At 61.3% G+C, this 54,714-nt stretch carries 59 protein-coding genes and 1 tRNA gene (2 of these 60 running past the window's edge); 26 read left to right on the forward strand and 34 right to left on the reverse strand.

All coding sequences use genetic code 11. The annotated features are described in order from the left end of the window. The 7 genes from ABD819_RS05840 to ABD819_RS05870 all read right to left on the reverse strand — a co-directional run. Nucleotides 1–223, reverse strand: the beginning of a protein-coding gene (locus ABD819_RS05840; protein ID WP_345121992.1) for a hypothetical protein. 584 nt of this gene lie to the left of the window's left edge; 223 of the gene's 807 nt are visible here — the first part of the coding sequence; its start codon is at nucleotides 221–223; its stop codon lies beyond the left edge, outside the window. A 95-nt stretch (nucleotides 224–318) separates the two neighbouring features. Further along, on the reverse strand, nucleotides 319–1,218 hold the full coding sequence (locus ABD819_RS05845; protein WP_345121994.1) for a hypothetical protein: 900 nt from the start codon (nucleotides 1,216–1,218) through the stop codon (nucleotides 319–321). Then, entirely contained in the window at nucleotides 1,215–1,889 is a 675-nt protein-coding gene (locus ABD819_RS05850) for a DUF2306 domain-containing protein (protein WP_345121996.1), read from the reverse strand. Before ABD819_RS05850 ends, ABD819_RS05845 begins: the two co-directional genes overlap by 4 nt. 20 nt (nucleotides 1,890–1,909) lie before the next feature. After that, entirely contained in the window at nucleotides 1,910–2,257 is a 348-nt protein-coding gene (locus ABD819_RS05855) for a DUF5615 family PIN-like protein (RefSeq protein ID WP_345121998.1), read from the reverse strand. After that, the gene (locus ABD819_RS05860; RefSeq protein WP_345122000.1) at nucleotides 2,254–2,487 is read right to left on the reverse strand and encodes a DUF433 domain-containing protein; all 234 of its coding nucleotides are present in this window, start codon (nucleotides 2,485–2,487) and stop codon (nucleotides 2,254–2,256) included. Before ABD819_RS05860 ends, ABD819_RS05855 begins: the two co-directional genes overlap by 4 nt. Nucleotides 2,488–2,513: 26 nt before the next feature. Further along, nucleotides 2,514–5,246 (reverse strand): DNA helicase RecQ, encoded by a 2,733-nt coding sequence (gene recQ, locus ABD819_RS05865; RefSeq protein ID WP_345122002.1) that lies wholly within the window; start codon nucleotides 5,244–5,246, stop codon nucleotides 2,514–2,516. A gap of 106 nt (nucleotides 5,247–5,352) precedes the next feature. Beyond that, complete coding sequence (locus ABD819_RS05870; RefSeq protein ID WP_345122005.1) at nucleotides 5,353–6,573, reverse strand: THUMP domain-containing class I SAM-dependent RNA methyltransferase; 1,221 nt, start codon at nucleotides 6,571–6,573, stop codon at nucleotides 5,353–5,355. A gap of 117 nt (nucleotides 6,574–6,690) precedes the next feature. On the opposite strand from ABD819_RS05870, the gene ABD819_RS05875 reads away from it, so the two are divergent. The 5 genes from ABD819_RS05875 (at nucleotide 6,691) to ABD819_RS05895 (ending at nucleotide 13,423) form a co-directional block, all read left to right on the forward strand. Further along, on the forward strand, nucleotides 6,691–8,088 hold the full coding sequence (locus ABD819_RS05875) for a sugar MFS transporter (protein ID WP_345122007.1): 1,398 nt from the start codon (nucleotides 6,691–6,693) through the stop codon (nucleotides 8,086–8,088). A gap of 98 nt (nucleotides 8,089–8,186) precedes the next feature. After that, nucleotides 8,187–8,714, forward strand: coding sequence for a hypothetical protein (locus ABD819_RS05880; RefSeq protein ID WP_345122009.1), 528 nt, complete (start codon nucleotides 8,187–8,189; stop codon nucleotides 8,712–8,714). Between the two features lie 62 nt (nucleotides 8,715–8,776). Further along, nucleotides 8,777–9,814 (forward strand): UDP-N-acetylmuramate dehydrogenase, encoded by a 1,038-nt coding sequence (gene murB, locus ABD819_RS05885; RefSeq protein WP_345122011.1) that lies wholly within the window; start codon nucleotides 8,777–8,779, stop codon nucleotides 9,812–9,814. Nucleotides 9,815–9,936: 122 nt separating this feature from the next. After that, entirely contained in the window at nucleotides 9,937–10,947 is a 1,011-nt protein-coding gene (locus ABD819_RS05890) for a hypothetical protein (RefSeq protein WP_345122014.1), read from the forward strand. A 121-nt stretch (nucleotides 10,948–11,068) separates the two neighbouring features. Further along, nucleotides 11,069–13,423: a phospholipase D-like domain-containing protein gene (locus tag ABD819_RS05895; RefSeq protein ID WP_345122016.1), complete on the forward strand. Its 2,355-nt coding sequence runs from the start codon at nucleotides 11,069–11,071 to the stop codon at nucleotides 13,421–13,423. A gap of 76 nt (nucleotides 13,424–13,499) precedes the next feature. Here ABD819_RS05895 and ABD819_RS05900 read toward each other — a convergent pair whose 3' ends face one another. From ABD819_RS05900 to ABD819_RS05910, 3 genes are read right to left on the reverse strand one after another with little or no spacing between them, the layout of a single operon-like run. After that, nucleotides 13,500–13,895, reverse strand: coding sequence for a type II toxin-antitoxin system PemK/MazF family toxin (locus tag ABD819_RS05900; protein ID WP_345122018.1), 396 nt, complete (start codon nucleotides 13,893–13,895; stop codon nucleotides 13,500–13,502). Beyond that, nucleotides 13,828–14,037 carry a hypothetical protein gene (locus ABD819_RS05905; protein ID WP_345122020.1) on the reverse strand — a complete coding sequence of 70 codons (210 nt, stop codon included), beginning with the start codon at nucleotides 14,035–14,037 and terminating at the stop codon, nucleotides 13,828–13,830. The genes ABD819_RS05900 and ABD819_RS05905 overlap by 68 nt, the downstream gene beginning before the upstream one ends. Before the next feature lie 31 nt (nucleotides 14,038–14,068). Further along, entirely contained in the window at nucleotides 14,069–16,516 is a 2,448-nt protein-coding gene (locus ABD819_RS05910; RefSeq protein ID WP_345122022.1) for an endonuclease MutS2, read from the reverse strand. 209 nt (nucleotides 16,517–16,725) lie between these two features. Here ABD819_RS05910 and ABD819_RS05915 point away from each other — a divergent pair, with 209 nt between their 5' ends. Next, nucleotides 16,726–18,342: a hypothetical protein gene (locus ABD819_RS05915; protein ID WP_345122024.1), complete on the forward strand. Its 1,617-nt coding sequence runs from the start codon at nucleotides 16,726–16,728 to the stop codon at nucleotides 18,340–18,342. Between the two features lie 133 nt (nucleotides 18,343–18,475). Here the strand turns inward: ABD819_RS05915 and ABD819_RS05920 are convergent, their stop codons facing one another. From ABD819_RS05920 to ABD819_RS05930, 3 genes are all read right to left on the reverse strand, one after another. Beyond that, nucleotides 18,476–19,159, reverse strand: a complete 684-nt coding sequence (locus ABD819_RS05920) for a hypothetical protein (RefSeq protein ID WP_345122026.1) — start codon at nucleotides 19,157–19,159, stop codon at nucleotides 18,476–18,478. A gap of 181 nt (nucleotides 19,160–19,340) precedes the next feature. Next, nucleotides 19,341–20,093, reverse strand: a complete 753-nt coding sequence (locus tag ABD819_RS05925; protein ID WP_345122028.1) for a TIGR02757 family protein — start codon at nucleotides 20,091–20,093, stop codon at nucleotides 19,341–19,343. 179 nt (nucleotides 20,094–20,272) lie between these two features. Then, nucleotides 20,273–21,232: a DPBB and LysM peptidoglycan-binding domain-containing protein gene (locus tag ABD819_RS05930; protein ID WP_345122030.1), complete on the reverse strand. Its 960-nt coding sequence runs from the start codon at nucleotides 21,230–21,232 to the stop codon at nucleotides 20,273–20,275. A gap of 277 nt (nucleotides 21,233–21,509) precedes the next feature. Here ABD819_RS05930 and kdsB point away from each other — a divergent pair, with 277 nt between their 5' ends. Then, nucleotides 21,510–22,265 (forward strand): 3-deoxy-manno-octulosonate cytidylyltransferase, encoded by a 756-nt coding sequence (kdsB, locus tag ABD819_RS05935; protein WP_345122032.1) that lies wholly within the window; start codon nucleotides 21,510–21,512, stop codon nucleotides 22,263–22,265. Here the strand turns inward: kdsB and ABD819_RS05940 are convergent. From ABD819_RS05940 to gap, 4 genes are all read right to left on the reverse strand, one after another. Then, complete coding sequence (locus ABD819_RS05940; RefSeq protein WP_345122034.1) at nucleotides 22,262–22,723, reverse strand: DUF1622 domain-containing protein; 462 nt, start codon at nucleotides 22,721–22,723, stop codon at nucleotides 22,262–22,264. The genes kdsB and ABD819_RS05940 overlap by 4 nt on opposite strands. A 33-nt stretch (nucleotides 22,724–22,756) precedes the next feature. Further along, nucleotides 22,757–23,092, reverse strand: coding sequence for a translation initiation factor (locus tag ABD819_RS05945; RefSeq protein WP_345122036.1), 336 nt, complete (start codon nucleotides 23,090–23,092; stop codon nucleotides 22,757–22,759). A gap of 124 nt (nucleotides 23,093–23,216) precedes the next feature. Beyond that, nucleotides 23,217–24,086, reverse strand: a complete 870-nt coding sequence (locus ABD819_RS05950) for a diacylglycerol/lipid kinase family protein (RefSeq protein WP_345122038.1) — start codon at nucleotides 24,084–24,086, stop codon at nucleotides 23,217–23,219. A 205-nt stretch (nucleotides 24,087–24,291) separates the two neighbouring features. Then, on the reverse strand, nucleotides 24,292–25,299 hold the full coding sequence (gene gap / locus ABD819_RS05955) for a type I glyceraldehyde-3-phosphate dehydrogenase (RefSeq protein ID WP_345122040.1): 1,008 nt from the start codon (nucleotides 25,297–25,299) through the stop codon (nucleotides 24,292–24,294). A gap of 316 nt (nucleotides 25,300–25,615) precedes the next feature. Here gap and ABD819_RS05960 point away from each other — a divergent pair. From ABD819_RS05960 to ABD819_RS05975, 4 genes are all read left to right on the forward strand, one after another. Next, nucleotides 25,616–25,687, forward strand: a tRNA-Glu gene (locus ABD819_RS05960). 150 nt (nucleotides 25,688–25,837) lie between these two features. Then, nucleotides 25,838–27,151 carry a tyrosine-type recombinase/integrase gene (locus tag ABD819_RS05965; protein WP_345122043.1) on the forward strand — a complete coding sequence of 438 codons (1,314 nt, stop codon included), beginning with the start codon at nucleotides 25,838–25,840 and terminating at the stop codon, nucleotides 27,149–27,151. A 29-nt stretch (nucleotides 27,152–27,180) separates the two neighbouring features. Beyond that, the gene (locus ABD819_RS05970) at nucleotides 27,181–27,807 is read left to right on the forward strand and encodes a hypothetical protein (protein WP_345122045.1); all 627 of its coding nucleotides are present in this window, start codon (nucleotides 27,181–27,183) and stop codon (nucleotides 27,805–27,807) included. Nucleotides 27,808–27,906: 99 nt separating this feature from the next. After that, nucleotides 27,907–28,173, forward strand: a complete 267-nt coding sequence (locus ABD819_RS05975; RefSeq protein ID WP_345122047.1) for a hypothetical protein — start codon at nucleotides 27,907–27,909, stop codon at nucleotides 28,171–28,173. Nucleotides 28,174–28,191: 18 nt separating this feature from the next. Here ABD819_RS05975 and ABD819_RS05980 read toward each other — a convergent pair whose 3' ends face one another. Next, nucleotides 28,192–28,407 carry a hypothetical protein gene (locus ABD819_RS05980; protein WP_345122049.1) on the reverse strand — a complete coding sequence of 72 codons (216 nt, stop codon included), beginning with the start codon at nucleotides 28,405–28,407 and terminating at the stop codon, nucleotides 28,192–28,194. 106 nt (nucleotides 28,408–28,513) lie between these two features. On the opposite strand from ABD819_RS05980, the gene ABD819_RS05985 reads away from it, so the two are divergent. From ABD819_RS05985 to ABD819_RS05995, 3 genes are all read left to right on the forward strand, one after another. Beyond that, entirely contained in the window at nucleotides 28,514–29,083 is a 570-nt protein-coding gene (locus tag ABD819_RS05985; RefSeq protein WP_345122051.1) for a thermonuclease family protein, read from the forward strand. 60 nt (nucleotides 29,084–29,143) lie between these two features. Next, nucleotides 29,144–29,890 carry a hypothetical protein gene (locus tag ABD819_RS05990; protein ID WP_345122053.1) on the forward strand — a complete coding sequence of 249 codons (747 nt, stop codon included), beginning with the start codon at nucleotides 29,144–29,146 and terminating at the stop codon, nucleotides 29,888–29,890. A gap of 83 nt (nucleotides 29,891–29,973) precedes the next feature. Beyond that, nucleotides 29,974–30,375: a hypothetical protein gene (locus ABD819_RS05995; protein ID WP_345122056.1), complete on the forward strand. Its 402-nt coding sequence runs from the start codon at nucleotides 29,974–29,976 to the stop codon at nucleotides 30,373–30,375. 75 nt (nucleotides 30,376–30,450) lie between these two features. Here ABD819_RS05995 and ABD819_RS06000 read toward each other — a convergent pair whose 3' ends face one another. Genes ABD819_RS06000 through ABD819_RS06010 form a run of 3 tightly spaced genes read right to left on the reverse strand, consistent with a single transcriptional unit; the run spans nucleotide 30,451 to nucleotide 31,672 of the window. Beyond that, nucleotides 30,451–30,681 (reverse strand): GDCCVxC domain-containing (seleno)protein, encoded by a 231-nt coding sequence (locus tag ABD819_RS06000; RefSeq protein ID WP_345122058.1) that lies wholly within the window; start codon nucleotides 30,679–30,681, stop codon nucleotides 30,451–30,453. Nucleotides 30,682–30,692: 11 nt separating this feature from the next. Continuing rightward, nucleotides 30,693–31,310, reverse strand: a complete 618-nt coding sequence (gene merTP / locus ABD819_RS06005) for a mercuric transport protein MerTP (protein ID WP_345122060.1) — start codon at nucleotides 31,308–31,310, stop codon at nucleotides 30,693–30,695. Then, a complete protein-coding gene (locus ABD819_RS06010; protein ID WP_345122062.1) occupies nucleotides 31,310–31,672 on the reverse strand; it encodes an ArsR/SmtB family transcription factor in 363 nt (120 codons plus the stop codon). The genes merTP and ABD819_RS06010 overlap by 1 nt, the downstream gene beginning before the upstream one ends. Before the next feature lie 382 nt (nucleotides 31,673–32,054). Here ABD819_RS06010 and ABD819_RS06015 point away from each other — a divergent pair, with 382 nt between their 5' ends. The 7 genes from ABD819_RS06015 to ABD819_RS06045 all read left to right on the forward strand — a co-directional run bounded on the left by ABD819_RS06015 (nucleotide 32,055) and on the right by ABD819_RS06045 (nucleotide 41,542). After that, a complete protein-coding gene (locus tag ABD819_RS06015; protein ID WP_345122064.1) occupies nucleotides 32,055–32,522 on the forward strand; it encodes a LexA family protein in 468 nt (155 codons plus the stop codon). Nucleotides 32,523–32,524: 2 nt separating this feature from the next. After that, nucleotides 32,525–33,868: a Y-family DNA polymerase gene (locus ABD819_RS06020; RefSeq protein ID WP_345122067.1), complete on the forward strand. Its 1,344-nt coding sequence runs from the start codon at nucleotides 32,525–32,527 to the stop codon at nucleotides 33,866–33,868. A gap of 27 nt (nucleotides 33,869–33,895) precedes the next feature. Then, nucleotides 33,896–34,234, forward strand: coding sequence for a hypothetical protein (locus ABD819_RS06025; RefSeq protein ID WP_345122070.1), 339 nt, complete (start codon nucleotides 33,896–33,898; stop codon nucleotides 34,232–34,234). A 118-nt stretch (nucleotides 34,235–34,352) separates the two neighbouring features. Beyond that, complete coding sequence (locus ABD819_RS06030; protein WP_345122072.1) at nucleotides 34,353–34,616, forward strand: hypothetical protein; 264 nt, start codon at nucleotides 34,353–34,355, stop codon at nucleotides 34,614–34,616. Between the two features lie 439 nt (nucleotides 34,617–35,055). Further along, on the forward strand, nucleotides 35,056–35,703 hold the full coding sequence (locus tag ABD819_RS06035; protein WP_345122075.1) for a phage tail protein: 648 nt from the start codon (nucleotides 35,056–35,058) through the stop codon (nucleotides 35,701–35,703). Between the two features lie 49 nt (nucleotides 35,704–35,752). Then, entirely contained in the window at nucleotides 35,753–41,269 is a 5,517-nt protein-coding gene (locus ABD819_RS06040) for an Ig-like domain-containing protein (RefSeq protein WP_345122077.1), read from the forward strand. A gap of 81 nt (nucleotides 41,270–41,350) precedes the next feature. Next, nucleotides 41,351–41,542 (forward strand): PID-CTERM protein-sorting domain-containing protein, encoded by a 192-nt coding sequence (locus tag ABD819_RS06045; RefSeq protein ID WP_345122079.1) that lies wholly within the window; start codon nucleotides 41,351–41,353, stop codon nucleotides 41,540–41,542. Between the two features lie 167 nt (nucleotides 41,543–41,709). Here the strand turns inward: ABD819_RS06045 and ABD819_RS06050 are convergent, their stop codons facing one another. From ABD819_RS06050 to ABD819_RS06080, 7 genes are all read right to left on the reverse strand, one after another. Continuing rightward, nucleotides 41,710–42,426, reverse strand: coding sequence for a PD-(D/E)XK nuclease-like domain-containing protein (locus ABD819_RS06050; RefSeq protein ID WP_345122082.1), 717 nt, complete (start codon nucleotides 42,424–42,426; stop codon nucleotides 41,710–41,712). 4 nt (nucleotides 42,427–42,430) lie between these two features. Beyond that, nucleotides 42,431–42,604, reverse strand: a complete 174-nt coding sequence (locus ABD819_RS06055; RefSeq protein ID WP_345122084.1) for a hypothetical protein — start codon at nucleotides 42,602–42,604, stop codon at nucleotides 42,431–42,433. Nucleotides 42,605–42,689: 85 nt separating this feature from the next. Next, nucleotides 42,690–43,379 (reverse strand): hypothetical protein, encoded by a 690-nt coding sequence (locus ABD819_RS06060; protein WP_345122086.1) that lies wholly within the window; start codon nucleotides 43,377–43,379, stop codon nucleotides 42,690–42,692. Between the two features lie 66 nt (nucleotides 43,380–43,445). Beyond that, nucleotides 43,446–43,760 carry a DUF3846 domain-containing protein gene (locus ABD819_RS06065; RefSeq protein ID WP_345122087.1) on the reverse strand — a complete coding sequence of 105 codons (315 nt, stop codon included), beginning with the start codon at nucleotides 43,758–43,760 and terminating at the stop codon, nucleotides 43,446–43,448. A 31-nt stretch (nucleotides 43,761–43,791) separates the two neighbouring features. Continuing rightward, complete coding sequence (locus tag ABD819_RS06070; protein ID WP_345122089.1) at nucleotides 43,792–44,049, reverse strand: hypothetical protein; 258 nt, start codon at nucleotides 44,047–44,049, stop codon at nucleotides 43,792–43,794. A gap of 45 nt (nucleotides 44,050–44,094) precedes the next feature. Continuing rightward, the gene (locus tag ABD819_RS06075; RefSeq protein WP_345122091.1) at nucleotides 44,095–44,415 is read right to left on the reverse strand and encodes a hypothetical protein; all 321 of its coding nucleotides are present in this window, start codon (nucleotides 44,413–44,415) and stop codon (nucleotides 44,095–44,097) included. Further along, nucleotides 44,405–44,854 carry a hypothetical protein gene (locus ABD819_RS06080; RefSeq protein WP_345122093.1) on the reverse strand — a complete coding sequence of 150 codons (450 nt, stop codon included), beginning with the start codon at nucleotides 44,852–44,854 and terminating at the stop codon, nucleotides 44,405–44,407. The genes ABD819_RS06075 and ABD819_RS06080 overlap by 11 nt, the downstream gene beginning before the upstream one ends. Before the next feature lie 191 nt (nucleotides 44,855–45,045). Here ABD819_RS06080 and ABD819_RS06085 point away from each other — a divergent pair, with 191 nt between their 5' ends. The 3 genes from ABD819_RS06085 to ABD819_RS06095 all read left to right on the forward strand — a co-directional run bounded on the left by ABD819_RS06085 (nucleotide 45,046) and on the right by ABD819_RS06095 (nucleotide 47,539). Continuing rightward, nucleotides 45,046–45,453: an SLOG family protein gene (locus ABD819_RS06085; protein WP_345122095.1), complete on the forward strand. Its 408-nt coding sequence runs from the start codon at nucleotides 45,046–45,048 to the stop codon at nucleotides 45,451–45,453. A gap of 1,317 nt (nucleotides 45,454–46,770) precedes the next feature. Next, the gene (locus ABD819_RS06090; protein WP_345122097.1) at nucleotides 46,771–47,073 is read left to right on the forward strand and encodes a hypothetical protein; all 303 of its coding nucleotides are present in this window, start codon (nucleotides 46,771–46,773) and stop codon (nucleotides 47,071–47,073) included. A 94-nt stretch (nucleotides 47,074–47,167) separates the two neighbouring features. After that, nucleotides 47,168–47,539, forward strand: a complete 372-nt coding sequence (locus ABD819_RS06095) for a M15 family metallopeptidase (RefSeq protein WP_345122099.1) — start codon at nucleotides 47,168–47,170, stop codon at nucleotides 47,537–47,539. Between the two features lie 215 nt (nucleotides 47,540–47,754). On the opposite strand, the gene ABD819_RS06100 is transcribed toward ABD819_RS06095, so the two are convergent. The 3 genes from ABD819_RS06100 to ABD819_RS06110 are packed head-to-tail and all read right to left on the reverse strand — an operon-like array spanning nucleotide 47,755 to nucleotide 51,414. Next, entirely contained in the window at nucleotides 47,755–49,032 is a 1,278-nt protein-coding gene (locus tag ABD819_RS06100; RefSeq protein WP_345122101.1) for a DNA cytosine methyltransferase, read from the reverse strand. A gap of 4 nt (nucleotides 49,033–49,036) precedes the next feature. Beyond that, a complete protein-coding gene (locus ABD819_RS06105; protein ID WP_345122103.1) occupies nucleotides 49,037–50,062 on the reverse strand; it encodes an O-methyltransferase in 1,026 nt (341 codons plus the stop codon). A gap of 5 nt (nucleotides 50,063–50,067) precedes the next feature. Then, entirely contained in the window at nucleotides 50,068–51,414 is a 1,347-nt protein-coding gene (locus ABD819_RS06110; protein ID WP_345122105.1) for an ATP-binding protein, read from the reverse strand. Between the two features lie 164 nt (nucleotides 51,415–51,578). Between ABD819_RS06110 and ABD819_RS21480 the strand changes: the two genes are divergently transcribed. Both ABD819_RS21480 and ABD819_RS06115 read left to right on the forward strand, forming a co-directional pair. After that, on the forward strand, nucleotides 51,579–52,052 hold the full coding sequence (locus tag ABD819_RS21480) for a very short patch repair endonuclease (RefSeq protein WP_425553933.1): 474 nt from the start codon (nucleotides 51,579–51,581) through the stop codon (nucleotides 52,050–52,052). 489 nt (nucleotides 52,053–52,541) lie between these two features. Next, nucleotides 52,542–52,850, forward strand: a complete 309-nt coding sequence (locus ABD819_RS06115) for a hypothetical protein (RefSeq protein WP_345122107.1) — start codon at nucleotides 52,542–52,544, stop codon at nucleotides 52,848–52,850. A 17-nt stretch (nucleotides 52,851–52,867) separates the two neighbouring features. Here ABD819_RS06115 and ABD819_RS06120 read toward each other — a convergent pair whose 3' ends face one another. The 3 genes in view from ABD819_RS06120 to ABD819_RS06130 are tightly spaced (each overlapping or abutting the next) and all read right to left on the reverse strand, a layout consistent with a single transcriptional unit that may run on beyond the window. After that, nucleotides 52,868–53,260: a VRR-NUC domain-containing protein gene (locus tag ABD819_RS06120; RefSeq protein WP_345122109.1), complete on the reverse strand. Its 393-nt coding sequence runs from the start codon at nucleotides 53,258–53,260 to the stop codon at nucleotides 52,868–52,870. Next, complete coding sequence (locus ABD819_RS06125) at nucleotides 53,257–53,988, reverse strand: hypothetical protein (protein WP_345122111.1); 732 nt, start codon at nucleotides 53,986–53,988, stop codon at nucleotides 53,257–53,259. Before ABD819_RS06125 ends, ABD819_RS06120 begins: the two co-directional genes overlap by 4 nt. Further along, nucleotides 53,981–54,714, reverse strand: the 3' portion of a protein-coding gene (locus ABD819_RS06130; protein ID WP_345122113.1) for a hypothetical protein. It continues 277 nt past the right edge of the window; the window shows 734 of its 1,011 coding nt (coding positions 278–1,011); its start codon lies beyond the right edge, outside the window; it ends in the stop codon at nucleotides 53,981–53,983. The genes ABD819_RS06125 and ABD819_RS06130 overlap by 8 nt, the downstream gene beginning before the upstream one ends.

A 54,714-nucleotide genomic window follows, 5' to 3' on the forward strand; every position in this document is an offset into this window, starting at 1 on the left:
CGTTGAGCACGGCTTCGGGGCCGGCCTGGGGCTGGTGCTGCCACAAGCGGCCCAGGTTGGTGCGGGCCAGCAGGACCTGGCGGGCGGCGTTGGTGAGCACCGCGCCGGGGGCGGCCAGCGGGACAACCTGGCCAGTGGCTGGGGTGAGAATCGCTGACGGAGACTGAGGTTGTGGCACGCTCAGTAACAGCACGGGGGCCGTGAGAAGCAGGAAATTCCGCATTTGCCGATGTTGATACGTTTTGTAGGCTGGCTATATTTATAGATGGCGCTTACAAATGCTTAACGGCAGCAGCAGCAGCTTTAGTGTGGCTGAGATTACAGGTTGAGTGAGGGCTTGGGCGAGTCGGCCCACCATTCGTCGTTGTTCCAAAACTCGCTCCAGCCCAGCTTGGCATATTTAGGATTAATCTGGCCCATGCGCTCGTCAAGCATGAAATCCTTGAATACATCGGGGGCCACGGCCGATACCCACGGCGCAACGGTGAAAGATTTCACCTGGCCAGTCGAGCTATTAAGGCGGTTGCCGCGCAGCAGCAGGCCGCAGCCCCGGGTTGGCAGTCGTTCTTCGATGCCTTCGTGGTCGAATACGGTGACGTAGCCGGGCCTTCTGGCCGGAACCACGAAAAAGTCGAGCAGCAGCTCGCCCTCAAAAATACCGCTATTCTCTTTGGGTTCCTCCTGAAGCTGCAATTCTGCATGAGCCGTGTACGTTCGGCCGCTGAGCGAATCGGCCGCCCTGGCCTCATTGGCAGCCATGGCCTGCAGAAAGCCGGGATACGCCAAATCCACCAGCTTGCGCACCGTGAGCGTGCCGCTGAATGGGCGAATATTTTTGCGGTAGCGGCTTTTGCCCAGCACGTGGTAGACTGCCGGGTTTGCCGGGTCACGTTTCACCTGCGTGAACGCCATGGCGAAATGGTAGTGGTCGGGCCCAAAAAAGCCTTCGTAAACCGGCGTTCCTCGGTTGCTGCTGTCGGCATTTTGCCACAGCGGCGCAAGGTCGTGCGCCTGCAGCAGCGCCCGCATGGGTTCTGTGAGGGTATCGGCAGCGGCAAACAGCACTGGCAAGGGCTGTTTGATAAGCGAGACCTGTTGTTGGGTAGTACCTGCCGCTGACACTCGGCTAGTGGCCGCGGCGATGGTTTTAGGCGTGCTCTGTTGGCAAGCGGTGCTGGCTACCGCCAGCGCAAACAAAGCCCCGGTCAACTTTTTCATGCCACCAATTTACCGCGCAAATCCGGCATGAACTCCCGCAGGAAATACCGCCCCAACCCGGCTTCCAGCAGGATTTCAACCAGCACCAGATTGCCCACCCACGAGAGCCAAGTCACCGTCAGGTACGTCTCAATCGGCTTGGTTTCGAACACGTAGTACAGCACGTAGCTTTCGCCGCGCAGGGCCAGCGCGGCCAGCGTCACGGCGTAGGAGCGCAGCATCCAGTCGACGTGCAGGCTCCACTGGCGCTGGCGGGCGGCCTGGTAGGCGCGCCAGGTGCACAGCCACCACACCACGCATTGCAGCGAAAAGCCGACCTGCGCGGCCAGCCCGCCATTGGCAAAGCGCGCCAGAATGAGCCCCGAAGGGGCCGCCAGCGCCAATATGCCGATGATATAAAACTTGCCCAACTGCCGGTGCAGCCCCGGCCCGCGCTGCGCCAGCAGCGGCAGAAACTGGAACAGCCCGGCCACCAGCACCAGCAGACTGGTGGTGATGTGAACGTAAAAACCCAACCGAAATATGGGGTTTTCGTTGGTTTCGTCGCTCTTGGTGGTGAGGAAGTGGATGCCCTTTTCGAAGGTGTAGTAGGGCAGCGTTTTGGTGAGCATCAGGCCCGCGAAGGCGGCGATGACGAGGGCCGCGAGGGAGAGAAGTAAGCGGCGCGGCATGGTTGAATAAAAACAGTGGCTCAGAGTGGACGAATTCGAATTTTATACACTCCAACGGTCGTAAAAGCTCCTGTCAAATCGGGCAAACGGGTGCGTAACAATTCCAGCAACGTAGTCAGGAGCGCTGCAGTATCCCGAAAATGATAACGCAAGAAAACCACACTGATATCGCGGATGCCGTGCGCAAAAACCCATTCACCGAAGTCCTTGTCTTCAGTTAGAATAATTCGGGGCGGATTACGGGAAAGCTGAATAATCGCCTCATCCGACATGCTACGGTATGATTCATATACCGATGCGACCGAATAGCCCGCTGCCCGTAAGGCCGCAATAATGCTGTGGTCAATGTTTTCGTCGGCCAGAATCACGCCGCCAGCCCAATAATTTCTTCCCGGGCCAATACCGCTGTAGCATAGGCTAAAGCGGCTTGAATATCCGCCGCTTCGAGTTCTGGGTACATGCGTAGCAAGTCATTGGGCGTTGCCCCTTCCGATAGTTTGCGCAGCAATAGCTCAACGGTCAACCGTGTGCCCCGCACAACGGGCTTGCCCAACATCACCTCGTGGCTGGCAGTAATACGCGTTATGGAATCAGACATTAGATTGAGAAAATAGGGCACAAAAATTATTGACCGCGCAACCGCTTGTGGTACAGCGCGGCCATGCGCAGCTGAAAGTAATCGTACTTCTCGCGCAGGTGGTCGAACAGGTCGCGCAGCGTGGGTTCGCCGCCGAGCTGGGCGCGGGCGGTGAAGATTTCGGCCAGCTCCGCATCGGAAGCGAAGTCGTGAATGCGCAGCTCGCGGCCCTTGGCGTAGGCGTTGTAGAGGTGGGTTTTCACGGTGCTCAGGGCCAGGCCGCGGCGTTCGGAGATGTCCTCGGGGGTGAGGCCCATCTGGTGGAACTGGATGGTGGCGTCTTCGGAGTCGCTCACGGGCTTTTCGGCGGTAGCTACGGCGGCAGCAGCGGTGCGGGGGCGCGGCTCGTTGAACATGCTATCCGAGTCGGAAGGCACGTACTGCCCGCCGCCGCCGTGCTCCAGAATGAGGCGAATGAAGGCCTCGCCGTAGGTCTCGAACTTCTTCATGCCCACGCCCGAAATACCCAGCATGCCCACGCGGCTCACGGGCCGCTCGGCGGCCATTTCCTGCAGCGTGGCGTCGGAGAATACCACGTAGGGCGGCACGCCCTGCTCGTCGGCAATCTGCTTGCGGAGCTTGCGCAGCTTATCGAACAGCTGCGCTTCGGGGGTGCCGACGATGGCGGTAGCAGCCGCGTTGGCGGCTTTTTTGCCGGCGCGGGTGGGGCGTTCGGCTTTCTCAGCCACCTGAAATTTCTTGAGCGGCAGGTTGAGCTGGCCTTTCAACACCTGGTGGCCGCGCTCGGTGATTTTCAGGGCGTAGCCTTCCTCGTAGGCGATGTAGAATAGGCCGTCGTTCAGCATCTGGTGGATGTAGCTGTACCAGTCGAGGTAGGGCAGGTCGGAGCCCGCGCCGTAGGTCTTTATCTGGTCGTAGCCGCCCTGCAGCACGGCCTGGTTGCGCATACCCCGTAGGATATCAATCAGCAGGGTGATGGCCACCCGCTCGCGGCTGCGGAACACGGCCGAAAGGGCTTTTTGGGCAATGAGCGTCCCATCGAACGTGGTGGGCGGGTTGCGGCAGATGTCGCAGTTGCCGCAGTCCTGCGGCAGGTTTTCGGAGAAATAGTTGAGCAGGATTTTGCGGCGGCAGCTGGCGGCTTCGGCAAACTGCTGCATGCGCTCCAGCTTGGCGGTGTTGAGCTGGGCCTGGCGGGCGGGTACGTCCTTGGTCACCATCTCGCGCATCTGCATCACATCGGCGAAGCTGTAGAACAGGATGGCGGTGGCAGGCGAGCCGTCGCGCCCGGCCCGGCCGATTTCCTGGTAGTAGCCCTCGATATTTTTAGGCAGGTTATAGTGCATCACCCAGCGCACGTTGCTCTTGTCGATGCCCATGCCGAAGGCAATAGTAGCCACAATCACCTGAATATCATCCTGCAAAAAGGCTTCCTGGGCCTTGCCGCGCTGCAAGGGCGTGAGGCCGGCGTGGTAGTGCGCGGCCTTGATGCCCTTGGCGATGAGCTTGGCGGAAATGGTTTCGCAGGTCTTGCGCGAGAGGCAGTAGATGATGCCAGGGTCCTCGGGGTGGCGGCCGATGTAGTCGATAACCGACCCGACCCGGTCCTGGCCGGGGCGCACGTTGAGGTTGATATTCGGCCGGTCGAAGCTGGAGAGGAACACCCGGGGCTCGTGCAGGTTGAGCTGGGTTTTGATATCGCGCTGGGTGAGGCGGTCGGCCGTGGCCGTGAGGGCGATGATGGGCGTGTTGGGGAAGTGCGTCCGCAGCTGGCCGAGCTGGGTGTATTCGGGCCGGAAATCGTGGCCCCAGCTCGAAATACAGTGCGCCTCATCAATAGCAAACAGGCTGATATTGACCCGCGTCAGGAATTGCAGAAAGCCGTCGCTCAGCAGCTTCTCGGGAGAAACGTAGAGCAGCTTGAGGTGCCCGCTCACGGCGGCACGGGCAATGTCGTTAGCCTCGCTCTGGCCCACGCTGCTGTTGATGTAGGCGGCGGCGATGCCGTTGGCTTTCAGGGCTTCCACCTGGTCCTTCATCAATGCAATCAATGGCGAAACCACGATGCAGGTGCCTTCCGAAACCACGGCGGGAATCTGGAAGCAGACCGACTTGCCGCCGCCGGTGGGCATGAGCACCACGGTGTCGTTCCCGGCGAGGATGTGCTGGATAATGTCGCCCTGCATGGGGCGGAAATTGTCGTAGCCGTAGTACCGTTTCAGGGCCTGGCGGGCGGCGGGCAGCAGGTCGGGGGTGGCTAGTTCGGGCATATGGTTCGGGGTAACCTCACCCCCCGGCCCCCTCTCCAAAAAAGAGGGGGAGCCAGATGGGTGCTTGGAAGTGTTTTGGATTAGGTGCTGCTGGATAGTAGCCAGGACTTCATCCAAGTGATGGAGGACTTGCTGGTTGGTGAAACGCAGTTCGCGGTAGCCTAATTCCGTTAGCGTGAAGGTACGGCCGGTGTCGTATTCGGCCTGCTCGGGGGTGAGGTGAATTTCGCCGTCGAGCTCGATGGTGAGGAAGGCTCTGGTGCAGAAAAAATCAACAATGTAGCCTTCGATGGCGTGCTGGCGGCGGAAACGAACACCCAATTTGGTATTGCGCAGGGACTGCCACAATCGGTCCTCGGCTTCGGTGGGCTGGCGGCGGTTTTGGCGGGCGTATTCTTTGAGATGCTTACGCCACGGACGAACTTCGGTGGTGAACACGAAGTTGGCAACATCTTCGGGGCCAGCTGAAATTGGGGGCGGGATTTCCATGTGGGTAAGGTAGGGCGGCCCGGCCGGTTCACCTCACCCCCCGGCCCCCTCTCCTGCGGAGAGGGGGAGCCTGACGACATTTTTATTCCTCTTTTATTCTGCTTCACTATGCAACGTTGCCATCCGCGCCGTCGTGGCTCCCCCTCTCCGCAGGAGAGGGGGCCGGGGGGTGAGGTGATGGCGCCCGCCGGCTCCCCCGATACAGCTCATACTTCAACAGCCGGCAGTCAATCGGCCCATTAAACAACGGTGTCCGTCTGGCCGCCTTCAGCCCGATGCTCTTCGCCGCCTCCAGATTTCCGGTGAACACAAAGGCATCGTAGCCCTGAAAATTCGCCTTCAGCGAGTCGCCAATGGTCTTGTACAACGCGGCCATTTCGGCCTCCTCGCCTATCCGCTCGCCGTAGGGCGGGTTGGTGATGACGATGCCGGGCTCCTGATTGGCCGGGGCCAGGGCGTCTTTCACGTCGCGCACCGACAAGCGAATAAAGTCCTCCAGGCCAGCGGCGGTGATGTTGGCGGCGGCCATGTCAATGGTCTTCGGGTCGAGGTCGGAGCCGGCGAGGTAGGCTTGCGGCTCTTCGAGGCGCTGGGCTTTGGCTTCTTCACGCACCTGGTTCCAGAGCTCGGGGTCGAAATCGTACCAGTTTTCGAAGCCGAACTTGCCCTGGTGGAACAGGCCGGGCGCGATGCGCTGGCTAATCAGGCCGGCCTCGGTGAGGATGGTGGCCGAGCCGCATAGGGGGTCGATGAGGGGCTTTTTGGCATCCCAGCCGGAGAGCAGGACCAGGCCGGCGGCCAGCACCTCATTCAGGGGGGCTTCGTTGGTGTGCTGGCGGTAGCCGCGGCGGTGCAGCGAGTCGCCGGCCGCGTCGAGGCTGAGGATGACTTCGTTCTCCGTCATGCGCAGGTGCAGGCGGATGTCGGGCGTGCGGGTGTCGATGCTGGGCCGTTCGCCGGTGCGGGCCCGGAACTGGTCCACGATGGCATCCTTGGTGAGCTGGGCCACGAAGAGCGAGTGCTCAAACGTGGAGCGGTTGACCACAGGCGTGATGGCAAAGGTCTGGCCGGGCCCGATAAAATCCGACCAGTCGATGCGGCCGACTTCGCGGTACAGCGCCTTTTCATCGGCGGCGTGGAAGGCCGCAAACGGGCGCAGCAGGCGCATGGACAGGCGGCTCCAAAGGGCCACTTCGTAGAGCAGGCGCTGGTCGCCGATAAATTCGACGGCCCGGCTGCCAACGTGCGTAATGTCGGCTCCGAGGTGATACAGTTCGTCGGCGAGCAGTTCTTCCAGGCCGAACTGGGTGGTGGCGGTGAGGTGCATGGCCGCAAAGGTCGGCAAGAACTTGTACCCCGAATTTCCAATTCGGCCGGGGAGGTCGTTCTGGCGGCCGAATTAGAAATTCGGGGCACAAGTTCTCACGGCTTCTATCTTCGCCGCATGGCTACTGCTCCCCTCACCACTACTGTCAGCACCACCGCGCCCGCCCGCTCCTACGCCGGCCCCATGGTGCTGATGACGACCCTGTTCTTCCTCTTCGGGGCGGTCACGAACTTCAACGACGTGCTCATGCCGTATTTGAAAGACGTGTGCCAGCTGACGGATTTGCAGTCCTCGGCGGTGCAGTCGGCCTTTTTTGGCGCGTATTTTTTGATGTCCTTACCCGCCGGCTGGGTCCTGAAAAAGCTGGGCTACCAGCGCGGCATCGTGGTGGGTCTGCTGATTATGGCGGGCGGCGCGCTGCTCTTCATCCCGGCCGCCAACTCGCGGGCCTTCGGCCTGTTTCTCACGGCGCTGAGCGTGTTGGGCGCGGGTATCACGCTGCTGCAAGTGGCGGCGAATCCTTACGTAAGCATTCTGGGGCCGGCGCGGGGCGCGGCGGCGCGGGTGAGCGTGGTGGGCGTGGCCAACAACTTCGGCGGGGCGCTCTCGCCGCTGGTGGGCGGTTTGGTGCTGTTCGGTGGCTCGGTGGCGCTGAAGGCACGGCTGGCTGCCCTGCCCCTGGCTGAGCGGCTGGCCGAAGAATCGCAGCTAGTGAAAGGGCCTTACGTAGGGTTGGCGGTGTTCCTGGTGTTGCTGGCGGCGCTGTTTTTCTTCCTGGTAAAGCTGCCCGACATCGAAGGCATTGCCGAAGATGCCACCGAGGAGGACCGGCCCATGGCGGCAGGGCGCACGTCGGCGCTGGCCTTTCCGCACCTGGTGCTGGGCGTAGTGGCCATTTTCGTTTATGTGGGGGTTGAAGTCGGCCTCGGCTCCTTCCTCATTCGCTACGGCGAGTCGCAGGGAATTCGGCAGCTCTCGGCTTTCACCCAAAGCCTGGTGCAGGGGCTGAACGTGGCCACCAACTACGCGCTGGTGCTGTTCGGCAAGGAGCCGTCGGCTATTGATACCACGGCCGGTTTCACCAAGGGCGTGGGCGCGGTACTGGTGTCGTCCTACTGGTTTGGCTCGCTGGTGGGGCGGCTGGTAGGGATTCCGCTGCTACTGAAATTCAACAACCGCGTCCTGCTGGTGGCGGTGTGCGCGGCCGGCACGGCGCTGGTCGGGGCCAGCATTCTGAGCACCGGCGAAACGGCGCTGTGGCTCATCGTGCTCTGCGGCCTGATGAACTCCATCATGTGGCCCGTGATTTTTCCGCTGGCCATCACCGGGCTGGGCTCATTCACCAAGCAGGGCTCGTCGTATTTGATTATGGCCATCGTGGGTGGCGCGCTCATTCCGCCGCTCATGGGCTGGCTGGCTACCAACGGCGGCGGCCTGCGCGTGGCGTTTGTGGTGCCGGCGCTGTGCTACGTGTATCTGCTGTTTTATGCGCTGAGCGGCTACCGGGTGCGGTAAGTTTTGGCTACGTATTTCTTTCGATTTTGCCAACTCCAACCACTCCCCGGCCCTACTACCTGCTTAGTGCGGGCAACGTAGCCTTGGTTTCGTGCTTAGTGGTCACGCTTACCACGGTGGCGGTCTGGCTTTTTGGCCTCGGGCAGCACCGCACGCTGTATGCAAACTCTCTAATTTCGACCACTATACTATTTTCTGCCTTCCTGACTTTCACTACCGTGGGACTTTACCACGGTGTGAAAGTGCGCGACGACGTGGGCCAACTCACAGACCACATCAGCCGGCGGCACTTCCCCAACCTTGATGGCTTCGGTTCATTCCCCGATTTAGATGTGGATGACGGTGATGGCATTCTGGGTTTTCTAGCAGCCTTACTGATGGCAGTGTTGGCGGCCATCGTCTTGGTACTCGTCGTCTGGCTGGTGGGGGCTTTGCTCTGGACGAGCATTCTCATTTTCGCTGCTATGCTATACGGGGTGTTTTTCCGGGCTTTACGGCTGGTATTCAGAAACTCGAACCGCTGCCGGGGCCAATGGGCTTCCAGCCTGTGGCAGGGCGTTTGGCACGCTAGCTTGTATACGGTTTGGATTTACGGCATCATCTACGCCGCGCATCGTTTGGGCTGAACCTGCGGCTGGTGGGCTGCGGATTTCCGACCTTTGCCCCTGCGTCCAACGTTCCCGCCCCCATGCCGACTCTCGAAGAAAACGTCTCCCTCCGCTCCTACAACACCTTTGGCCTCGATGTGCGGGCCCGCTACTTCGCCCGCTTCGCCTCGGCCGATGCGCTGCGCGAGCTGCTGAAGCTGCCCCAGGTGCAGGCCGCCAACAAGCTCATCCTCGGCGGTGGCTCCAACCTGCTCTTCACCCAGGATTTCAACGGCGTGGTGCTGAAGAATGAGATTCGCGGGCTGGAAATCCTGTCGGAAGACGGCGACACCAATACCGCCCTCGTGCGGGCCGGGGCCGGCGAAAGCTGGCACGGCATGGTCGAATACGCCCTCGACCAGGACCTGAGCGGCATCGAAAACCTCTCGCTCATTCCCGGCACGGTGGGCGCGGCTCCGCTCCAGAACATCGGGGCCTACGGGGCCGAGCTGCGCGATACCTTCGACCATTTGGAGGCCGTCGAAATCAGCACCGGCGAAATGCGGGTGTTCGCGGCCGACGCGTGCGGCTTCGGTTACCGCGAAAGCGTGTTCAAAAACGTGCTCAAAAACCAGTTTGTGGTCACGGCCGTGGTGCTGCGCCTGCACCGCCAGGCCCGCCCCAACGTGCGCTACGGGGCCATCACCGATACCCTGGCCGAGCTGGGCATTGCCGGCGAGCCCACCCCGCAGGACGTGAGCCGTGCCGTGGTCCACATCCGCCGCTCCAAGCTGCCCGACCCCGCCCAGATTGGCAACGCCGGCTCCTTTTTCAAAAACCCCGAAATCTCCCAGGCCCGCTTCGACCACCTCAAAAGCCAGTACCCCGACCTGCCCGGCTATCCCGTGCCCGGCGGCGTGAAGGTGCCCGCCGGCTGGCTCATCGAGCAGGCCGGCTGGAAGGGCCTGCGCCGCGGCCCCGGCACCGGCACCCACGGCGTGCACGACCGTCAGGCCCTCGTGCTCGTCAACCACGGCGGGGCCACTGGCAGCGAATTGCGCGCCCTGGCCGAGGAAATTATTGCCGCCGTCCGCCAGCAGTTTGCCGTTGAGCTTCACCCGGAAGTTAACATTTTGTGAATTTTTGACATTCGGAAATAATTCCCTCCCAAGGGGGCGCATATATCGGTTTATCCCGATTTTGTCCTGAGCTTTGCAGAAGCACCTCCGCTATCGGTCTGCTTATTTTACAATTCACGATAATGACTAAACCGCTCCTTATTGCCTGCCTGCTCATTGGTTCTGCGCTTGGTGCCCAGGCTACCCCACCCAACGGGCCCGCCGTGCCCCCGGTACTCACCGTGAAAGCCGCTCGGGCCCTGGGTCCCGGCAGCACGGTTACCGTTCGGGCCGTGGTGCTGAATGGGGCCGAAATGGGCAACATCCGCTACGTGCAGGATGCCGATGCGGGCCTGGCGCTCTACGCCCAGGCGGCCAAGCTAGCCGGGTTTGGCGAGCTGCGGGCCGGCGACAGCATTCAGGTCACGGGCCAGCTCAAGGCCTACAACGGCCTGCTGGAGATGGACCCCGTGACCTCGTTCCACAAGCTGGCGAGCGGCGTGCGGATGCGGGCCGTCCAGGTGCCCGTGGCGCAGGCCACGGCCGCTTTTGTCGAGGCTAATGAAAGCCGTTTGCTGGAAATAACCGGCGTGAAGCGCCTCCAGACGCCGGCGGGCACGCCCGCTACCACGCTGGCCGGCAACGCCAACTACCTGCTCGACGGCATGCCGGGCACCCTGGTGCGCATTGTGGCCGCCAGCACCGGCCCCGAGGGGCTGGTCGATGTCGCGCCGCCCACTACCGAGTCTTTTGATGTGCGCGGCATCATGAGCCAGTACGCGCCCAGCGGCACCGGCGGCTACCAGCTGCTGCCCCGCCTGGCCTCCGACCTGGTGCTGGGCAGCGGCCTGCCCCGCCTCACCGAGGAGGCTGTGCCCGTGAACGTGAGCAATAACGGCTTCACCGTGCTGTACTCGACCCTGAACCCGGGCGATACCCGCGTGCGCTACGGCCTCAACGCTAAAGAGCTGAAAGAAACGCGCACCGATGCCGCCCTCACCACCAAACACAGCATTACGCTGAGCGACCTGATTCCCGGCACCACTTATTACGTGGAAGTGAGCTCGCGCAATGCGGCGGGCACCGAAACGGCTCCGGCCGTGCCGTTCATCACCAGCAGCGGCAAACGCCAACGGACGGGCACCAAAAACTAGCGCCGCTAGTTGGGTCGCTGGCGGGCCGTTCCCCGATGCGTTCGGCTGAAATTCAGCACCTTTGCACTTCGGCTTGGTTCCAAAACTTTCTCCCGTATTCTTTTTTATCTCATTTAATTTTATGAAAAAATTTACCCTTCTGGCTCTGCTAGCGTGTGCCACCTCGTGGCAGGCCGTGCAGGCCCAAACTTCCATTACCATTGCGGCGGCGCGGGCCCAGGCTCCGGCCACCAACAGCACGGCCGGCCCCACCGTTACGGTGCGCGGCATCGTGACGAATGGTAACGAGCTGGGCTCGGCGGTGAGCATCGTGCGCTACATTCAGGATGGTACGGCCGGCATCGCGGTGTACACCACGGGCGGGGCTACCGGGCCCCTGGTGAGCGCGCTGGTTCCCGGCGACAGCATTCTGGTAACGGGCGGCCTGAAAATGTTCCGCGGCCTGCTCGAAATCGACCCCATCACCTCGCTGACCGTGCTGGCCGGCAACCGGCCCCTGCCGGCTCCCGTGGTTTTCACGTCGGCCAGTGCCGCTGCCGCTTTCGCTGAGCAATACGAAGGGCAGCTCATCCGCATCAACGGCCTGACGTCGGTGAACACGACCGGCGGCGGCACGGTGACTTCGTTTTCGGCCAATACCACGTACCGGCTCAATAATAACGCCACGCTGGCTACTTACGTGCCCACCAACTCCAACGGGGCCGATGGCCTCATTGGCAAGCCCAGCCCCACGGGCACGTTCGATGCCGTGGGCATCATGAGCCAGTATACTTCCTCGGCGGCCGGCACCACCGGCGGGTTTCAGCTGCTGAACCGCAAGTATGCGGACTTCATCCAGGGCAACACGCCTAACCTGACCAGCAGCCCCGTCCCGACCAATATCAGCACCACGGGCTTCACGGTGGGCTTCAACACCCAGAACTCGGGCAATACCCAGATTCTGTATTCGACCTCGCCCACGCTGCCCGCTGCCAGCACCACCACCCTCACCAGCGCTACGCTGCGCACCCAGCACAGCTTGGCCATTACGGGCCTGCAGCCCGCCACGGTATACTACGTGCAGGCGGTATCGACCAACGCCACCGGCCGCTCCGAGTCGCGCGTGGTGCCGATGATTACGGCTTCGCTGTCGTCGGGCCGGATGAGAACGTACTTCACCCAAACGGTGGACAACACGCTGGCCCTGCCCGGCAACAACGCCGTACAGGCCGTGAACGGCAGCATTGCTGACACGCTGGCCCGCTACATCGGCCGGGCCCAGCAAACGTTGGACATCACCATCTACAACTGGAACAGCGCCACCATCGTGAACGCCGTGAACGCCGCCAAGGCCCGCGGCGTACTGGTGCGCGTGATTTACGAAGATGACAACGCCAACGTGAGCATCGCCAGCCTGTCGTCGACCATTCCGCGCATCTTCCGCCCGGCGGGCGGCACCGCCAACACCACCAGTATCATGCACAACAAGTTTGTGGTGATTGATGCCAACAGCACCAACCCCAACCTGCCAATGGTCTGGACGGGCTCGACCAACTGGACGGGCGCGCAGCTCAGCACCGACCGCAACAACGCGGTGACCGTGCAGGACCAGAGCCTGGCCCGGGTATACACCATGGAATTTGAGGAAATGTGGGGTAGCAGCACCGCTACGCCCGGTACTTCGCTGTTTGGCTCGCGCAAAACCGACAACACGCCGCACTACCTCGTTATCGGGGGCAAGAAAGTGGAGTCGTGGTTCTCGCCGACCGACAACGTGAATAGCCGCCTCATCGAAACCATTCGCACGGCCGACTTCGACCTGCACGTACTCTCGATGCTCGTAACCCGCGCCGATATCGGCCGCGCCGTGGCCGACCAGGTTTCGCAGCGCGGCATTGGCACCTGCTCCGACGGCCTGACCAACGACACCAGCGGCGTGGCCGGCTTCGTGTTCCGCACCATCCGGGCGGGCATGGGTACGCGCTACCTGCTCGATAACCGCCCCGGCATCATGCACCACAAAACCCTCATCGTGGATGCCGGCGCTTCGCAGTCGGACCCCACGGTGTTTGTGGGCTCGCACAACTGGACGGCTTCGGCCGATGTCGAGAACGACGAAAACACCCTCGTTATTCACGATGCCCGCATCACGAACCAGTACTACCAGGAGTATGCGGCCCGCATCGCCTCCCAAAACCAGGGAGTAACCCCGTGCCGCCTCGTGCTGGCTACCCGCAGCGGGACCGTTCAGGCCAGCACGCTCCAGGTTTATCCTAACCCGACGCGTGGCAGCTTCCAGGTTCGCCTGGCCAGCACCACGGCCCGCACCGCCACCATCGTGCTGCGCGATGCCACCGGCCGCGTGGTCCTCACCCAGACCCAGGCCCTGACCGGCAACGACCTGGCCATCGACGCTACGGCGCTAAAATCGGGCCTGTACCTGGTGCAGGTAACGACGCCCGAGTCGACCCAGGTTAGCCGCGTGGTAGTGCAGTAATTATCACCCTAGAATTACCCTAAAAAAGGCGGCTCCCGAATTGGGGGCCGCCTTTTTTGATTCGATAATGATTACTTCACTCGATGGTAAAAACCAGGGCCAGGGCTCGCCGAATTTGGTTCATTGCATCGGAATCAATAGTTCCGATTTTCTTTACCAGCCGCTCCTGCGCAACTGAGCGCACCTGAAAACAATCGGCTGCGGAAGGCTTACTTAATTTATTGAGCCGGTCGGGCACCACTTTTACCATCCAGGCTGCCACCGAATACCGGTCTTTCCAATCAGTTAACGGCACAACAATTTTGAGTGGCAAACGGCCCAGCGTGTTATCGTTGACAATAATGGCGGGACGGGTTTTGCTGATTTCTGAGCCAATGGTGGGGTCCAGATTTATCAGCCAGAATTCACTTTGCTTCATAAAAGCTGTCAACGTCAATTTGGGTGAATGCCGTGAGGTCAGCATCAGCAGCATAATCCTGGTACAGCGCATCGACGGCCTGGGCGAGGCTGCGCTGCTTATCCTGCCGAATTGACCTAAGCGTTTTTTCAACGACCAGTAGCCGTTCAGTCCACGGCAGCTTGCTGATTTCCCGAATGATGAGGGCAGTTGTCATATACCAAATTTAAGCAAATAATCGCGGTGCCTTATTTCAGTACGGCGATGGTCACGCCGTCCCCGCCCCGGTCGGCGTGCTCGTCGGCCACGCTGGCCACGGCGCGCTGGGAGCGCAGGTAGTCGCGCACTACCTGGCGGAGCACGCCGTTGCCCCGGCCGTGCAGGAACTTCACTTCGGGCATGCCCAGCATCACGGCATCATCCACGAAGCTCATGGTTTTGGTGAGGGCGTCTTCGGCGCGCTCGCCGCGGAGGTCGAGGGTGGGGCTGAAGCCGGCCATGCGGTCGGTGATGTTCACGCCGTTGCCGCCCCCGCCGGAGCTGCCGCCGCTGAGCCTCGACTTCGTGGTTTTAGCGGCCTGCTCCCGCTCGCGGATTTCGGCCCGGCCCAGCTTTTCGAGCTGGCTGAGCTTGGTCAGCGTTTTCATACCGCCAAACATGACTTCGGCGGTCTGGCCTTTCACACTCACCACTTCGCCGTAGCCGTCCTGACCGAACAGGGCCACTTTATCGCCGGGCAACAGGGCCCCGGCTACGGCGCGCTCGCGGGTGGCTTTGGGTTTGGGCGGCTCAATCTGCAATTCCTGGCGCACGAAGGTTTCGAGCTTTTCGCGGGCGGCCTTGTTCACTTCCTTATCGGCGTTGCCGCGCCGGATTTCGCCGATGGTGGCTTCGATTTGCTGGTTGGTGTTCACCAGCAGGGCCTTGGCCTGCTGCTTGGCCGTGCGCAGAGTTTCGAGCTTAGTGTCTTCGAGGTGCTGCTTGAGGTCCTGGTATTCCTGGGCGGCGCGCTTGAGGCGCTTTTCGGCCTTGGCGGCCTCGGCGGTGCGGGTTTCAAGCTCGGTCTTCTCCTTTTCGAGGCCTTCGAGCAGGCGGTCGTAGCGGATTTTATCTTTGCCCACCAGCTGCGTGGCGCGTTCCACTACCTCTTTCGGCAGGCCGATTTTGCGGGCAATTTCGATGGCGAACGACGAGCCCGGCTTGCCCACTTCGAGGCGGTAAAGCGGCTGCAGCTTCTCGGGGTCGTAGCGCATGGCCCCGTTCACGAGGTGCGGGGTGCGCTCGGCGAAGTTCTTCAGGTTGGTGTAGTGGGTGGTAATCACACCGAAGACGCGGGTCTTGTTCAACTCGTCGAGCACGGCTTCGGCGATGGCCCCGCCCAGGCTGGGCTCGGTGCCGGTGCCAAATTCGTCAATCAGCACCAGGCTTTTCTTACCGGCCAGTAGCATAAACTGCTTCATGGCCAGCAAGTGCGAGGAATACGTGGAAAGGTCGTTTTCCAGGCTCTGCTCGTCGCCGATATCCAGGAAAATATCCTCAAAGATGCCGGCTTCGGAGTTGTCGGCGCAGGGAATCAGTAGGCCCATTTGCAGCATGAACTGCACGAGGCCCACCGTTTTCAGGCTCACGGATTTACCGCCCGCGTTGGGGCCGGAAATGACGAGAATGCGCTGCTCGGCGTTCAGCTCCAAATCGAGCGGCACCACCTCGCGGGGGTCGCCGTTGTCGCGCTTGTGCTGGGCAAAAGCCAGCTGGAGCAGCGGGTGGCGCACTTTTTCCCACTTCAGCAGGGGCTTGTTGTGCAGCAGCGGCAGTCGGCAGTCGAGCGTGACGGCCAGCCGCGCCTTGGCCCGGATAAAGTCAATCAGCCCCAGATAGCCATAGGCCTTGCGCAGGTCCGGAATGTGGGGCCGCAGGTGGTCGGTGAGGGCGGTGAGAATGCGAATCAGCTCGCGGTGGAAGGCATTGTCGAGGTCCTTGATGTCGTTGTTGAGCTCAAAAACGGCTTCCGGCTCGATGTAAACGGTCTGGCCCGAGGCCGATTCGTCGTGAATCAGGCCCTTGACTTTGCGCTTGTGTTCGGCAATAACCGGCAGTACCAGCCGCCCGCCCCGGATGGTGGGCTCGGCATCGCCGGGAATCCAGCCCTCATTCTTAGCGTGGCGCAGGATGCCGGCAATCTGCTTGCGGAGCTGGCCCTGGCGCGCAATCAGCTCCTGCCGAATCTGGCGCAGCAGCGGCGAGGCATCGTCGCGCACCGCGCCCTCGTCGTCCACCACTTTGTCCATGGCGGCCAGCAAATTGCGGTCGACCTGAATACCGATGCCCAGCAGCCGCAGCGTGGGGTACAGGCTGGGGTCAGCATCGGAGAAGAAGGTGAGCGCCTGCCGAATGGTGCGCAGGCTCATCTTCAGCTCAAAAAAGGCCGTTACGTCGAGGTAGGCCCCGGGCAGGGCGGCGCGCTTGAGATGGGCCTGCGTATCGTGGTAGTGGGAGGCCGGAAAATCGGCCCCGGCGCGCAGCAGGTAAGCGAATTCATCGGCTTGTTGCAGTAGTTTCAGCAGCGGCTCGTGCCGGGTCTGGAACTCCATGCGGGCCACGTACTGCCGGCCAAGGGCGGAAAGGCAGTTGGCTTCGAGCTGCTCGCGCAGGGTGGTGAAGCCAATTTTTTGTTCGAAGTGTTGAGGTAACAGCAAGTAAGTGCGCTTAGCGGTAGTCGTAATAGAGTACGAAGGTAAACAGTGGGCGGGGCGGGAAAGATTCGCGGGGCAAGGCCAACTTTTGGGGTGGGCAATAACGCCCGTTATGGCTACGCAGCCACTACCGGCACGGGCCTTGTAGGGAGCGCGGCGAATATGGAGGCACTACAGTATACTATAATTATAATTTCAGCGGATTGAATAGCATGTTAGCTAGCATTTTTGGTTTTTTTGCCGCTGTGGCCACGGCCGGTACACCCGGCGCAATGCCCCGGCCCGGCCCCGATGCCCCCGTCAATACAATTGCCATCAGCAACGCGGAACAGCTGGCCGCCACGCTCACGCTGGCCAACCACAACTCCCTGCTGTTTTTCCCAACCCTAAACAGTCCCGACGTGCGGGTGGTGGCGCTGCTGCCCGGCGGCCAGACGGCCTGGCAGGCCACCATTCAAAAGGCCCAAGTCGCCAAAATAGCCAAAACAAGCTTCCTCGACCTGGGCAGCCACAAGCTCATCACCATTGAGCCGCTGCTGCTGACCAGCGCCGGCAACAAGACGTATAGCGTCGAGACCATTCTGGAAGCCGCCGACGGCCTGCCCCGCCACGCGCTGCTGGTGCAGGCCCTGGATGCCACCGGCCGCGTAGCTGGCAAAACCTTTGCCGTGCCCGCGCCCCGGAGCCCGGCCACGCGCACGATGCTTACCGCTTACGCTACCGATGGGGTGGTGTATGCCGTGGCCAGGGAGGAAAACCCGCGCACCAAGACCGGTCAGTTTTTCCTCGACCGCTGCGACCTGGGCTCCGGCAAGCTCACCCACACGGCCCTGAGCCTGCCGCCGCCGCCCGTTGTGCGGCACGGCAGCGAGGTTTTCCGCGATTGGGTATTTGGTGGCATCAGGGGCAGCCAGTGCTATTTCTACCGGGCCGTGAAGGGCACCGGCCCCCAAGCCGAGGCCCGTACCACGCCCGTTGAGTTCGAGGTAAAGCGGCTGGGTCTCGATGGCCGCGAGCGGGCCAGCTTCCGCACCGCGCTCCAGCGCCACCTGCCGGCCGGCACGGTGGTGCAGGGCGGCACCAGCTACCCGCACCACGGCCAGGCCCACGCCCCGCGCCTACTCGAAGCCGCCGGCAACGCCGACCAATACGATACCTCCACGGGCGGCAACGCCGATTTCTACCTGGACGAAGCCACCGGCAACTGCCATTTTCTCGGCCAGTACAGCGCCACGGTATTCGACGGCCGCGCCCCCGGCAGCCCCAGTCTGGGCACCTTCGTGCAGCGCTACGGCCCCGATGGCACCTTCCTCAAAGCCAAGGCCACGCCCTACGCGGCGCTGGCCGGCTTCCGGCCCGGCCAGCTCACGCCTCAGCTGCGCGGCAGTATCATCAGCAACGTGCTCTACTCGCCCGAAACCCAGGAGTTAACCCTGCAATACTGGACCCCCGACCATTTTGTGGTCTCCGGCTACGATGCCCGCCTCGCGCCCCGGCCGGTGCAGCTCGTGCCGCAGCTCCCGCGCCAGCCCCAGCCCTATTTCAACAGCCAGATTATCTCCTGGAGCGGCCCCAGCTACCTGGTGGGCTACGCCAACACCACCGGCGCGCCCCAGCCCCAGCTCATGCTTGATGCCCTGCTGGTGTCGCCCATCAGCCTGCACCGCAGCATCGGCCGCCTTGTCGACCGCCAGCTCGCAGCCGCCAACTTACGCAAAAGCAAAACCGCCGCCGAGTACACCGTGGCGCCCATCGGGCCGGCCGCCGCCCTGGTGCTGGCCGCGCCGGAAGGGGCCGGTGGGCAGGTGGACGTGTATGTGGTGCGGTGAGTGAGCACAATGCCCAATGGCAAGGGGCTATTTCGACATTCAAGTTAAAATTCGCTCCTACTACAATCTACCTGTCCGGAGTCGCTGGACTGCTTTTCACGAGAGATATGTAACATGCTGCGGGCTGAAGAGGCTACTCTTGCCTGCGCTTACCGCTGGCCGCCAGCCAAGCTCCCAAGTACACGACAAAATTACCAGATATTAAGAGCAAACTACCCCATTTCACGGGTCTGCCGCTAGTAAACACGTCCCATACTAACCAGGCTGCCCCAGTAGAGAGCAGCACCATCACTACTGTAGAAATCGGTTTTTCAAAAAAAGTCTTTTCTCGCAACGCCGTTTTGGCATCACCTACCTGCTGTTGATGCGCCGCCAATGCAGTTTCGAAAGCTCTCACCATGCGGCCAAGTTGTTGGTCACTATGCAGCTTAGTATTAATGATAATTTTCTGCTTCGTGCCATTCTTCAACTTTATTCGAAGCCGCTCAACATTATTGAAATCACTGTGCTGGTAAGCGACGACATCACCAAATAATACTCGCTGGCTCTCGCCCGATTTACGGTCCAATATCGTTAACCCAGCATCGTCAATCACAATCAGGGTTGGTTTCGCACTTACTGCCTTCCCCCACCGAAATAGTCCATAAAATCCAACTGCAAAAACCGCTATAAACCACGCCATTTTCACCGTAGGACTTGCAGTAGCCATCGCCGTATTCATCCCCTTCACGGCCAAGAATATGATGGCCACCAAGCCGCCCAACCAAATCAGCAACAGTTTGCCGGTGTGGTACTGCGTGAATTCAAACTGCTTCATTTAAGCTATTCTAACATTCGAGTAAATCTACTTCCCTGCTGGAGCGCGTCTGCGACGCGCCGCTTACTGGGTTCGAGCCTGTGGCTCGCTGGCGCACGGCTCCAGGAACTTCGGCCATGAAGCGAGTCAGAGACTCGGAGCCACTAAGCGGCGCGTCAAAAACGCGCTCCAGCATTTAATGCTACTTATCCACCCCCGCCCCAAACAGCGCGAAATCGTACTTCACCGGGTCAGCCGGGTCTAGCAGCCGCAGGTTGGCGGTCAGCTCCTCGGCCGCCTGCCAGTCTACCAGCTTGCGGGTGAGCAAGCCCAGCGGGCGGGCCTGGCGCTCGACGTGCAAGTCGATGGGCATGATGAGGTCGGCGGGCGAGAGCCGGGTCCAGAGGCCAAAATCGACGCCATTATCGTCGCGCCGCACCAGCCAGCGCAGGTACATATTCACCCGTTTGCAGGCCGATTTGCGGGCCGGAGTGGCCACATGCTTGCGGGTGCGCTGAGGCGCATCGGGCAGGCTGAAGAAGTGGTTGTGGAAGTTTATCAGCCGCTCGCGTTGCGTGTGGCCCACCAGAAACGCAGTTTCCAGCGAGTCGTGCTGCCCGTACCAATGGCGCAGGAAATGCACGAAATACAGCAGGTCGGTATCGCAGAAGGTGCGGTGGCAGAAGCCGAGCAGGCGCTTCAAATCCTCATCTTGGTGCTGGGTGATGAACTGGTGCGGGGCATCATCCATGCGGCGCAGCAGCTCGTTGCACTTGTTGATGATGGTGGGCCGCTGCCCCCAGGCCAGCAGCGCGGCAAAGAGCGCCGCTATTTCCACATCCTGATTCTGGCTGAAGCGGTGCGGAATCTGGATGGGGTCATTTTTGATGAATTCCGGACGGTTGTAGCGCTCGTATTGGGCGTCGAGCTGGCGGCGGAGCTGGGCGATGTTCAAGGGAGGAGGGAGGGATTTTTAGCGGATTTGACCAACAAAAAAGAACGTCATGCTGAGCGCAGCCGAAGCATCTCGCGTGCAGCAGTAAACCCAATCGATTGAGTTACTACCCCACGCGAGATGCTTCGGCTGCGCTCAGCATGACGTTTCTTTTTGACCTTATTGCAACCGCAGCCTTGCTACGGAATGTAGTTCGTCTCGACGCGGAAGCGGGAATCGGCGGTGCCCAGCTTCTGCACGGCCCGCGGCGAGAGGCGCACCAGAATGTTGTTGTTCTCGCCCGTATCGGGCAGTTTGCCGATGACGCGCACGTATACCGACTGGCCGTTCATGGCATTGCGCACCTGCATGATAGTACCCACCGGGGCCGTTTTGTGTAGGGCCAGGTACTTATCGGTAATGCTTTTTTCGATGGAAGCGCCCAGGCCGTTTTCCACCACGCGGGCCAGCACTTCGCTGGCGCGGCTGGGGGTGCGGTCTTCACGCTCCTTTTCGGCCGGCGCGGCAGCCGTTACGGTCGCAATCTGGGCGGGTTTATCGGCCGGCACAGGCGCGGTTTTGGCCATTGCTGGCATAGAGGCCGGCACGTCTTCTACCTCAACCGGGCGCACGGGGGCAGCTTTGGGAGCGGTGGTTGCTGCCACGGGAGCACTGGCCTCGGGGGCCGTTAGCAGCAGTTGCTGGCCCACGCGCACGGTGCCGCTGGCGGGCAGCTTATTGAGCTTGATGAGGTCGTCGGGAGTCAGCTGGAAGCGACGGGCGATGCCAAAAAGCGTTTCGCCGCGGGCCACGGTGTAGCGGGCCGGCACCGCCACGGCGGCCGCAGCGCCAGCCGGGGCTTTTGGTACTGTGAGAGTAGCCTTGCCAGCGGCCGGCCGGGGCACAAATACAATCTGACCAATGCCCAAGCCGTTTTTAATCTGCGGATTGGCCGCGTTGAGCTGGTCGAGGGTAACTCGGTAGCGGCGCGAGAGGGCCGAGAGGGTTTCGCCGGGGGTAATCCGGTGCTTCACGAAGCGTTGGCCGCCGCGCATTTCAACGCCAATGGAGTCGGCAGGGACACTTTTGGAATTGCCGGCTTTGCCCGGCCCAGGTCCGCCCAGGGCCAATAGCGTGAGCAGCGAAATAATTACAGTCATAAAATCAACCTTGCAAAATTTACACCATCCCGCCCGAATGAACCGACTTAGCCGCCAGCGCAGGCAAAATAACACAAAAAGCGGCGGGCAATTGGTTTGATGGTACCTGCCAAAGCCAGATTATTGCCGTTCCGACAAACCCAGTGGCCGAACCGCCGCGTTGCATTCCAACGCTGGCCACCCTTTTTTCGTGTCGCGCATTCGCCCCAAAGCCCGTTCTTTGGACCACATTACTGCCGGCATAGCTGCTGTCGCCGCCTCAATTCCCGCTTTGCTCATGGTCCTTGGTCTGATTCCCGCCCGATTTGCTTCCACCCGCCTGCCCGGCAAACCACTCGTCGACCTGGGCGGCCAGAGTATGATTCAGCGCGTGGTGATGCAGGCCCGCCAGGCCAACCTGGCCCGCGTGGTGGTGGCCACTGATGATGAGCGGATTGTGCGCCACGTCCAGGAATTTGGGGGCGAGGCCGTGCTTACCCGCCCCGACCACCCCAGCGGCACCGACCGCCTCTGGGAGGCCTTCCAGCAGCTGGGCTTGCCTGCCGATGTGCATTGCATCGTCAATATTCAGGGCGACGAGCCGTTCATTCAGCCCGCACAAATCAACGCCCTGGCCGCTTTATTTGCCGACCCGGCCACCGCGCCTGCCATCGCCACGCTGGTGAAGCCGGTGGTTTCCACCGAAGAATTGTTCAGCCCGCACCTGCCCAAAGTGGTGCTGAATCAACGCGGTGAGGCGCTCTACTTCAGCCGCCACCCTCTGCCCTACCAGCGCCAATATCCCGAGGCCGAATGGCTGGCCCAGCACCGCTACCTGCGCCACCTGGGCCTGTATGCCTACAAGCCGCAGGTGCTGGCGCAGCTCACGCAGCTGCCCGTGTCGCCGCTCGAAGCGGCCGAGAGCCTGGAGCAGCTGCGCTGGCTGGAGGCAGGCTTCAAAATCCGCTGCGCCGAAACCGAATTGGATGCCTTTGGCATTGACACGCCCGAAGACGTGGAGCGGGCCCGCGCCCGGCTGGCGCGCTCGGCTTAGCTGTCGGCCCGGGCCGTTATTTCCTTTTCGGGGCTGACTTCGTGGCGCTCCTCGCGCATTTCGCGCGAGAGAAAGTAGTTGAGCGCCGTCCGAATCACGGCGATGGCCCCGAGCTTGCCAATCTGCTCCCAGCTGGGCGCAATGGCCGTGGAGAGGATATCGGCCCCGAGCTGGAACTCCAGCGCCAGGGCCAGATACCGGGCCAGCGTCAGCCGAATGGCCGTAAAATCGGCCGTCTGGCGCTTGGCCAACGCCTTCAGCAGCAGCCCGCCCGCGCTGAGAATACCCAGCGCAATGATGGCTGCGCCCACCGTTTCGATGCCCAGCTTCAGCCACAGCACACCCTCAATGACAGCGCTTTCGGCCTGGCCGTGCGCGGAAGTCACGTCGCGGGCGGCTTCGGGCAGGCCCGATAAAAATGGAGTGGCGAGTAGGAGCATATGGGCGGAAAAAGCCATTGAGAAGGCGAAATGAGGGTAGCCGGGGGCTGGCTAGCCACCGGCCTTTTTAGCCTTGTAGCCTTCTTTCAGCAGCACTTCCAGCACTTTATCGCGGAAGTCACCCTGCACCACCACTTCGCCGTCTTTGGCGCTGCCGCCCACGCCGCACTTGGTTTTGAGCAGCTTGCCCAGCGCCTGCAAATCTGCATCGGAGCCCACGAAGCCAGTCACTAGCGTCACCTGCTTGCCGCCACGCTGCTTTTTGTCGAGCTGTACCCGCAGCTGCTGCTGTTGCGGCGGCAGGGTGTTGGCCTCGCCGGGCTCGTTGTTTTCGTAAGTAAAATCGGGATTAGTGGAGTAGACCACCCCAGTGCGGGCGTTTTTCATTTAACAATTAACATTTATCATTTAACAATCCGGTGGGCGATTCCTGCGTGCTTGGTTTGATTCGTCGTCTACTTCAACATTCATTAAACAGCTGTTAAATGTTCAATGATACCTGTTAAATGACCTACACCGCCACGGCCAGCGCCAGCGGTAGCAGCTCGACTACAAATTCGGTGGCGTGTCCTAAATAGTCGCCATCGACATGGAAACCGATGGGGGCATCCGCCACCACCCGGCTCTGCGATACCCGAAAATACTCCGCTGCCTTGGATTGGGGCAAGTTGCCGAGGGCCATGCCCAGGCTCACCCGAATGGCGCGGCCCACGGGCAGGCTATCAATCAGGCACACATCGAGCAGGCCGTCGCGCAGGTCGGCCAGGGGCGCGATGTAGGCGTTGTTGCCGTATTGCGAGGCATTGGCGAAAGCCAGCACATAACAATCGGTTTGCCGATGCTTGCCGTTGAGGTCTACCGTCACCGGCACCGGCACGTAGCGGCGGTACTCGCGCAGGGTCACGCGCAGGTAGGTACTCAGGCCCCGCGAGCCGGCCTGGGCAAAGTGCTGGCTCACATGCGCATCAAAACCCAGCCCGGCCGTGCAGAAAAACGGGTGCCCATTCATCACCCCCACATCCATGCGGCTGAAAGTGGGCGCGGCCAGCCGTTGCAGCGCGGCTGGCAGCGCCAGCGGCACTTTCAGGTGGCGGGCCAGGCCGTTGCCCGAGCCCTGGGGCACAATGCCCAGAGCGGCTTCGGTGCCCAGCAGGCCCCGGCCCACTTCGTTCACGGTGCCATCGCCGCCCACGGCGGCCACCACGGCAAAGCCATCGGCCGCCGCCTGCCGGGCCAGCTCCACGGCGTGCCCGGCATACTCGGTGAGGCGGATTTCATACCCGGTTTCCAGCGCACCAAAATGCCGCGCAATCAGGGCCGGCATATCGTGGCGGCGGCTGGGGCCGGCCGTGGGGTTCAATATGAAGCAGGTTTTGGGCAAGGACTTTTTGTTGATGTGGAAGAAGGCAAGCGCTGGAGATGCGGAGAAGGTCCTGATACGGAAACCAGGCAAAAACGGCAGGAAGGGTCGCCGGTAAGAGCTGTTACTGAATCGGCAAAAAAAAGCCTGCCATAAGGCAGGCTTTTCTAGTTGCTTCCGCAGGAAATACCTGTTGGCACATCCTCCATATCAGCACATTTTCACCTTACTTAGCCATCTTCTCGCCCAGCTTCTGAATCAAATCAGCGGTGCGGGTCGAGTAGCCGGTTTCGTTGTCGTACCAGCCAATTACTTTGGCCAGCGTGCCGTTAGCCGAGGTCAGCTCCGAGTCGAAAATGCAGCTGTGGGGGTTGCCCACGATGTCGATGCTCACAATCGGGTCGGTCGTGTACTCCAGGATACCTTTCATGGCCCCTTCGGAAGCGGCCTTCATCACGGCGTTGATTTCCTCCCTGGTGACTTCCTTTTTCAGAACCACGGTCAGGTCGGTCATCGAGCCATCTGGAATGGGCACGCGCATGGCCAGGCCATCGAGCTTGCCTTTCAGCGTGGGCAGCACCAGGCCCACGGCTTTGGCGGCACCGGTGCTGGTGGGGATAATGCTGTAAGCGGCGGCGCGAGCCCGGCGCAGGTCCTTGTGAGGAGCATCCTGCAGGTTCTGGTCCGACGTGTAAGCGTGTACCGTGGTGATGTAGCCCTTCTCGATACCGAAGGCATCGTCCAGCGCCTTGGCCATCGGGGCCAGGCAGTTGGTGGTGCAGCTGGCGTTGCTGATGATGGTTTCCGAGCCGGTGAGGATGTCCTCGTTCACGCCCAACACTACGGTGGGGATGTTGCCGGTAGCGGGGGCCGAAATCACGACTTTCTTGGCACCAGCGGTGATGTGCTGGCCTGCGCCTGCCTCATCCACGAAGCGGCCGGTCGATTCCAACACTACATCGACGCCCATTTTGCCCCAGGGGAGCAGCTTGGGGTCGCGCTCGGCGAGGGCGGCAATGCGCTGGCCGTTCACGGTCAGGCTTTCCTCGTCGTAGCTCACGGTGCCATCGAAACGGCCGTGTACGGAGTCGTACTTCAGCAAGTGGGCCAACGTCTTGTTGTCGGTCAAGTCATTGATGGCGACGATTTCCACGTTGTCGCGGCCCAGCAGCGACTTGAAAGTGAGACGGCCAATGCGGCCGAAGCCGTTGATGGCGACTTTGATTTTTGCCATTGCAAAACAGGAAAAAATAGGTGACTGGCTACCACACTGGCAGCCGGTTGAAACGCGGGGCGAAGATAGCAGGTGGGCGCGGGTTAGCCAGCGCCCGGTGGCAAGAGGATGTTTTCAGGCGGGATTTTCGGTTCTTTTCAGTCGTCCCGGGTCCGGTTGTGGCAATTCAACGCCCTGCCCTACCCCAATCAAGCGATGCTGAAAATATTTTTCCGACTGAAAAACAGCACACTTTGAATTGTTCAGCACTTTTTTTTGCCCCTAAACTTGCACGGAAAGCCTCGCGCCGTACCTTTGCATCACCAAAACAAAAAACGGTCCGTTCGTCTAGGGGTTAGGACAGTAGATTTTCATTCTACCAACAGGGGTTCGATTCCCCTACGGACTACAATACACCACAACCGGAAGGCCCGGAAAACCGCTTCTCACGTCGTGAAAGCAGTTTTCCGGGTTTTTTGCGTTTGGCCCGCACGGTGGTTCACGACGCGAAACCGGGGGTTCCCTATCCGAGGGACGCCCCCCCTTACGCCCCCCCCGTATGGTTACCCAATTTGTGTTGCGAAGCGACAAGAAAGATTCTACCGGGCGCTGCCCGGTGCATCTGGTGGTCTACTTTGATGGTGCCCGCCTCAAATGCGCCACAGGCGAAAAGTGCAAGCCGGCCGACTGGAACGCCGACAAACAAAAGTTTCGGGCCTCCTATCCGCTGGCAGAAGAAGCCAACTACCTGCTGAAATTGATGGCGGGCAACGTGCTGGCGTGGTGGCGCAAGCTGCGGGCGGCCGGTGAGGCCCCTACCCTAGCGGGCCTGCGGGCGGCGTTGCGGCCCGCGCCGGCACCGGAGCCGGAGGTCGTGCAACGGCACTCTTTGCCGACGTTGTTTGAGCAGCACCGGCAGGCGCTGCGGGCCCGGGGCTACGCGGGCCACACCCTGCGGCAGCGAAAAATGTTGTGCAGCTGGCTTCTGGGGTTCGAAAGCAGCTGCGGGGAATTGCTGGACCCCACGACGTACACCCTGGCCACGCACGACCGGGTGCTGGGCTACCTGCGCTTTGACCGGAAGCTGGCGCCGAATACCATTGCCAGCTTCGTGCGCGGGCTGAAGGTGTTTTTAAAGTGGTGCCGGGATGAGTTGGGGCTACCGGTGCCGGTGGAGCTGCGCAAGCTGCAGAGCAAGCACCAGAACGTGGTAAAAATGTGGCTCAGCGCCGCCGACCTGGACGCCTTATCTACCGCCATACTGCCCGCTCATTTGGTGCGGGTGCGCGACGTGTTGCTGTTTTGCTGCTACACGGGCCTGCGCTACTCGGACGTGTTTGCGTTGCAGCCGGGCCACCTGCACGAGTGGAACGGGTCGCGGGTGCTGCGGTTGATACAAACCAAAACGCGCACGGGGGTGAGCATTTACCTGACGGAAGCGGCGGGTGCCATCATCGACCGGTACGCAGTGGACGGCGAGCGGAAGCGGCTGCTGCCGGTGCTGGCCAATCAGGTGATGAACCGCTATTTGAAGAAAGTGGGCCAGTACGCCGGGCTGACGGGCGACGTGGTGGTAACGGAGCTACTAGCGGGCGAGGTCGTGAAAAAGTCGGTGCCGAAATATGAGCTGCTGACCTCGCACACGGCCCGCCACACCTTCGCCACGCAAAGCCTGCTGCGCGGGATGCCGGTAGAGGTGCTGCAGAAAGTAATGGGGCACGCCAACATTCAAACCACCCTGCTGTACGCGAAAGTGGTGGAGGACCTGCAGCACAATACCATGCGCCGCATCTGGGAGGGTCAGGGAGCCGCTACCGAAAGCGCGGGGGGCCGGGCTAGCCAGGTATGCGCCGTAGAGCCTTTGGCCGCGTGAGGACTGGTTGCAGCTGCGGGTAAGTAGGTTTGCTAAAAACCAAAGCTGAAAAGACCTCTGCAATGGATATCACGCCAAAGAGTCAGGAAATCCTTAAAACAGTCATGGAAAAATGTGGGCAGGTGGCCAAACCACTTGCCCACGTAGCCAGATTTGGTGCGAAACAGGTTCACACCTTCATCATTGATGTAGACCTGCTGCCTGAGTTTCCAGGTGAGAGCCTCCGGGTTCATGCGGCCCATAGCACGGTATTTGATGAGCTAGCAGACATCAAGCGTCCGGTTGTTTACGTTTTTGAAATTGTTTCAGCGCACAGCTCGAAATCTGTGCGAGACGCGGCTAAGTCCTACAAGGACAAAGTTCTGCGAGCCATGCCTGCATTTCGGGAAGAAAGCAAAGTAGATTACTCTTCCCGAGTTCTATATGTGGGAAAGGTGAGTACGAAATCTGGCTTCTTGGCCCGGGTTTATCAGCATCTTGGCTTTTGGGGCGCGAAGAAAACACAGGGCATGCAGCTCTACCATTATGCCCGTGGCCTGGAATTGAAGTTGGAGCTAACAGTATTCGAATTCGAAGATGACATGGCCGACTTACTTCCCATCCTGGAGAATACCATTGCAGTACATCTAAGGCCATTGCTGGGCAAGCATCAATAATGCTTGACTGCTCCGGCTGCAATACAGAACAGCTTTAACCTTCTAGCCTCTCCGCTACCTTTGGTAAGCAGCCCTGCTACCCATAACCTCAGCTCGTTCATGTTGCCTTCAGCCGAAGAATTTCCCATTGAAGAACTTGATGGTGTTCCCGATTGGAGCGCGACGGCTTGGGCGCAGATTCAAGCCCGTGACGCAAAAGCCGTTCAGCCGAGCCAGCTGGGCAGCTATTTGGCGGCTGCATCGTTGGGCAGCTTGAACAGCATGAAAGCAGTGCTGACACGCGAACCCGAAGATGCTGCTCTGTTTGAGGCAATAAGGGCTGAAATCGAACGGCGACGCACCGACGGCACATCAGCTACGCTTTAGCTATACTCCAGCTATGCTCTAGCTACGGTTGGCTGCCGCCGACGTTCCGTTCAGGGCGCGGGAAACTTCCGCCTCCGGCAGGTGGGTGAATTGGCAGAACTCGGCCACGGACACGTAGGCGCGGGCAGGCTTGTCGAAGTGCTTACGGATGCGCTGCAAGAGGACCTTGGCAGTGCTGTATTTGGTGCCGGTAAGCTGGGCTGCCTCTTTCGGGCAGATGCAGACCTGGGGCATAATGGGAGGGTTTTGGGTAAAACTGGCAGGCTAAGATACAACCGCTAAAACCGGGCCGTAGGTTCGGGGCATGAAGGGTAGGCAGACAATTTTACGGGTAGGCGAAATGGCGTTGGTCGGGGTACTGGTGGCGGGCTGTCTGTCGGGCCAGCGCGAGACGGGCGCGCCGCTGTCGTTTACGGCCCGCGCCGCTGCCGCCGCTGAGGCCGCCCGGGTGGTGCGCGTCATCGACGCCGATACCTACATCATGCTGTCGGGCTCCACCACGTTCCGGCTGCGGCTGCTGGGCGCGGACGCACCCGAGAATGACCAGGCGTTCGGGCCGCAGGCCACGGACTCGGTGGCGCGGCTGCTGGCTCCGGGGCGGGTGGTGCTGGTAGCGCGGGCGGGCCTGGACTTCTACGGCCGGACGCTTGGAGCTGTGCTGCTGCCAACTTCGACGGTGGCCGCGGCGGGCCGCGCTGTGCCGCTGGATTCGCTGCTGGTGGCGCGGGGCTGGGCCTGGGCCTTCGACCCTAACCGCATGGTGGCGGGGCGGGCCGCGCAGCAAACGGCCGCGCAGCGGGCCGGGCTAGGGCTGTGGAAATGCGGCGTGAGCCAAGCGGTGTCGCCCAAGCTGTGGCGGTCCTTCGATTCAGAAATCAAGCGGCGCTACCGGGTTGGCTGCACCTGGTAACAAAGCCGCGCAAGTGAAAGCAGCCGGGTTCTTACTCTCAACTTTTTACCCCCTTTTCTCATGGCCTCACAAACTGGCATTCTGGGACTGCAAGGCACCGTGGGCGGCCTTGTATTCGCCAAAGACGGCTCGGTCCGTCAAAAACCCGCCTCCAACAAGTCTGCCTTCGACAGCAAGGCCAGCCTGGCCCGTACCCGCGAAAACGCGGCTGAATTCGGCTTGTCGGCCAAGTACGGCAAGCTGCTCCGCGATTCGCTGCGCGTAGCTATTGCCTCAGCCAGCGACAGCCGGGTTACCTCGCGCCTCACGCAAAAGATGCGCGAGATTGTCGGCCTCGACGACACCAACGACCGCGGCCAGCGGGTGTTCGACTCTTCGAACTCGGCCCCGCTGCTCGGCTTCAACTTCAACGCGGGGGCCGGCATCGGCCAGACCATGTACTTCCCCTATGAGGTGACGGGCGTGGGTGCTGACGTGACGATGAGCATCCCGGCGCTGAATCCGGCTTCGGACATCGCCGCGCCGCAGGGCGCTACGCACTTCGAGGTGGTGTTCGCGGCATCGAACCTGGACATGGAGCTGCTGACCTATGCCAACGGCGTGGTGGCGGCTCCGCTGGGCATTTTGCCCCTTAACAGCGCTCCGCTGGTGAATCAGGCGGTGGTGGCCACCTTCCCGGCCGCGCCGACCGATGCCAACCTGGTGGTGGGCGTGGTGGGCATCAACTTCTACCAGCAGATTAATGGCAAGTTCTACCCGCTGAACAACAACAGCACTAACCCGCTGGCCATTGAGTACGTGGCCTAAGCTGCGGCAGTGAAGCCCGAAGCGGCCGGCCACGAACGGCCGGCCGTTTCTTTTTCCTTTTCATCTTCTAATTCTTACTCACTATGGCACTTACGGCCTATCAAACCCAATTCAAGCGGCGCATGAAGCGCGCCATCAAGCTACGCGCCAAGGCTGACCAAAAGGCTCGGCGCTACACTCAACTGCTGGCCGATGCCATCGGAGCGGCCGAGGACGCGGCTATGCAGATGGATGCGCTCAACCAGCTCTATAACGTGGACGTGAGCACCTACACGCTGCTCACGCAGGCGCTGCACGCCAACAGCGGGCAGGAAGTGCTGGTGGACCACTTGGCACAGAGCACACCGGGTGAGGAAGTGGTATTGTTCAATCAGGTGCCGGACGGCAACGGTGGGCAGGAACTGCCGGCCAACTCACTTTTCGGGGAGGTTGTAGCGGGTACGCCGATACTTTCGCCTCCACAGGTTGACCTACAGCAAGCGTAGCGGTAAGCTGCCTTCAATCAAAAAGCCCCGTCTGCAGTGCGCAGGCGGGGCTTTCTTATGGGTTCCTACTGGATGTTAGCAGCAACCGCAGGCACCTTTGCCCTGCTCCTGGATGGGCGGGCACGGCACCGAGCCGTAGGAGCAGTACACGCAGCAGTCGCCGGCCAGGGGCTTCAGGATGGTGTGGCAGCTCGTGCATTCGTAGAACCACTGGCAGGCGTCGGTTGGCATCTGCTCGGCCTGCGCGTGCTGGCAAACGGGGCAGGTGAGCACGGAGGTGAGGGTTACGGGTTGGGTCGGGGTCATGGAGGAGGTGATTAGCGAGTAGGCAGAATGTGGTAGCCGGTGCCGTTGATGGCGCTTTCGACCTGGGCGGGTTGGGCCTGGGCGGCATCGAAGCGTACTTCGGCGGTGGCCTGGTCGTAGGACACGGCCACGGTTTGCACGCCGGGCACTTGCTGCACGGCCTGCTCGACGTGGTGGGCGCATGCCTCGCACGTCATGCCGCCGATGCGGTAGGTGCGGGTTTGCCATATGGGGGCAGCTCCGTTGGTGGTAGCAACGGGGGCGCTGGGCTTGGTGGTGGGGTAAAGTTTCGCGCCGTAGTAGGGAAAGGCCAGCAACAGGCCAGCTAGCACAGTGACGGTAGCCAGGAAGCCGGTGGACTGCATCACGGAGCGTTTGGCGGGAACAGCGCAGCAGTCGGCGGCTGGCGCGGGGCGCAGCTGGCGGTACCAGGCGAAGCCGAGCACGGCTACCGTCAGGGCCACAAGGTAGAGGCGGTAGGGCTCGAGCCAGGCGAAGGAGCTGGCAGCGCCACCGAGGCCGCCGACCACGGCCAGCAACGGCGTAATGCAGCAGAGCGAGGCGGCCAGCGCGGCGAGTAGGCCAGCGCCAAACAAAGACTTGGAGGGCTGAGCGGGGGCGTTGTTCATCAGGCTGGTTCGGTAGCGGTGAGGCGGGCTAACAGCGGCTGGAGCACCGGTAGGTGCTCGGCGTTTAGGGTGTAGAACACCGTCTGGCCCACTTTGCGGGCGTTGACTACGCCCCCGTCTTTGAGCTTGCGCAGGTGCTGGGAAACGGCCGAAATGGTCATCTGCAGCACGTCGGCCAAGTCGCAAACGCATAGCTGCTCATCGGCAAGGAGGAAAAGCATTTGCAGGCGCACTTCGTTGCCTGCCAGGGCCAAAACGCTAGCCAAAGAACTCAGTGCGGGGCTGGCCTGGGCCAAGCGCTCCTGGCATTGCCTGATGTGGTCGGTGTCGGCAAAGACCCGGACGCAAGGGGTTGGATTCATAGAAATTTAGAGCAGAAAGATGCCTACCGTATTTAAGCGAATGCTAAAGTACGGTATAAGGTTTCATCTTTTGCCTAACTTCTTAACAAGCAATGCCAAGCAAGCAAAAGACTAAAAGGAATGGTAGCCCCTAGGGCAATTGCAGCAGCTGAAACCCTTCTTGCCGGCCGGCTTCCTTAATTGGGAACTGGCCTTTTTTGTGTTGAAGGCAGAATAAGCTATCAAAACTGCCTGATTACTGTCGGGTTAGCCTGGACTGCCCGGGTGGAGAAAAAGTTTTAAGCCTGACCATCAGGGTGCATTGCCAATTATATTAGTCGCACAATAAACTAAATCAGTTAGTAGTCGTTTACTTTGCCGCTACATTAATCTATTCCGCCTTATGTACGACGTGCTGCTTATACCGGTGCTGGAAGCACCGATGCCCGCCCTCCTGCCGGTGTTCAGCTGTCGGGTGCCGGCGGGGTTTCCTTCGCCAGCCACCGATGAGCTGGAAGGGCTGTTTGACCTGAACCGGCTGCTGTTTCGGCACCCTGACGCTACGTATCTGGTACGGGTGAGTGGGGAGAGCATGAGCGGCGCGGAGATTCATGCCGGCGACCTGCTGGCGGTGGACAAGCACCTGGAAGCAGACCATGGGCACATCGTGGTAGCGGTGGTGGAAGGCGACTGCACGGTGAAACGATTGGAGCGCCGGGGAGAGTCGTGGTGGCTGGTGCCGGCTAATCCGGCCTTTAAGCCCTACCAGATTCGGACCGGGGAAGAACTGCAAATCTGGGGCGTGGTGACGCACGTGGTGCATGAGCTGCTGCCGGGCCGGCTAACGGCGCTGCTGCACAGCCGCGACTAGGTATGTTCGGGCTAGTGGATTGCAACAACTTCTACGTGAGTTGTGAGCGGGTATTTCAGCCGCGGCTGGAAGGGCGGCCGGTGGTGATTTTGAGCAACAACGACGGTTGTATCATTTCACGCTCGGCGGAAGCAAAGGCGCTGGGGCTGAAAATGGGTGACCCATATTTTCAGGTGAAAGAGCAGCTGCGGCGGGACTCGGTGCAGGTGTTCAGCTCGAACTACACGCTGTACGGGGATATGTCGCGCCGTGTGATGCACTACCTGGGGGCTACGGTGCCGGCCGTGGAAATCTATTCCATTGACGAGGCTTTTCTGGACCTGGGCGGCTTGGAGCAGCATTTGACGCCGTACCTCGGCAACCTCACCGACCTGGCGCAACGGCTGCGGGTGGGCGTGAAAGCGCGCACGGGCATACCGGTGTGCGTGGGCGTGGCCCCGACCAAAACTCTGGCCAAGCTGGCCAACCGACTGGCCAAGAAAGATGCCGGCCTGGGCGGGGTGCTGTACCTGGATTCGGGGGAGCGGCGGGCTTGGGCCCTTGGGCAGGTGCCGGTGGGCGACGTGTGGGGTGTGGGGCGGCAGTACGCGCAGAAGCTCACGGCGGCGGGCATTGACTCGGCGGCCGACCTGGCGCGGGTGTCGGAGTCCTGGGCACGCAAGTTTTTGGGCGGGGTCGTGGGGGCGCGGCTGGTGCGGGAGCTGCAGGGCTACCCCTGCGCGGGGCTGGCTCCGAGTGAAGATGGAACGCTGCGCCGGCAAAGCATCAGCTGCTCGCGCACGTTCGGGCGGCCGTTGCGGGAGCGGGCCTCGGTGCTGGGGGCGCTGTCGGCGTTTGTGGCGCGGGCGGCGGAGAAGCTGCGGCGGCAGGGCGACCTGGCGCACGTTCTCACGGTGTTCATTAGCAAAAGCAGGTATGGGCCGGACGCGGGCGGGCATTCGCGCTCGGCGGTGCTGACCCTGCCGGTGCCCACCAGCGACACGCGAGAACTGACAGCGCGGGCCGCGCAACTGCTGGGCCGGATTTGGGAGCCGGGGGCGGTGTACGTGAAGGCGGGCGTGGTGATGGCGGGGCTGGAAGCGCCGGGCGGCCAGCAGTTGGGGCTTTTCGGGGAGGCTGCGCCGCTGGCGGCGGGGTTGTACCCGGTAGGGGCAGCTGTAGAAGGCCGAAGCGCGCAGATGATGGCGGCACTGGATGGACTGAATGCGCGGTTCGGACGCGGGACGGTGCAACTGGCGGCGGCGCTGGGGCCGAAGGGCGGCGGGCCGGTGCCCTGGAAGGGGCAAGCGGCTTGGCGCACTCCGGCCTACACGACGCGGCTAGAGGACTTGATGACAGTAAACTGATTTTTCCCACTTCAACTTGATAAGCTCATGGCCTTTCCCATTCCACCAGCCCACTTGCCGGGGGCGATACCTACCTATGAAACCTCTAGAAGGGGGGTGACGAGGCGGCTGCACAACCGGCGTATTATCATGGCGGTGCAGGCCAACGGCAACTGCTACACGCATTTCTCGGTGGCGCTGAAGCCGGGCCAGGCGGCCGAACTGCGGGCGCAAGGGCACGTTGATTCGGTCAGCAACTACATTCTGCGGGACCGGGTGCGATACTGGGTACTGGTGCTAGCTGCCGAAACGTTCGAGGCCATGATTAGCTGCTGGGGTGACCTGCAGGAGCGGGAGAAGCAGCGGAAGCAACGCAAGCGGACCTGAGCGGGCGGCAGTCCTGGCTTGGCTCCGTTGCAGTAGGAAGCGGGCTTATGGGCGGAAAACCATGATTTTGGAGCCGGCTGGTCGTCGGCCCTCATTTATAACTTTCTCTTTTTCAGTTATGTCACATTTTATCCCGGATGCAGAGTCCATCACCGAGTTTTATGGCGCGTATGAGCAACGCGGGTGCAAGTTTGAGATAGTGCCAGCGCCCGAAATGGGCGGCTACGGGCTGCGCATGAGGCTCGGGGAGGGCAGTGACGTGCTGCCGATATTTCCACTGCCACAATCGGAGATGGACAGCGTGGAGGCCGCTGAACGGTGGCTGGCCCATTTGCGCGACCATGAGCTGAGTTTGTTTTTCTCTTTGCGTAAAGCGGGGTAGTCGGGGTTTTGCTAGAAGTGGGGAGGCCGGTCGGGAGGTCTCGTCGGTTCGGCAGAGGTGGCTACGCTGCTGTTTCCGAAAATAAGTTTGATAGCCGTGGCCCCGGCCCGCCTCCTGTTCGACGGGGAGTTGGCTGGGATTGCTGCGTTAATGGCACAGTCAGGTGAGGTGCTAGTCCCGATTCCGACGCGGCTGCGCTAGTAGCCAGCCCGGTGCGGCTACCCCGAATATGACCCGTTTGTGTCATACCGCTGGGTGGATATATCACTTACCTTTGCTTCGTTATACCTTTAGGAATAATTAAACACGGCAGGCTTTCCTGGTCAGGAAGTGGTGCTGTGGCCTTTTTCCGACCGATTCCCTCCCTGCCTATGCAACACCCTTACCCTGCCCTCCGGCAGCCGGCCCGTGCGGACCGGCCCCCCTCCGTATCCTTCGTGTGCTGGCTGCTACTGGGCCTGCTGGCCGGCCCCGCCTTGGCCGCGGCACCCGCGGCACCCGCGGCACCCGCGGCACCCGCGGCACCCGCGGCACCCGCGGCACCGCGGGCGCGGACCCCTATATCGGCGAAATCATGCTGTTTGCCGGCAACTTCGCGGTGAACGGCTACGCCTTCTGCGATGGGCAGCTGCTGCCCATTAACCAGAACACGGCGCTGTTCTCCATCCTGGGCGTTACCTACGGGGGTAATGGCACCACCACCTTCGCCGTGCCCGACCTGCGGGGCCGCTTCCCGATGCCCTTCAACACCGGCCCGGGCCTGACCGGTCATGCGCTGGGCCAGGCCGGCGGCGCCGAAAACACCACGCTGACAACGGCCCAGCTGCCGGCGCACAACTACCCGCTGGGCGTGTCGTCGGCGGCCGGCACCACCACCGCGCCGGCCGGCAACTTTCCGGCCGTGCCCGGGGCCCAGGTCGTCAGTAACGAGGGCAATGTGACCGTGAAAGCCTACGCCACTTCGACCAACGCCGCGGCCGCGGCCATCGGTACGGCGGGCAACAGCCAGGCCCACAGCAACGTGAACTCGTACTTGGCGCCCAACTTCCAGATTGCCCTCGGGAGCATCTACCCATCCCGCGGCTAGCGCCGGCCGGGCCGGAAGCATCTTCATTCTTCTGCAACATACCTTTATTATGAGAAATAACTACTTCAGCCAGCGGTGGACCGCCCTGGCCTTGCTCTGGCTGCTGCTCGGCACGGCCTTCTCGGCCCGGGCGCAGGTGTACTACACGCTCAACGACGGGAGCGCCACCACTACGCTCGACCAGCTGCGGCGCGTGAACGCGGACGGCACCGGCGACGTGCTCATCAAAGACAACTTCGTGCAAACCGCCGGCCCGTTGGAGGTGGACCTGGCCAACAACCGGGTGCTGGTGGCCGACACGCGCGTGAGCCAGGTCTCGACCAGCCTGACCAACACCAAAATCGTGGCCGTGAGCCTGGCCCCCGGCAACGCCGCGACCACGCTCATCACCCCCACCTACATCGCCGGCTCCACTGCAACCACCCTCGCCGGCCTGGCCCTGGACAAGGTGAACAACGTGGTGTACTACACGCTCAACGACGGGGGCGCCACCACTACGCTCGACCAGCTGCGGCGCGTGAACGCGGACGGCACCGGCGACGTGCTCATCAAGGACAACTTCGTGCAAACCGCCGGCCCGTTGGAGGTGGACCTGGCCAACAACCGGGTGCTGGTGGCCGACACGCGCGTGAGCCAGGTCTCGACCAGCCTGACCAACACCAAAATCGTGGCCGTGAGCCTGGCCCCCGGCAACGCCGCGACCACGCTCATCACCCCCACCTACATCGCCGGCTCCACCTCCACCGTCGTCAGCGACTTTTCGGTGGACAAGGCGAACAACGTGGTGTACTACACGCTCAACGACGGGGGCGCCACCACTACGCTCGACCAGCTGCGGCGCGTGAACGCGGACGGCACCGGCGACGTGCTCATCAAGGACAACTTCGTGCAGGCGACGGGCGCTACGGTGCTGGACGCGGCCAGCAACCGGGTGCTGGTGGCCGACGCGCGCGTGAGCCAGGTCTCGACCAGCCTGACCAACACCAAAATCGTGGCCGTGAGCCTGGCCGCCGGCAACGCCGCGACCACACTCGTCACCCCCACCTACATCACCGGCTCCACCTCCACCGTCGTCAACGGCCTGGCCCTGCCGGAAGCCGTTGCGCCCACCGTCACCACGGCGGCGGCCACTACCATCGGCACCACCAGCGCCGTGCTCGGTGGCAACGTAACGGCCGACGGCGGCGCCACGGTAACTGGGCGTGGGGTGGTATACAGCAGCACAGCCACCACGCCTACCATCGGCGGCAGCGGGGTGACGCAGGCGGCCAACGGCTCGGGTGTGGGCACGTTCTTGACCACCATTTCGTCCCTGACGCCCGGCACTACCTACTACGTGCGGGCCTACGCTACCAACTCAGCCGGCACCAGCTACGGCAGTGTGGTCAGCTTCACGACCACGCCCAACGCGCCGGTGGTAACCGCGCCGGCCAACGGCAGCTTGCTGAATACGACCACGCCGACCTACGCGGGCATGGCCCTGGCCGGCAGCACGGTGACGGTGTACGTGGACGGCACGTCCATCGGTACCACCACGGCCACGGGCGGCAGCTTTAGCCTGGCCCAGCCCACGGCCCTGGCCCAGGGCTCGCACACGGTGTACGCCACGGCCCAGGCCAGCGGCTCGGCCGTGAGCGCCAACTCCACCACCAACACCTTTACCATTGACACGGTGCGGCCCTCGGTGGCCATCAGCTCCTCAACGGCCGCCAATACTGGCACGAGCAGCGCGGCGACGTTCGCCTACACGGTGACTTTCTTGGAAGCCGTGACGGGCTTTGTGGCGGGCGATGTAACGGTGACCAACGGCACGCTTTCGGGCTTCGGCGGTTCGGCCACGACCTACACGTTCAACGTGACGCCGACTGCCAACGGGGCGGTGACGGTGAACGTGCCCGCCAACGTGGCCCAGGACGCGGCCGGCAACGGCAACACGGCGGCCCCGCAGCACAGCATCACCTACGCCCAGCCGGTAACAGCCGCGCCAGCGGTAAGCGCGCCGGCTCACGTGACCCTGATTAACACCAGCACGCCGACCTATTCGGGCACTGCCGTGGCCGGCAGCACCGTCACCGTGTTTGTGGACGGCACGAGCATCGGCACGACTATCGCCAATGCGAGCGGCAACTGGAGCCTGAGCCAGCCCACGGCACTGTCGAACGGGACGCACACCGTGAATGCCACGGCCCAAAGCAGTGGCAGCGCCGTGAGCCCCGTGAGCAACACCAACGGCTTCACGGTCGACACGGTGGCTCCGGTGGTGACCATTGCTTCCTCGACGGCGGCCACCGGCGGTTCGAGCAGCAGCAGCCCGTTTAGCTACACGGTGAGCTTCTCCGAGAGCGTGGGCTCCAGCTTTATAGCTGCCGATGTGACGGTGGGCAACGGCACGCTCAGCAATTTCCAAACGGCGAGCAGCTTCAGCTACACGTTTAACGTGACGCCCACGGCCAACGGTGCGGTGACGGTGAGCGTGGCCGCCAACCAGGCCCAGGACTTGGCTGGCAATGGCAACACCGCGTCCTCGACTTACTCCATCACTTACACCGCCCCGACGGCGACGGTGGTATCGGTGACGCGCAGCACGCCTTCGCCGACGGCCACGGCCACGGTGAGCTACCAAGTGACGTTCTCAGCGGCAGTGACGGGCGTTTCGACCAGTAATTTCAGCCTGACGACAACTGGCGCGGTGGCCGGGGCCAGCGTGACCAGCGTGGCGGGCTCGGGCACGACCTACACCGTGACGGTGAACACGGGCACCGGCGACGGCACCCTGCGCCTGGACGTGGCCAACAACACGGGCCTCTCGCCCGCCGTGACGAACACGCCCTATACCCTTGGCCAGGTGTACACCATCACCAAGAGCTTCGCCGCCAGCCCAACCCTGTCGATTCAGGGCGCCGGCAGCCCGAGCGGGGGCAGCGACGTCACGGCCTTCGTGGACGTGGTGCAGGTGCTCAGCGGGGGCTCGCCCGTCGCCAACGCCCTGCTTAACCCCAGCTTCGAAACCCACGATGCCCTGGCCAACGGCAACTACGGCTACAACCCCACGGGGGCCAGCTGGACGTTTAATCCCAGCTCGGGCATTGCCGAGAACGGCAGTCCGTTTGGCCCGGCGACGCCCCCGAGTGGCATTGCCGTCGCCTTTTTACAGAACGGCGCGAGTGCCATTGCGCAGAACCTGGCCGTGCCCACGGGCAACTACCAGGTGCAGTTCCAAGCTAACCAGCGCGCCTGCTGCAATACAAATGCAAGTACATACGACCAAATACTGAACGTGTACCTCAACGGGGTGTTCATCGGCACCATTCAGCCGGGCACTAGCTCGTACAGCACGTTCACGTCGGCTGCGTTCAGCGTGACGGCCCCGGCCCTCGTGGCCACCATCAGCAGCCCCGCCGGCACCTCGGGCAGCTCGACGTCGACCGCGCCGATTCAGTACTCCGTGACTTTCTCGCAGAGCGTGGGCACCAGCTTCACGGCTTCGGACCTGACGGTGACCAACGGCACGGTGTCGGGCTTCGCGGGCAGCGGCAGCGGCCCGTACACCTTCAACGTGACGCCGACAGCCAACGGCGCGGTGACGGTGAGCGTGGCCGCCAACCAGGCCCAGGATGGCAACAACACGGGCAATGACGCTTCCTCGACTTACACCCTCACCTACACGGCCCCTGCCACGTTCACCAGCTGGACCGGGGCAGTTTCGACCGACTGGTTCACGGCCGGCAACTGGAGCAACGGCGTGCCTACGGCCACCCTGGATGCCATTATCCCGGCTGCGGCCCCGCGCATGCCCAGCATCACGGCCGGCACGGCTACCACGAAGGCGTTAACCCTAGACGCGGGGGCCACGCTCACCCAGACCGGAGGCACGCTCGACGTGCGCGCCGACCTGACCAACAACGGCACCTTCCAGCCCACGGGCGGAACGGTGGCGCTGGGCGCGACCACGCTGGCCAGCGTGCTGGGCAGCAGCAACACCCGCTTCTGGAACCTGACCATCGGTGCCAGCGGAGCGGGGTCGGGCACGTCGGCCAGCACGACGGTGCAGCGCCTGTTCACCCTCAACGGCCCCTTCACCACCAACGGCAACCCGCTCACGCTGGAATCGAACGCCACGAACACCGCGCTGGTGGTGAACACCAGCACCGCCAACGCCATCGTCGGCAACGTGACGGTGCAGCGCTACATCGCGCCGGACCTGAACCCCGGCCCGGGCTACCGCCACTACAGCTCGCCGGTGAGCAACGCGACGGTGGGGAGCCTGGCCACGGCCAGCTTCACGCCCGTGGTGAACCCGACCTACAACACGTCGGCCACGCCCACCGCTGAAACGCCCTTCCCCACGGTGTACTTCTACGACCAGGCCCGCCTGGCCACGGCCACCAACAACCTGGCTCCCTTCAACAAGGGCTGGACTTCGCCCAACGCGCTGAGCGACCCGTTGACCGTGGGCAAAGGCTACACTGTGAACCTGGCAGCCAGCCAGACGCTGAGCGTGACCGGCCCGCAGAACAACGGCACCGTGAACATGACGCTGAACCGCAATGCCACGGGCTCGGCCAACGCGGTGGAAGCCGGCTGGCAGCTGGTGGGCAACCCGTACCCCTCGCCCCTGGACTATTCGCTGGTAGCCCCTGCGGACCGCATCAACCTCGAAGGGGCCATCTACGTGTTCGAGAGCACCAGCCAGTATAATGGCAGCTACCGGGCTTACGTGAACGGGGTGTGGGGCAACCCGATTCTGGCCCAGGGCCAGGGTTTCTTTGCCCGAGTATCCAATGGCCAGACCAGCGGTACTCTGACCCTGCGCAACTCCCAGCGCCTGACGGCCTACACCAACCCGGTATTCCACCGCACGGCCGAAACCCGCCCGCTGGTGCAGCTCGACCTGCAAGGGGCTGGCAAGGCCGACCCGGTGTACGTGTACTTCGAGAACGGTGCCACCACGGGCATCGACCGCGAGTTTGATGCCGTGAAGCTGCCCAATAGCACCGGCCTGAACGTGTCGGCCGAAAGCGGCACTGAGCGCCTGGCCATCAACGGCCTGCCCGCGCTGGGCACGGCTACCGTAACGGTGCCCCTGACAGTGGGGGTGCCCGTTGCGGGCTCCTACGCCTTTAACGCGGCCCAGCTGCTGAACCTGAGCACCACGCCCGTGTACCTGCGCGACAAGCAGACCGGTGCCGTAGTGGACCTGCGCACGCAGCCCAGCTACAGCTTCATGGTGAGCAACGCCTCGGCGCTGGTTACCGGCCGCTTCGAGCTGGTGTTCTCGCCGCAAGCGGTGCTGGCCACGGCTCCGGCCGCGCTGGCTGCCCAGGTGGGCGTGTACCCGAACCCGGCGACCACCACGGCCTTTGTGGAGCTGCCGGCCGCTTTGGGTCGCGTAGCCGTAGCGGCGGAGCTGATGGATGCGTTGGGCCGCCCCGTGCTGCGATTGGTGCTGCCCGCCCAAGGGGCCGCCGCGCACCGCCTGGCGCTGGGCACCCTGGCCACGGGCGTGTACACCCTGCACCTGGCCACCTCGGCCGGCGTGCTGGTGAAGAAGCTGGTGGTGGAGTAAGCGTTTGCCAATCCGGGGCTGCCTGCCGCGAGCGGGTGGCCCCAATGGCTATTTTTTTAATTGACTCATCCTGTGAAACCCATGTTCAAACACCTTTTCCTGGCTTCGGCCTTGCTGCTGGCCTTCGGGGCGCGGGCCCAGGCCCCGGCCAACGGCGGCCCCACGCCCACGGCGGCCGTGACGGCCGTACCCCTCGACGGCGGCGCCTCGCTGCTGCTGGCCGGCGGCCTGGCCTACGGCCTGCGCCGGCTGCGCCAGCGCCGCCGCGCCTAGCGCTGCCAGCGCTGCTTTGTTGTTTTGCCCGCGCCGCCGCGTTTGGGTTCCCGCCAGGGAGCCCGAACGCGGCGGTTGCTTTGGGAGAATGAGCGCGGGGGTAATTGCCAGGCAGCCGCAATGTGCTGGGTGCGGCCGTTATCAACGAGCGTGGCTCGGCCGAAATCCTAGGCCAACGCGGTGGCCAGCTGCCCGCCAAGTTGGTAGTGCTGGCGCTGCTCGGCGGCGCACCGAAGCAGCTTTCCGTACTTCTTGCGGCCGGCCTCCATCTGCAACGGGGTCAGCTCGTGGACCCATACCTGCGGCTGCTGACCTTTGGCGGGGCGCTTCTGCACGGCGATGAGCACGACGCGGTGGGCACCCAGCGCGTCGGCGTATAGGGCACCCTGGCGGTCGTAGCCGTACTTTTCCACCGTTTCGAGGAACTGCGCGAGGTCTTTGCAGCTGGTGGTTTTGAAGTCTACGAGGGTGCGGCGTTGCTTCTTGGGGCTGTCGATGAGCAGGTCGGGCCGGACCTTCACCGTGAGGCCGGTGGGCTCGTGGGTGGCGGTGTAGGACTGTTCGGCCTGGCCCAGGTAGCAGACGTGGCGCGGGTAGCGGTAGCGCTTGATGACGCGGGCCAAGGTGCCGGCGGCTTCGTATTGGCTGCGGTCCCGGCCGGCGGGCACCTGGGCACCGAGGGCGGCGTACTGTTCGGGTTCGAGGATGGCGCTGTGAAAGTGGGAGCCGAAAGTTAGCGCGGTGGCCATGTAGGGGCTGTTCATGTCGCGCTGGCGGCCCAACAGCTCGTCGGCCAGGTTGCTCAGGTCGGTATTGCTGACGAAGGGCAGGGCGCGGTGCTGCTCCTGGGTGATGGCGGGGTGGTGAGTGAGGTGGGTAAACATGGCGCTACGAAGTGAAAGCGGTGGGCTGTAGGGTTTGGTGGTTGCAGGGCTGGGGGTAGTGGCAGGAGCCGGCGGGGCACTTATTGAGGCGGGCGCAGTGTGGGGCGGGCGGGGTGCCTTCCTGCGGGGCCGTGCGTTTGGCGGGCCGCTTCTTTGCGGTGGGTTGCTGGGGATTCATGGGATGCTGGGAGTTGAAAGCTGGGAGCTAAAAGCAGGGGCCGCAACCGGTGGTGGCGGCCCTACCGGGTACGACCCCTGCGGTACTAGGCGGCTTCGGCGGTGGTCGAGGCGGGGAGTTGCTTGGCGGGGCGCTGCTCGGGCAACTGGTAGCCCTCGGGGATGCGGTAGCCCTGGAGGATGCGCGTGTCGGCCATGCCGGTCAGCGTTTCCTCGCGGTACAAGTCGAAATCTTCGGCAAACTCCTGGCGGGCCTGCACCTCGGCGGGGTCGGCGGCGGTGTAGCTGAACTCGGCGATGAAGTAGGTGGCGGGCTTGCCGTCCTTCTCGGTCTGCTTCTTGATGGGCGTAACGGTCAGCTCTACTTCGGTCAGGTTCAGGTCGTCGTAAAACAGGCTGGCGTTGAGCTTTTGCAGGTTCTCGACGCTGTAGCCGTGAAAGAGCACGGCGCACACGGCCCCGGACTGGTCGATGAAAAACAGCTCAGCCCACACCTTGCGGCCCATGTTCAGGATGTTATCCGAGAACACGCGCAGGGCGACGGGAATAAAGGTGAGGGTCTTGCCCAGCACCTCCTGGCCGTTGAGGTTGAACACGCCGGCTTTGAGGTCGGCGCGAATCTGGCGGGGGTGGCCGGGCAGGTACTTGAAGCGGCTGGTTTCGGTGACTTCGCCGGTGGCTTCATCCACTGAGGCGGTGAGATAGGCTCGGGTCGGGGTAACTGTTGCGGCTAGTGCGGCGGCGGCGCTGGCGGCGGTTCTGGTGGTGGTTGCCATTGGGGGGGGGGGGTTGGGGTATTGAAAATGTGGGGCCTGTTGTCGGCCGGCCCCATTGCCGTTGGGTTATTTGAATTGCTTGTCGTGGCAGAGGATGGCGCGGCCCACGATGGAGTCCTGGCCGCGGGCCGCGGGCTGGTGCTGGTACCAGAGGTAGGTAGCCAGCAGATTGAGGTAGGCCGGGTGGCGGAACTTGCCTTCGTCGTCAATTATCAAAATCAGCTCGGGGCTGAGGCGTACCACGTCGACCGTGCGGCAATCGAGCAGCTGGTACAATTCGGCCAGCTTGAAGCTGCGGCCGTTTGTGGGGCTGACCGGCTGCGGCTGGGCGCTGTGCGGGTCGAGCAAATGGGGCTGGTAAGTAGTAGCAGTACGGGGCATGGGTCAGGGGTTTTGAGGATTGAAAAGCAGGCTATTGGGGAGCGTAGGCCACGGTGCCGGGGTAAGCATGGGCGCTGGCGTGGAAAAGCTGCACGGCGGCGGCCAGGGCATCGTAGCAGCTGCGGCCGGTGGCGTGGTACTGGCTGGGGCAGCCGGCACCGGCCGGGGTGTGAATGGTGATGTTGTAGCGGGTGCCCTGGGCGAAGGCGTAGCCGCTCACCGAGCAGCCGGGCAGGGGAAAGCAGGCGGCGGCAACCTGCGGAAAGCTGGGAGCAAGGCAAGCGGGCATAGCGGGGGCAGAAGGGGCCCGCGCAACGATGGCGCGGGCCGGTGGCTACTGAATGGGGGTGCCGTACTTGGCGGCGTACTTGGCGCGGACGGCCCTTTCGGCTGCTGCTCTGGGCGAGGCACGGTAGGCGGCGGCAGCGGCGGCATAAGCGGCGCGGGCGGCCTGACGGTGGCGGGCAGCTGCTAAGAGCTTGCGGAAGCGGCCTGGGCCAAACTCATTATCCCGTACCTCCCACAAAGCCCGGTCGGCGTAGTATTTGACCGACTGCGCGCGGGCCAGCACCTCGTAGGGCGTGAGCTGGACCGGGGCCTGCATGGTGGCCGCCCCCACTGCGGGAGCGGCCGGGGCGCATGGGCTAAGCAGCATGAGCCAGCTCGGAAGCGCGGACGTAGCAGCACCCGCACTGGCCTAGCGCGTCGCGCCCCTCCTGGCACACCACGCACACGATTTCGGGGGCCTGCTCCTGTGCTGGGGCCCCACTGAATGCCTGCTCTGCCGCCGACAACACGCGGGCGGCGTGGCCCTCGGCGGCCTCCGCCAGCATGACCGCGCCGGCGGCCTGCTCTTTGGCGGCCTGCGCGTAGTGGGCCACGGCTGCGGCGATGGCGGCAAAGGGGCACGAAAGGCCGCATGAGAAATAGCCTGCCCAACCGTACTCGGTGCCGGCCTGAGCGACGAAATAGTGAACCCCGAACTGCGGGCGGCTGACGGGGCCGGTGATGCTGACGTGGACGCCTGCGGTATGAAGTGCGGGACCACACCAGGCGGCGGCGGCCAGCTCTGCGAATTGAAGATGAGTAAACATGACCTGTAAGTGATAGGTGGTGTGCAAATGCGGTGCTGGCCGGGCCCAACCTGCTCCGCAAGCGCGTGGCGCGCAAGCCTCTCTTGCGCTACTATACAAATATACGCAAAAAGGTGGAATAAGTACGCTATTTTACAATAAATAATGAGGAAATGTAGAAGAAAATACAGGCAAAAGTAGTATCTTTGAGTATGAGAAATGTGCAAAAAACAGTGGTGGCTGTGGTGGGAAGCCGGCGCGTGACAAGCTGCCCCGCGCTACTGGCCCGCCTTGATGCCCTGCTGGCCGCTGGCGAGCTGCACCAGGTGGTGAGCGGCGGCGCGGCGGGCGTGGACCGCATGGCGGCCAGATGGGCGGCCGGCGCTGGCGTGGCACTGCTGGAAATGCTGCCCGACTACCGCGCCCACGGCCCGGCCGCGCCGCTGGTGCGCAACGTGGCGATAGTGGCAGCGGCCAATGTGGTGATGGTGGTGTGGGACGGGCAAAGCCGTGGCACTCTGGACGCCGCCCGAAAAGCCGCCAAGCTGGGCAAGCGCGTGGAATGGCTGGGCGCACCCGCGCCAAGCGCGGCACCAGTGCCAGGCGGGCTGGGCCTGTGAGCCCACCAGGGCCGGCGGTGGTGGCCACCCCTGACGGTGGCAGCTGCGCACGGTGTAGTGGCTGCTGGCGCAGGGGACCCCTACGGGGCAGACCCAACAAAACACTAAATGCCCTTGGCCAGGGGGCACGGGGGCCGGCCGTGAGGCCCCCGGTGCGCGCGTAGCCGCACCATGCGCCCGAAGGGCACCTTATGAAGGTGTAGCGGCCGGTTTACGGCTGCGGAGCCCGAGGCAATGCAGAGTGAAACGGAGCATATTTCGGGGGTGCGGGGGACTCCCCGCTGGACACACGCCCGCAGGGCACCTAATTCAGCCAGGGGCCGCTGCTGCCGCTGTGGGAGTCTGTGCTTCATCTAGCCGCGCCCTGGCTTTGCTTCCGCCGAAACTGACGTTACTCCAGCGGGCTTCAGAATTGTGCGTGGGACACGGCCAGTGCCCCAAAGGGGTCTCCCGCGCATGGGAGATGCTGACCATCGGGAAGCGGCGACCTTGCGCATTGGCAACCTGAGCCGGTGCGGTGGGCTAGCGTCTGGTTAGGGCAGCGAGAGGCCGGCCGAATGAAGGGACGGGCTGCCGGCAAGCGGAGGCACGGAGCGCAGTCCGGCCGCTCGGCCCGGAATGAGGTGGGCCGGGGCGTGGGTTTGCGGTAGGGGTAGCTGGCTGACCAACGGAAAGCGTGCTGCCCCGCTGACGGTGTTTCTGCTGCTTCCGCATGACCAGTGGCGGGTTGGGAGAGGCTGGCCGACTGTCGGGAGGCGGGCCTGCCCCGGAGGGGTCCCCGGTGGCATTGGTAGGGGCGGCTGGCTGACCATCGGGAAGCGTGACTCCCCGTTGGCGGTGGTGCTGCAGCTTCAGTGCATCAGGAGTGGGCGCGCAGCCAGAGCGCGGGACGGGGCGCAGCGGCGGGGCGTAGGGCCCATAGTGAGCGATGGAACGACCAACGGGAGAGAGGGAGAGAACGGAGGGCTCCGTAGCCCCGATGCGAAGCCGCGGCCGGCGCGGGCGATGGGCATTGGTAGGGGCTGGCTGCGCCTTTTCCCGGCGCTGCCTGACCCGTTGCCGGTCTGTCACTGGGGAGTCGCTGGGTAGCTGCAGAAGTGCGCAAGGGATGGGAAGGGCGCGACCAAAGGGAGCGGTGCGCAGCACGGAAGCGCAGCGGACCCCTGGACAGCCCGACCCCGGAGCGACCATCGGGAGCGGAGGGGGTGCGCCCAAAATAATCCTATCAGTGGAATCTTATAAAACAGTCAGACTTAATATGCGCTTTAGCGTAAATTTGTAGATAAGCGCAATTCACCTTTTAGACTTTTGTAAGCCATGCTGTTCAGTAGCTCAAAACTTGGCCACATCGGCCAGATAATCAGTACCGGTGCGGTCTGGGAAATCGGTACTTCGGCCTTCACCCCTCCTACCGCGAACGAGATTGAAACCTTCGTGCACGTCGTTATTCAGGTAGTGGTGGGGATTGTGACAATTTATGCGACCGTGCGCAAGATGTTCCAGAAGCCAGAATCGGTGGTGAAGCTGCCGGCCGTGGGCTCGGTTGTGGCACCGCCTGCGCCACCTGCAAGTGCTTCCGTTGCGGCCTCCCCTACCGACACTGCTCATGTCGCCGAGTAAGCCCGCCGTTAGAGTCGCTCCTAGGGCGGTGCGAGTGGCACCAAAGCTAATGTCCGCTGGGCTGAAGGTTCAGGCGGCTCGGCTGGCTCAGGCTGTGCCTGCCTTGCGGGAGGCTTATAGTCAGGCGCTGGCCCGCTGGGTCGGGGACCCGGTGCTGCGGCTGTTGGCGCTGCCCATCATCACCGAGTGCTACCGGAGCCCGGAGCGTCAGGACGAGCTGTACAAGCAAGGACGCAGTAAGCCGGGGCCTATCGTGACTTACAAGCGTGGGGGCGAGTCGAACCATAACAAGCTGCCCACGCCGGCACTGGACGTAGCCTTTCTGCTGCCTGACGGGGAAGTGTCGTGGTCGGGGCTGCTGCTCTCCAAGTTTGCCCGGTTGATGAAGGCCGCCGATGCGCGGGTGCATTGGGGCGGTGACTGGCCCAAGTTCAAGGACAGGCCGCATTTCGAGGTTGTGGGCTAACCCTATACCTTCTTTTTTCTTCAACTTTTCAACTCTTTTCACTCATGAAGCTCTGGCAAATACTTGTACACGCGGCCGTCAATGTGATTTTACAGCTCGTGGATAAGAAGCGTGACCGGGCCGGCAAGTAGCCGAGGCCTGCACCACCATAAACAACGGGGCCAGCTGGCCGGGCATGATGTCCGACTGGCTGGCCCCGTTGTTTAATTGCCATCCTACAGCATACCTACAGGCTGTAGAATAGCTGCGTCAGCAACGACTTTTGAAGGCTTTATCGTCTTTTTAGTCCTGTTACGTGCTGCGTTGATGTGAGCTTGTACGTGCTCAGCAATGGCCTTAGCCATTAAGGGCGGCACTGCATTCCCAATTTGGTTGTACTGCGAGAGGTAGTCTTCAGCCTCTCGACCGCGCCGAGCCAGCAGCTTGCTGGAAACTTGGGTGCGCTTGCCTTGAAAGCAATAACTGTCTGGGAAAGACTGTAGCCGGGCAGCCTCACGGGCGGTGAGGTTGCGAGGCTGCATTGGGTGAATAAATGTCGAGTAGAATGAAGCAGGTATGGTGTGAGAAATCATATCTGGCCTCAAGTGCCGATGGTTCGAATGGTAAGCAGCCTCAGAGAGTTGCACACTGTTGCTGCGCTCTCTTACTCGGTATAGCTCATCCATGTCCTCGATTTTTGTTCCCGCTTGGATTTGCCGAAACCGCTCAACTACCCGCGGATGATGGTGCATTGCCGCGTGGTTATAGAGAACTTTATTGTCTCCGCGTGCCCATTGCTGGTACTCGGTAAGGGGCTGGCTAAGCCGCCCATAGGACTGCCGCTCGGAGCCCTCTCCAGCTTGAATCTGCGGTAAGTCTGATAGAGCCTGCCAAACGGTGATAGCAGGCTTTAGTGGCTCTAGGTCAAGCTCATTCTGCCTAGCCACAGTAAAATGCTGTTGCTTAGGAGGACCTAGTGGCCCGTACAATGACCCTACGATAAAAACGCGATGGCGCATTTGGGGAACACCAAAGTTGGCTGCATTTAGTTTCCATACCTGAACATGGTACTTCTCTTGAAACTGCGCCTTTATGATGTCTATAACCTTCTCGCCTTGAGCATTCTTCCTAGTTAGAATACCACTCACATTCTCCATGACGAAAACGTCTGGCTGTAGTGCATTTACCCAACTGGCAAAATTGAGGAAAAGAGTATTACGCGGGTCGTTGGGGTCCTTAGCGGGGCCAGCGTTGCTAAAGCCCTGGCATGGCGGGCCTCCGATAATTACATCTGGCTGGGTAGTACCAGTGGCAGACCTCATCGTGTTTGCAACCTTGAATTCCCGTATATCTTCCTGAATGACTCTAGTGCTTTTACCATGATTGTGCCGAAGCGTATCAGCGGCCCACTTATCATGCTCCAAGCACGCCCGCACATCATAGCCAGCCATGCGGAAGCCCTCACTGAATCCCCCGGCTCCCGCAAAGAAGTCTACAACAGATAACTTAGCCATTTTTCTACAGTATTGCCTCAGCAAAGGTCGGAAAGTAACGGTAAACTTGCTTATACTCCAACACATCCTCTGGCCGCAGCAGAGGCGTAAGCCTTTTTTCGTTAGGCTTCGGTGGGAGAATGTTGCCGTCCACGTCGACATCCGTGTGCAATACAGAGTCAAGCCAGCTAATCTCCTTAAGCGTTAGCGAGGGAGTATTGATATTGAATGGCATAGCTCCGCTCCTGATGAATGGTAAGTTAGCAGAGTTGATTGATGATAGGATGCCGGCATGGTCAGCGCTCAAATCGGTAATAATCCAGCCTATCGTCAGCATAGGCACGCCATCCTGGTACCGAAAATTCATTACTTGGTGAGACGATACGCGTTCGCCTACCGGAGCTGCTCCATTGCGCTTAGAAATTGTATCCTTTACCTCAGTATCTAAGATATGATGGCAAAGCTTTATCAACTCGTCGGTAGAAAGGTTGATATTCTGTGTACCAGGAGGAATATTAGTGCGACTAAGCCAGTGCTGAAGCCTCTTAAAACGAAACTCCTTGGTGCTCCCGTTGAAGCTACTTGGCTTTTCATCAGCCTTGACGTTTACTGAAATCATGACAAGTGAACCAGGTAGGGCTTTTTGCATTACGATACCCAAGTCACTTATATAACCATCTGATAATCTTCCATCATAATCCAGCCACACGACGGTCTTAGCAGCCCAATAATCAGCTAATTCGCCAAGTCTATCTGCGGCAGTGCCGTATTGTAAATCAATGCAGGAAAAAGGCTTATTGAACTCGAACCTGTTTTGTACATCATCATCATCTACAACACCCGCATCTTTTTCAATACTGCACATATTGGTAATCCCCAAAGAACGATGGAACAACACAAAGTCAGTGAAGAAAATCGAGCCGAACCCGATGTACGAATAGGTGTCAATCGGAGCAAAGGGGGTTAGTCGGCGCATTAACTCGCATATCATTTTGCGCTCAATAGCCTTCGCTGGGCGGAGACTATAATTTACGAATTCGTAGCTAGCCATTACTTCTACTGGACTTCATTCTCATAGAAATACTCGAAGGTCCTTTGCCCAACCTCAGGTAATGTGTTGACATTAAGCACCTTCTTAACCCGGTCAATCCTAGTCTTGGATTCCTCGTACCTGATGACCTGTTGGCTTTTCTTTTGCTTAGCCATCTGTTCCTTTGGTGCTTCGAATTGAGCAGCAATTTGCGGCGAGTCCTTGTTTATGGTGGATAATGCCACGACTTTGGTTTTAGCTATTCGGTCGTGAAGCGGTCTGTTTTCCTCGGGGTTATCCGCTTCTCGTTCTTTTTTAAGGTTGTTAAGAAAGCTGATTACCGGGCGCATCATTTCAATCATCTTAGCCCTTATTCCTTGGTATAGCTTTGAGTCCATATCCATGGAATTTTTTGTCGTATTCCATGGAAGAAGCGAGGCGTCAACTGATGAGATGAAAACGTAGCCACGGAACCGCTCATACTGGTCGTGGTAAATCGGACCACCATCAGACTGCCTACCGGTCCACCCACTCACGGGGCTTTGGTCAGGACCAGTGCCCGTAACTAAACGGTCGTTGCAGAATATATACCACCCTCCATCTGCCAGCACTGGGTCACCTACACCAACGATATATCTTACACTGACCTCAACATCCTTGCCCATCTTATCCATGATGGGAATTGACTGCTCGAAATAACCGCTTGTAAAATCTGGCGAAGTGAGTATTTCTAAAGGCCTTGCAGATAGTCGCTGACCATTTACACCTATCGTTAGTCCCTTTTGAATGTTATAAACATTTTCATTTTCAATTTCAACCGATAGGTTAGTAATAAACTTAGGATTTCCAAATTGTCCCGCCACATCTGGCAATAAATTGGTAATGCTAATCCGAGTGCCTTGCTCTCCAGCTGCCACTGGGGGGGCGTCCTCATCATAATCCGACATTGTGAACTTCCAGTCTGTTTGTTCAGCCCACTCATTAACGTCTACATTTAGGGTAAATGCGTTGGTGCGTGTCCTTGATACTATAGAGAAATTATTGCCTAACTTGAACAGAGCGCGCTTCATTCCAATCCCGAACTGTCCTAATGAGCCCGGCGTTTTATCCGCCTTTGACGAGCGGCCGAACCGAAAAGCATAATTACGCGCGGTTTCTACTGTCATTCCCCCGCAGTTATCCTCAATGATAAACTCTTGTGGATTGGCGGTAATGGTAACTTTCAAAGCCTCATAATCGAATTCGCTTAGCAGTACCTCTGCGTCTTCCTTCACTGTGGCATCACGCTTTTCAAGCAACATGCGTGCTGCATCAACTGAATTATCAACTAAATCACCAATAGCATCCCGTAGAGAAAGGTCGCGAACGAGCATGGTGATGAATAGTTCTTTGGTAGGACTTGCATCAATCCTAATTATAGGAGCTTGCTCACCTTGTACGGGCATAGCATCTGAGTCTTCCGTTGGCATAGTTTTTTGGTTTATTCGTTGATTATGAGAAAAGCAAACTATTAAGGAAAACTCTGCCTTTATGACCTATGGCAGAGAATGGAATTGGGCGGCTTGCTCGCCTGTCACAGACCGAGCGCAGTGCTTTAATGAGCACGATTCGGAGCAAAGACACTAAGCCTGAAATGCTGGTGCGTCACTACTTGCACGGTTTGGGGATGCGCTATAGATTGCATGACACCAAGTTGCCGGGCAAACCTGACATTGTGTTGCCTGGCCGTCGAGTAGTAGTCTTTGTGCAGGGTTGCTTCTGGCACTGGCACGGAGACGCCTGCGGCATCCGACCAGGCAAACCACGCACCAACCGAGCGCAGTGGGAGACTAAGCTTCAAGGCAACGTAGCTCGTGATGAAAAGCACCGTCTGGCACTGCAGGCAGCTGGCTGGCGCGTACTGGTAGTCTGGGAGTGCGAGCTTAAGAGGGGCGTGCGTGGAGCCACTCTGCACCGGCTGACAAGCGAAATCACTGCAGCTGACGACCTTCCCCCACTGGAAATACATTAGCCCAATTGTTGTATCAGAGCTGGTGAACGAGATACTATGAGCTGCTCTGCCTCCAATGGCCTCACTCAGATACCCTCCACCATGTTCAGGCACTTCATGCCGTAATGGGCAAAAATGGCATTGGTGCATGGTAGAAACGCGGTAGAGGGGTATTAAGCAGTCGCGCATAAGTAATGATGCATAGGATTTCGCCTGGCTCCCCCTCTTTTTTGGAGAGGGGGCCGGGGGGTGAGGTTGACGGCCGCGCCGATTGCACGTTTACTTTTGCACGAGTGCTTATCTGGAAGTTAGGGCCAAGATACGTGAAGTGTCTACAACTTAATACACCATCAACTGCAGGTGTTAAGCAAAGCCAATCATGAACGCATGGCGGTTTCCTCTACAACTGGTGCTTTGCTCCCCGTTATATCAACTCGGAATTCACCACACATCCTTCTAACACTACCCCCTCGCTTCCTACCTTGCGTTCACGAACTGAGGCCAGATGTAATGAAAGTCACCCTATACAGGCCGGGCCAAAAGCCTGAAGATGTCCCGGCTGCGGCATTTACAACCCATCTCGAAAGTAGCCAGATAGTGCAAGATGTCGAACACGCGGCGAGGCTACTGGAGTGTACGCCTAACTTGGTTGATGTATTGGCTTGTGGGGTTGGCTACATAGCATATTCAATATTTTATTACGAAGGGGAGAGCAATTCAACTGCAATGGAGGCTGTGGCAGCAATCAGTGGCACAGAGCTAGACCTAACCAATGAGGACGAGGTATTGCAAGGCCCCGTGCTGATAGTTGTAGCCTGAAATCCGGGACTGAAAGCTTAATCATGGCGGTGCTGCAGGTGAAGGCCGCGGCCCTCGAATGACTGTTGGAACTGGGCAAAATCGTAGGCGACGAAGGCCACGCCGCCGGCTTGCTTCAGCTCGTCGAGAAACTGCTTCTGGTCGTCGCGCAGAGTGTCGCGACCGGCTTTGACTTCGACGCCGACGAATACCCCGTCAGCGAGGCGGAAGCCGATGATGTCGGGCACACCGTTGCAGCCCTGGGGGTTCTTCCGCCAGCGGCCGGTTTGCTGTTCGTAAATGCCGCTGGTGTTCTGGCGCCATACTTTGAAGCCGTGCTTGGTGAGGTAGGCAATGATGGCGCTGGTTATCTCGCCGGCTTTGAGGGTGCCGAAGTCCAGCGGCAACTGGTCGTGCTTCTGAGCTATCATGGACGGTACTTTTCCATCAGGTGGGCATTCTCGGCGCGGTGGCGTTTGTCGATAAGCTGCTGGGCCTCGGGGCTGGCCTGCCAGGATTTGCGGGGCTTGCGCTCGGTGGCTTTGCGAACCTCGGCGCGCTGCTGCTCGGCTTCCTGGGGGGTGATGAGGCCGCGGGCCTCGCGGGCCTTGGTGATGGTGAGCTTCTGACGCAGGGCCTCGGCGTTGGGGTGGTCGGCGGGTATTTGCTGGGCCACGTTTTCGAGCATTCGCGGGGCGGTGTCGCCCAACAGCTTCACGTCGGCGGCCTGGGTGCTGGCCCCGGTGGCTTTCTGGTCGAGGTGGCGGTTTTCGAGGTAAGCCGCCTTGCGGGTGAAATACTCGGCGATTAGCCGGTAGAGGGTACTCACGTCGAGCGACTGGTAGAACTTGGTGCCGTTGGTGCGAGCCTCCTTTAGCGCCAGAATTATATCCTTCAGGCTGTCGTGGGTGTAGGTATGGGCCAGCGTGTCGGCCAGCTCCAGAATGTCGGCCGCGTCGGGCTTGTCGGGCACGCGCAGCGAGTCCATGAAGGCGCGCAGCACGACGACCAGCAGCTTGGTCAGGACCGTTTCGCCCAGGCGGTGCCGAAGCTGGAACAGCTTGGGTGCGGCCACAGCCTGGGCCACGGTGAGGCCCACCGATACCTCGGCCAGTAGGGCGCGGGCCTCGGGGTTTGGGGTGCTGGCCAGCTCACGCATCGTACTTGGAGCGGTAGCCAGTTGGAGCAGGCCGTGCTCCGGGGTCGGGGCTGTGCTGGCCAGGCTGGTGCTGGTGGGTTCCGGGGGCGAGTTTAAGGCGGTTGTCAGCTGCATCATTGAGCATGAATTTTTTGGAGGTGGCTACCCAATCGCGGCGCAGGGGCGGCAGGCCGGTTTTCTTGTCGCGCCAGTTGTCGATGAGCTGGTGGTAGTGGCGCAGGTCGGCCAGGGCGTAATCGGTGCCAGTGAAGGCGGCGGTGAAGGCCTCGAAATCGTAGAGGGCCGACTGGCGGAAAGGCAGCTCGGGGAGCGGCGCGCGCCGGCGCGTCTCGTTGGGGCCGGCGGTGGCAGCTGCGCGGATGGTGTTGGCCTGCACCCCTTTTTTCTTTGGCGCAACTTTCTTTTTTGGGGCTGCGCCTGGGTCGTCGGCTGGTAAGTCGGGGTTGAAAACCTCCGCCTTTGAAAGCCCTTCGTTGGGAAGCGCCGCAGGCCCCTTCTTTTTTTTTGCAGTGGCGTCGTCGCCGTTTACTACTACACTGTTTAAGACTATTGTTTTACTTACTATAGTGTCTTGGGCCACTTCTGGCCCCGATGAAACGTCTATCGGGGCCACTTCTGGCCTAAGTGCTTGGGCCACTTCTGGCCCTGGTGGGGGTGTTTTATCTAGGCCACTTCTGGCCTCGGTGGGTGGTTTTACCTGGGCCACTTCCGGCCCGGATAGAATGG

Source organism: Hymenobacter antarcticus (genome assembly GCF_039539545.1).
Lineage (GTDB): Bacteria > Bacteroidota > Bacteroidia > Cytophagales > Hymenobacteraceae > Hymenobacter > Hymenobacter antarcticus.

Coding starts and splice junctions, on each gene's coding strand:
- ABD819_RS05845 (WP_345121994.1), bottom strand. CDS start 1,218: ATGAAAAAGTTGACCGGGGCTTTGTTTGCGCTGGCGGTAGCCAGCACC.
- ABD819_RS05850 (WP_345121996.1), bottom strand. CDS start 1,889: ATGCCGCGCCGCTTACTTCTCTCCCTCGCGGCCCTCGTCATCGCCGCC.
- ABD819_RS05860 (WP_345122000.1), bottom strand. CDS start 2,487: ATGTCTGATTCCATAACGCGTATTACTGCCAGCCACGAGGTGATGTTG.
- recQ (WP_345122002.1), bottom strand. CDS start 5,246: ATGGAAATCCCGCCCCCAATTTCAGCTGGCCCCGAAGATGTTGCCAAC.
- ABD819_RS05870 (WP_345122005.1), bottom strand. CDS start 6,573: ATGCACCTCACCGCCACCACCCAGTTCGGCCTGGAAGAACTGCTCGCC.
- ABD819_RS05875 (WP_345122007.1), top strand. CDS start 6,691: ATGGCTACTGCTCCCCTCACCACTACTGTCAGCACCACCGCGCCCGCC.
- murB (WP_345122011.1), top strand. CDS start 8,777: ATGCCGACTCTCGAAGAAAACGTCTCCCTCCGCTCCTACAACACCTTT.
- ABD819_RS05890 (WP_345122014.1), top strand. CDS start 9,937: ATGACTAAACCGCTCCTTATTGCCTGCCTGCTCATTGGTTCTGCGCTT.
- ABD819_RS05895 (WP_345122016.1), top strand. CDS start 11,069: ATGAAAAAATTTACCCTTCTGGCTCTGCTAGCGTGTGCCACCTCGTGG.
- ABD819_RS05900 (WP_345122018.1), bottom strand. CDS start 13,895: ATGCTGCTGATGCTGACCTCACGGCATTCACCCAAATTGACGTTGACA.
- ABD819_RS05905 (WP_345122020.1), bottom strand. CDS start 14,037: ATGACAACTGCCCTCATCATTCGGGAAATCAGCAAGCTGCCGTGGACT.
- ABD819_RS05915 (WP_345122024.1), top strand. CDS start 16,726: ATGTTAGCTAGCATTTTTGGTTTTTTTGCCGCTGTGGCCACGGCCGGT.
- ABD819_RS05920 (WP_345122026.1), bottom strand. CDS start 19,159: ATGAAGCAGTTTGAATTCACGCAGTACCACACCGGCAAACTGTTGCTG.
- ABD819_RS05930 (WP_345122030.1), bottom strand. CDS start 21,232: ATGACTGTAATTATTTCGCTGCTCACGCTATTGGCCCTGGGCGGACCT.
- kdsB (WP_345122032.1), top strand. CDS start 21,510: ATGGTCCTTGGTCTGATTCCCGCCCGATTTGCTTCCACCCGCCTGCCC.
- ABD819_RS05940 (WP_345122034.1), bottom strand. CDS start 22,723: ATGGCTTTTTCCGCCCATATGCTCCTACTCGCCACTCCATTTTTATCG.
- ABD819_RS05945 (WP_345122036.1), bottom strand. CDS start 23,092: ATGAAAAACGCCCGCACTGGGGTGGTCTACTCCACTAATCCCGATTTT.
- gap (WP_345122040.1), bottom strand. CDS start 25,299: ATGGCAAAAATCAAAGTCGCCATCAACGGCTTCGGCCGCATTGGCCGT.
- ABD819_RS05965 (WP_345122043.1), top strand. CDS start 25,838: ATGGTTACCCAATTTGTGTTGCGAAGCGACAAGAAAGATTCTACCGGG.
- ABD819_RS05975 (WP_345122047.1), top strand. CDS start 27,907: ATGTTGCCTTCAGCCGAAGAATTTCCCATTGAAGAACTTGATGGTGTT.
- ABD819_RS05980 (WP_345122049.1), bottom strand. CDS start 28,407: ATGCCCCAGGTCTGCATCTGCCCGAAAGAGGCAGCCCAGCTTACCGGC.
- ABD819_RS05985 (WP_345122051.1), top strand. CDS start 28,514: ATGGCGTTGGTCGGGGTACTGGTGGCGGGCTGTCTGTCGGGCCAGCGC.
- ABD819_RS05990 (WP_345122053.1), top strand. CDS start 29,144: ATGGCCTCACAAACTGGCATTCTGGGACTGCAAGGCACCGTGGGCGGC.
- ABD819_RS05995 (WP_345122056.1), top strand. CDS start 29,974: ATGGCACTTACGGCCTATCAAACCCAATTCAAGCGGCGCATGAAGCGC.
- ABD819_RS06000 (WP_345122058.1), bottom strand. CDS start 30,681: ATGACCCCGACCCAACCCGTAACCCTCACCTCCGTGCTCACCTGCCCC.
- merTP (WP_345122060.1), bottom strand. CDS start 31,310: ATGAACAACGCCCCCGCTCAGCCCTCCAAGTCTTTGTTTGGCGCTGGC.
- ABD819_RS06010 (WP_345122062.1), bottom strand. CDS start 31,672: ATGAATCCAACCCCTTGCGTCCGGGTCTTTGCCGACACCGACCACATC.
- ABD819_RS06015 (WP_345122064.1), top strand. CDS start 32,055: ATGTACGACGTGCTGCTTATACCGGTGCTGGAAGCACCGATGCCCGCC.
- ABD819_RS06020 (WP_345122067.1), top strand. CDS start 32,525: ATGTTCGGGCTAGTGGATTGCAACAACTTCTACGTGAGTTGTGAGCGG.
- ABD819_RS06025 (WP_345122070.1), top strand. CDS start 33,896: ATGGCCTTTCCCATTCCACCAGCCCACTTGCCGGGGGCGATACCTACC.
- ABD819_RS06030 (WP_345122072.1), top strand. CDS start 34,353: ATGTCACATTTTATCCCGGATGCAGAGTCCATCACCGAGTTTTATGGC.
- ABD819_RS06040 (WP_345122077.1), top strand. CDS start 35,753: ATGAGAAATAACTACTTCAGCCAGCGGTGGACCGCCCTGGCCTTGCTC.
- ABD819_RS06045 (WP_345122079.1), top strand. CDS start 41,351: ATGTTCAAACACCTTTTCCTGGCTTCGGCCTTGCTGCTGGCCTTCGGG.
- ABD819_RS06050 (WP_345122082.1), bottom strand. CDS start 42,426: ATGTTTACCCACCTCACTCACCACCCCGCCATCACCCAGGAGCAGCAC.
- ABD819_RS06055 (WP_345122084.1), bottom strand. CDS start 42,604: ATGAATCCCCAGCAACCCACCGCAAAGAAGCGGCCCGCCAAACGCACG.
- ABD819_RS06060 (WP_345122086.1), bottom strand. CDS start 43,379: ATGGCAACCACCACCAGAACCGCCGCCAGCGCCGCCGCCGCACTAGCC.
- ABD819_RS06065 (WP_345122087.1), bottom strand. CDS start 43,760: ATGCCCCGTACTGCTACTACTTACCAGCCCCATTTGCTCGACCCGCAC.
- ABD819_RS06070 (WP_345122089.1), bottom strand. CDS start 44,049: ATGCCCGCTTGCCTTGCTCCCAGCTTTCCGCAGGTTGCCGCCGCCTGC.
- ABD819_RS06075 (WP_345122091.1), bottom strand. CDS start 44,415: ATGCTGCTTAGCCCATGCGCCCCGGCCGCTCCCGCAGTGGGGGCGGCC.
- ABD819_RS06080 (WP_345122093.1), bottom strand. CDS start 44,854: ATGTTTACTCATCTTCAATTCGCAGAGCTGGCCGCCGCCGCCTGGTGT.
- ABD819_RS06085 (WP_345122095.1), top strand. CDS start 45,046: ATGAGAAATGTGCAAAAAACAGTGGTGGCTGTGGTGGGAAGCCGGCGC.
- ABD819_RS06090 (WP_345122097.1), top strand. CDS start 46,771: ATGCTGTTCAGTAGCTCAAAACTTGGCCACATCGGCCAGATAATCAGT.
- ABD819_RS06100 (WP_345122101.1), bottom strand. CDS start 49,032: ATGGCTAAGTTATCTGTTGTAGACTTCTTTGCGGGAGCCGGGGGATTC.
- ABD819_RS06105 (WP_345122103.1), bottom strand. CDS start 50,062: ATGGCTAGCTACGAATTCGTAAATTATAGTCTCCGCCCAGCGAAGGCT.
- ABD819_RS06110 (WP_345122105.1), bottom strand. CDS start 51,414: ATGCTCGTTCGCGACCTTTCTCTACGGGATGCTATTGGTGATTTAGTT.
- ABD819_RS21480 (WP_425553933.1), top strand. CDS start 51,579: ATGGCAGAGAATGGAATTGGGCGGCTTGCTCGCCTGTCACAGACCGAG.
- ABD819_RS06115 (WP_345122107.1), top strand. CDS start 52,542: ATGAAAGTCACCCTATACAGGCCGGGCCAAAAGCCTGAAGATGTCCCG.
- ABD819_RS06120 (WP_345122109.1), bottom strand. CDS start 53,260: ATGATAGCTCAGAAGCACGACCAGTTGCCGCTGGACTTCGGCACCCTC.
- ABD819_RS06125 (WP_345122111.1), bottom strand. CDS start 53,988: ATGCGTGAGCTGGCCAGCACCCCAAACCCCGAGGCCCGCGCCCTACTG.